The following is a 57,671-nucleotide window of genomic DNA, read 5'->3' as shown; positions in this document are numbered from 1 at the left end:
GAAGTAAGAATCCTAATGAGCGTTTTGGAGCTCTTTCCTATATTGAAACTGTAAATGGTAAACCTCTCAGTGCTTTGGGACAGAGAAAGAATTTTGATCATCTCACACCTGTATTCCCTGACCATCGAATAAAGCTTGAGGTAGAGGGAGAAAAGGCGCCTATAGCATTGAGACTTCTTGATCTTCTTGCTCCTATCGGTAAGGGACAGAGAGGTATGATAGTATCACCTCCTAAGGCTGGTAAGACTACTCTTCTTAAGCAGGTAGCCAAAGCCATAGTTAAAAATGAGCCTAATATGCATCTGCTGATCCTTCTTATTGATGAGCGTCCAGAGGAAGTTACGGACATGAAGGAAGAGGTTGAAGGCGGACTCGTAACTGTTATCTACTCTACATTTGATGAAGAACCATCCCATCATAAGCGTGTGGCAGAGATGACCATAGAGAGAGCAAAGCGTCTCGTTGAGCAGGGAGAGGATGTTACCATTCTTCTTGATTCCATGACGAGACTTGCAAGAGCATACAATCTTGTGGTACCGGCTTCGGGAAGAACTCTTTCTGGAGGTCTGGATCCGGCTGCGCTTCATATGCCTAAGAGATTTTTCGGTGCAGCAAGAAATATGCGTGAAGGAGGTTCTCTTACTATCCTTGCGACAGCGCTTGTAGATACGGGATCACGTATGGATGACGTTATCTATGAGGAGTTTAAGGGAACAGGTAACATGGAACTGGTACTTAACAGAGAACTTCAGGAACGTCGCATATTCCCGGCTATAGACATAGTTAAGTCAGGAACCAGAAGAGATGACCTGCTTCTTACAGAACTTGAGAGAAACGCTGTGGATATAATTCATAAGAGAACTTATGATGAAAAGACAGGAGCGGTTGAAGAGATCATCAATCTTTTTGATAAAACTTCAAACAACGAAGAGGTTTGTCAGTTCATAGTAAACGGAAAGCCTGTTTTGCGTCAGCAGAACCCGAATTCAAGATTGGCAATAAAGATAAACAGACCACAGTGAAATATTTGATATTTGAATAAATCACCGGCTTCATTTCGGTGATAAAAGTAAGTTTGAGACAGTTTCAAAAAGGTATTGCAAATATATTCTTTTTGTGTTAACTTGATAAAGCTTTACTTAAAATCTAAGCATAGCTTTTCATCAGGAGAGATATGCGAATTTATATGGTTGGAAACCATGTAGAAAGAGGTACAAAATGAGACAGGATATTCATCCAAAGTATTATCAGGCAACAGTTACATGTAACTGTGGTAACACATTCGTAACAGGCTCAACAAAGCCAGAGATCCACGTAGAAGTTTGCTCAGCTTGCCATTCATTCTATACAGGCAAGGAGAAGTCAGCTAACGCTGCTGGTCAGATCGATAAGTTCAACAAGAAGTTCGGTCTTAACTGATAGGTGGACAAGACCGGTATATGACCGGCGTCTGATAAAGATCAGGATTGAAAGAGTACATGCGCTGCATGTACTCTTTTTTCTTTGCTGAAATGATAAGTGAATTTCTGGTCAAAGCTTAACAAATAATTCACATTAGATTTATTGAATAAGAGAGGTATTTCGTATACACTAATTGCCATGAAAAAAACTACGATTCTGACTTCGATTTCGAAGATAGATATAGATGATGTAAAGGCAGATGATATGACAGATAGAATAAATCCAGAAAATATTTTATCCGGGACAGGATGCAGTACAGCAGACAAGTGCCGGGGGCAGGTTTACAGCGGAATAGGCGGTCAGGCGGTTCTCGAGGGAATGATGATGAGAAACGGCGCAAAGTATTCAGTAGGAGTACGAAAGTCTGACGGAAGCATTGAGGTCATGGAGGATACCTACGTTTCTATGACTGACAAGTATCCTATATGTAAGGCACCATTTATAAGAGGAATCTTTTCCTTTGTGGATTCCATGGTGCTTGGAACCAAATGTCTTAACTACAGTGCGTCTTTTATCGAGGATGATCCGGAGGATCAGGATAAAGAGCCGGGTAAGTTCGAAAAATGGCTGGAGGATACCTTTGGAGAAAAACTGGAATCTGTGATCTCAGGTATAGTGATGATTTTTTCATTTGCTCTTGCGATGGTGCTTTTTGTACTTCTTCCTGCATGGGTAGCGAGCTTTCTTAAACCGTTCCTTCCTCATGAGTCACTTCTCGGATTTATAGAGGGAATAATCAGAGTCACACTGTTTGTTATTTATATTAAGATAGTTTCCCGTACACCTGATATCGCCAGAACCTTTCAGTATCATGGTGCGGAGCATAAATGCATAAACTGTGTTGAGCACGGTCTTCCCCTTACGGTAAGGAATGTTGCGGCATCGAGCAAGGAGCATAAGCGTTGCGGAACCAGCTTTATAGTGTATGTCATGCTCATTTCCATACTGCTTTTTATGGTGATACGTTTTGATGATATCTGGCTTAAGCTTGCAAGTCGTCTGGTGCTTATACCGGTGATAGCAGGAATAAGCTATGAGGTGCTTCGTATAGTGGGAATGTATGATAATGCGCTGACCAGAATTCTCTTTATCCCGGGCATGTGGATGCAGGGACTTACCACCAAGGAGCCTGATGACAGTGAGATAGAGGTGGCTATAGCTGCAGTTGAAAAGGTTTTTGACTGGCGTAAATTTGAGAAGGATACCTTCGGAATTGATTTTCAGGATAATGATGGTGCAGGAGAGCAGTAGAGATCTGTGAGGCATAGCATAGTCTGAAGAAAATAGCAGATGTTGAAACTTCGATAATTAAGCGGGAGAAAATAATATGCAGATCACTACCTTCCGAAAGCTGCTTTTGGAAGCTTCGGAAAAATTGAAGGATGCAAATGTCCCGGACCCGCGTTTTGATGCGCGGGCTCTTCTTATGTCTGCCTTCAGTATAAATTCGGCACAATTTCTTTTGTATGAGGAAAGTGAGCCTGAAGCTCTTGTTCCAGGAGTGCTGAAGGATAAGGAGCTGCTGGAAGAGGCATACAGGACATTTTATAAAAATATAGAGAGACGTGAGAAAAGAGAGCCATTGCAGCAGATCCTGGGAACCACGGGATTCTATGGACTTGATTTCAGGGTCACAGCGGATGTTCTTTGTCCGAGAGCAGACACAGAGACTCTTATAGACGGAGTTCTCGGAAATCTCATGTATGATAATATCCCTGAAAAGTACAGGTATATGAAGGAGCGGGTTGATAAGTTGACATCCGGAAGACAGATTGTGGACAACGAAGGACCAGAGCTTCTCGATATGTGCACCGGATCGGGGTGCATAGCTATCACACTGGCCAAATTCGGTCATTTTCAGAGCGTAACAGCTGTGGATATCTCAGAAAGCGCATTAAAAATCGCAACATATAACAGAGACATTATCCTGAATGACGGAGAAAGAGAAAAAGTCAGGCTGATACACTCGGATATGTTTTCTGAGGTATCCGGCAAATTTGATGTGATAGTTTCTAATCCCCCATATATTCCCTCAAGGGTAGTGGATACCCTCGAGCCTGAGGTGAGGGATTTTGAACCGAGGATAGCTCTGGACGGAACCGGGGACGGACTTAAGTTCTATCGTATACTTGCGGCGGAGTGTCCGAAGTACCTTAAGACAGGTGGATATGTATTATTTGAGATAGGATACGATCAGGGTGAAGCCGTTTCGGAACTTTTGAAAGAAGCCGGCTTTAAGGATGTTATGGTAATTAAAGATTTTGGCGATAATGACAGAGTGGTCATGGGACAGATTCAGGTCTTCCGGTGAATACAGAGTTTATATAAGTCTGGATACTGAGGATATTGTACGATCATATATGAATAAAGGTGGACTCGATTCGTGTATGACTAATGGAGGTAAATATGGATATGTTTGACCGTCTTGAATCCATTTCGAGACATTATGAGGAAATACAGCGCTTTATGACAGAGCCTGATATAGTTAATGATACAGAGAAGTATCTCAGGATGATGCGCGAGAGCAGTGATCTTGAGCCTTTGATCAGCACCTATAAAAAGTATAAGGATGCAGTACAGTCGGAGAAGGATTCTCTTGAGATACTGGCTTCAGAAAAGGATCCGGATCTGGTGGAGATGGCAAAGGAGGAGCTTCAGCAGGCTAAGGCAGATCAGCCTGAGCTTGTTAAGGAGCTTCAGATTCTGCTTCTTCCCAAGGATGAGAATGATGATAAGAACATTATCATAGAAATAAGAGGCGGAGCCGGAGGAGACGAGGCGGCGCTTTTTGCCTATGAGCTCTATCGTATGTATATCAACTACGCGGAGCGCCGGGGATACCGCACAGAGCTTGTTTCTGCCAATGAGACCGGAATCGGCGGTATGAAGGAGGCTGTATTTATCGTAACCGGCAAGGGTGCCTATTCCAGACTTAAGTATGAGGCCGGAGTTCACAGAGTACAAAGAGTGCCGGTGACTGAGTCAGGAGGACGTATTCATACGTCTACAGCTACTGTTGCTGTCATGCCTGAAGCTGAGGATGTTGATGTGGAGATCAATCCTGCTGATGTAAGGATGGAGGTATTCAGATCATCAGGTGCCGGTGGACAGCATATCAACAAGACTTCATCTGCCGTTCGTCTCATACATGTACCTACGGGTATGGTGGCAGAATGTCAGGAGGAGCGTTCTCAGGTACAGAACAGAGAAAAGGCCATGCGTCTCCTTCGCGCCAGATTATATGAAATAGAGTATAATAAAAAGCAAAATGAGGCTGCTGAAGCCAAGCGTTCACAGGTTGGTACGGGAGATCGTTCAGAAAAGATAAGAACTTATAACTTCCCGCAGGGAAGAGTTACGGATCATCGTATCGGACTGACACTGTATTCTATCGAAAAGATATTGAATGGAGATCTCGATGAACTTCTGGATCCTATCATTTCCGCAGATCAGGCTGCAAAGCTTGAGGAATTGAACAAAGAAGTAATGTGATCTTCAAGGAGACGACATCGTGGCTAGAGAATTAAAGAGTTTGAGAAAAAGACAGAGATCCAGAAAGAAATCCTCCGGTGGCAGCGGAAAGCTGCTTCCGTTTATTGCTGTCATCATAATGTTGCTTACTGTTTCCGTGGCGGGGCTTTATTTTTATGACAAGAAGTATGCGCCATCCAGGGAACAGGCGGATAAGACCGAGTATTTTGGTGTCAGTGGTGATGATGTTGCACTTTTTCTCAATGATGCTCAGGCTCTAAAGGAAGATGGTACAGCCGTTAAGGCGAAATGCATAAACGGAGGTCTGTTCATACCATATGAATGGGTGATGTCGGAGTTGAACAGAAGATATTACTGGGCGAAGGATATTAATTCCATACTTTATACCCTTCCCGAGGAGACGGTGAAATATGGTCTCGGAGATACACTGAAGGATGGATCGACGGCATTTATATGCATGGGTGATTCTACAGAAAGTCTTTATCTCAACATCAAGCTGGTGGCAGAATATACGGATATAAGCTATAAAAGCTTTCTTGAAGATGAAACCAAGAGAGTTTTTATCTCCAATGACTGGGGTGAGTATAAGTCTGCGGATATAAAGAGGAAGGAAGCAGTGAGACTTCTCGGTGGCGTAAAATCCAAAGTTCTCACCAATCTGGAGGCCGGTGAAAAGGTAAAGGTCCTTGAGACGCTGGAAAAATGGAGCAGGGTCGTTACAGAGAATGGCTATATAGGATGGCTCAGAAATTCCCATTTAACTGAAGCTGAAAAGGTGACTCCAGAGAGCAGCTTCAAGGCTCCTGAATACAGGCATATCATCAGGAACGACGGAAGCAAGGTGGTTCTCGGATTCCATCAGATAACATTGACAGAGGCCAATGCTTATCTTGAAGATATGACAGAGGATGCTACAGGTATGAATGTTGTAGCCCCGACATGGTTCGTTCTTACGGGGGATGACGGAAGCTTCACCTGCTATTGGACCCAGGATTATGTGGATAAGGCTCATGCAAAGGGATATCAGGTATGGGCTACGGTAAACAATTTTGACGGCGGTGATATTGACGAATCGGTTTTCCTAACAAGCACAGCACTTCGAGGAAAGCTGGTGGAAAATCTCGTGGCTACGGCTGTAGCTGGAGGAATAGATGGTCTCAATATAGACTTTGAGCTTATTCCGGAGAGGCTGGGCAGAGATTATGTTCAGTTTATGAAGGAGCTGGCTGTTGCATGCCGTAAGGCAGGTATCATTTTGTCGGTAGACTGTTACGTTCCGTATTCATATAACAGTTATTATGATATAGAGCAGCTGGGAGAGAATATAGATTATGTTATCATAATGTGCTATGACGAACATTATGCCGGAAGTGAGGCAGGAAGTGTTGCGTCTATAGGATATCTCAACCATGCTATTTCAGAGACTCAGAAGATGATGGATCCGGAGAGGGTTATAATCGCAGTTCCTTTCTACACCAGAGTATGGGTGACCGATCAGGAGAACAAGACCACATCAGATGCCATGGGAATAAAGGCTGCTCTTCAATGGGTCGAGGAAAACGGAGTTCAGCTGAGCTGGAACAGCGAGGTAGGACAGAACTACGGAGAGATCCAGGATGGAGACAAGCTTAAGAGAGTATGGATGGAAGATGAAAGATCTTTGAAGCTGAAGCTGGATGTCATAAAGGAAAACGGCTGCGGAGGAGTCGCGGCATGGAAGCTTGGACAGGAGCCGGCAGGCTTATGGTCCATACTTGATCTTAACAATGTATCAGGTTCATAATTCAGATTTGAATATAGATAAAGTGAGTCATATACGAGCTCAAGTGGGCTGATCTGATGAGTGACTCATGGAGGTAATAATGGAAACAATAGTAAAAGGTATGGAGGGCGTAGAACAGGCCGCAGAGATAATAAAGAACGGCGGTCTTGTGGCCTTCCCTACAGAGACTGTATACGGTCTGGGAGGAAATGCCCTGGATCCTGAAGCCAGTCGAAAGATATATGCAGCGAAGGGGAGACCTTCGGATAATCCTTTGATAGTACATGTGTCATCTATTTCAGAGGTGCATCCACTGGTATCGGTTCTTCCTGAGGCCGCCGAGAAACTTATGGAGGCATTTTGGCCCGGACCTCTGACCATCATTCTGCCAAAGTCAGAGATAGTACCGTATGAGACAACAGGTGGACTTGAAACTGTCGCCATACGCTGTCCTGAGAACAAGGTCACACTTTCCTTTATAAAGACTTCAGGCCTTCCTATAGCAGGACCAAGTGCCAATACTTCGGGAAAGCCAAGCCCTACAGAGGCTACGCATGTTCTTCATGATCTTAACGGAAAGATAGATATGATACTTGATGACGGACCGGTAGGTATCGGTGTTGAGTCAACCATCGTAGATATGTCGGGAACGGTTCCTACATTGTTGAGACCGGGAGCTATAACGGTTGAGGATCTCAGTGAGACTCTCGGAAGAAAGGTTGAGATCGATCCTGCGATAGTTGCAGGAGGCGTAAACGAAGGTGTACGTCCAAAGGCTCCGGGAATGAAATACCGTCATTATGCACCTAATGCCAAAATGGCTCTTGTAAGCACAAAGCTTCTAAAGGCAAAAGATTATGAAGTCAGTGAAGAAGAGAGACTTCAGGCTGACAGACAGGTTTCGGATTTTATCAATGAGCTTGTTGAAAAGGATGAAGCGGCAGGCCTTAGAACAGGTATAATCTGCTGTGAAGAAACGAAGGAGCTGTACAGGAAGGTTCGGGATAATGCTTCTGATATAAAGGTAATCGGTCACCGTGACCAGCCTTTATCCATGACCCATGAGCTCTTCAGAGTGCTTCGTGAATTTGATGACGATAATGTGGACAGGATCTATGCCGAGAGCTACAGCGACAGAGGCGTAGGTTTCGCACTTATGAACCGTATGAGAAAGGCTGCGGGAATGACAGAGTTCCTTGCGGATGAGTGATAAAGTATCGAACCGGCTGTTTCTTCAGCCGTGGTGAAAAATAAAGGAGAAAAAGTATGGAAGACAGCGGTAAGAGAAAAGATTATATAACCTGGGATGAATACTTCATGGGAGTTGCAGAGATGTCGGCGCGTCGTTCAAAGGATCCTAACACACAGGTTGGAGCCTGCATCGTAAGCTCAGATAACAAGATCCTTTCCATGGGATACAATGGTTTTCCTAAGGGATGTTCTGATGATGACTTCCCGTGGACAAAGATGCATGCCAAGGATGATCCTTACAATGCCAAGTATTTTTATGCGACCCATGCGGAGCTCAATGCTATTTTGAACTACCGGGGAGGTTCCCTGGAGGGAACAAAGCTTTATGTAACACTGTTCCCGTGCAATGAATGTGCAAAGGCACTTATTCAGGCCGGTATCACTACACTTATATATTATTCAGACAAGTATGCCGATGATGCTGCGACGAAGGCCAGTAAGAGGATGCTGGATGCTGCGGGAGTCAGATATTATCAGTACAAGCCTACAGGCAGAAATATTAGCCTCGAACTTTAAACAGTAAAGCCGTTTTTTTGAGTGTTGTCTGTAAGCTTTTACTTTTCTTAAAGAGTAAAGTTTCCGGTCTTTGGTGATCTGGGAGGATCAAAACTATGTTTGTAAAGGGTGAAAGCAGGGCGGACAGAACGCTGAGAGTTGACAGGATAATGGAAAGGCTGGATTCCCGTTATGGAAGCGAGCCGCCTATTTTTTTGAAGAGCAGTAACGCATGGCAGCTTTTGTTTGCAACCATACTCAGTGCGCAGTGTACTGATGAGAGAGTCAATAAGGTGACTGAGAAGCTGTTTAAGAAATATATAAATCTGGAGGCATTTGCGGAGGCGGATATATTAGAGCTTGAAGAGGATATCAGATCAACAGGCTTTTATCACAATAAGGCAAAGAATATAAAGGCCTGTGCAGGGGCACTTTTGGAAAGATTTGCAGGAGTGGTTCCTGACACCATCGAAGAGCTCACCTCACTTCCCGGAGTAGGAAGAAAGACCGGAAACCTGATTCTGGGGCATATCTATAACAAAAATGCCATAGTTGTGGATACTCATGTAAAGAGGGTGTCCAACAGACTGGGACTTGCGGACTCGCAGGATCCCGAGGAAACCGAGTATCAGCTTAATGATACAGTTCCGGAGCAGTACTGGATCAGGTGGAACACCCATATCATTTCACTGGGAAGGAGTTACTGTAAATCTGCCCATCCTGATTGTGAGGGCTGTTTTGTCAGTGATCTTTGTCCAAGCTGCGGAAAAGAGGATATACTCCAGGCAACAAGAGCAGGAGTTACCAGCGGAAAGAGCAGAAGAGCTTCCGGAAAAAAAGCTAAGTAAGTCAGGGTTTTTGAGAAGAGCGGAGAGCATGATCAAGCATGGATTTCAGAGATAAATTGAAATGACAGTTTTTTCTGAAACGATGCAATATGTGAGAGAAAGAAGAGCGATATGTCAGAATGCGAAATGTGTTCAAATTACACATATGATGATGAATATGATGAGTGGTGCTGCGATGCTGATATCGATGAAGATGATGTGGCACGTATGTACAGCGGCAGAACCAGACACTGCCCATACTGGCACAGCAATGACGAGTACAGAACTGTAAAGCATCAGTCTATAGGTCATCTGCCGGGATACAGTGATTCCGGTCGTTTTATAGATGATCTTCATGATGAACTTTCGGATGGCGAGGTCTAAGGGACCTCGCTTTTCCCATGTATATTAATAATGATTTTTTTGAAAAGGAAAAATAGAAATGTTGAATATAGTTTTACATGAGCCTGAGATACCATTTAATACAGGAGCCATAGGCAGGACCTGTGTGGCAACAGACACAAAGCTTCATCTTATAAGACCTTATGGTTTTGAAATAAGTGACAAGTATGTTAAACGTGCCGGAATGGACTACTGGGAAAAGCTTAAGCTGTCCGAGTATATGGACTATGAGGATTTTCTGGCAAAGCATCCGGAGATACATTTTGCCGATGAGTTTTCGCAGGAGACTCCCGGAGCTGATGATTCAACTGACAATGTACAGCCGGAAGCTCCTAAGCTTTGGTTTGCCACCACAAAAGCTCAAAATGTTTACAGTGATGTTCATCTTGGACCCAATGATTTTATTATGTTTGGCAAGGAATCTGCCGGTATACCGGAAGAGATACTTGTTGAGCATCCGAAATCCTGTATCAGGATACCCATGTGGGGAGATATACGTTCTTTAAATCTCAGCAATTCTGTTGCTGTGCTTCTTTATGAGGCATACAGACAGAACGGGTTTGAAAAACTCAATAAATATGGTGAGCTTCACAGACTGCATTGGTGATTTTCAGAGTATAAACAAGTATACTTATAATAATTCCTGGTCAGTGAATCGTACATATCTGTGACTTTTCACTGGCCGATGGGTTGAAATTTGATTTACATATTTAATGACAGCTGAAGGGAGCTAGAATGCGTCGAAATCTGAAGGAGGAAAGGTCCGACAGAAATAACGGAACGGCAGGATTTCGTAATAAGCCAAAATCAAAAAGAAGAAGTTTCGGTATAGGTAATGCTTTGATGATAGCCGCGCTGATCGCGGCAGCAGGATTTTTTGTTGTCGAGAGAGGATATGCGCCTGAATGGCTTCAGAGGATCAGTACCGGTGTTATAAGCAGAAAATCTAGTCTGGATTCGGATACTTATGAAAGCTTTGATACAGATGAAACGATAAAGCCGACAGAAGTTCCGGATCCGGGAAAGGATACAGGATGGGTCTACAGAGGCAATAAGTGGTTCTATCTTGATGACGACCATGAGCCTCTTACAGAGCAGTGGATAGACGGCATATACTATGTGGATGAGAATGGTGCTCTTCTCAGGGATGCAACTGCGCCAGATGGGCGAAAGGTGGATAGAAACGGTGAAGTCGTAAGCATGACAGGCAAGGCTTACGGCGCGTATCTCGATGAGCTTAAGAGACTTGAAAAAAAGTACGGGAAAACAGGTATAGTAAGCTCTGCATGCTCCAGAGAAGATGATGTTTACAAGGATATGGTCGGTGTAGGACTGGTAAAGCTTATAGATTTCAACAGGGACGGACTGGATGAGATGCTTATGGCTTACTATGATCTCGGAGATAGGCATTATCACTTCAGAATCTACGGATACAGGGATGATGAACTGAAGATGTTCGTGGATGAGATCATGGGCGGAAACGGCCATCCGATGGTGTATTCTGTTGGGACAGAGACACTGGATGCAGGCGAGGAATATGTGGTTACCCATTACGGTGTAAGCAGGCATCGCATATTCGGCTTTGATACCGAGGGCAATTTTGTAAAGCTTAAGGACATAGGTCTCAGGAAGATAGATGGTGAAGATAAGAATGATTCGGAGGTTGCCAGAGTTACGGAATCCTGGCTTTCCGATAATGAAAAAAGCTATTCTATGACCATGCTCACCGATCATCAGGAAAGAATAAATGACATAATAGCTGTAAAGAGAACCCTCAGGACAGGTGCCAATGCTTCAGAGAAGGACAGCAGTACCATAGAAAAGGCACCGCAGGATTATCCTGATAAGGCGAAGGAATATACTACCCAGCAGCTGACAGAGGCGATTTATGCCGAGACCAGTGACAAGATAATAGATTACATATATTCCGATTTTAATGGTGACGGAGCGAGAGACATGGTTGCCATGACCATCAGATATGCTCATTTTGAGACTGAAGAAGGCTTGACCAGTGCTCCGGATGAGGATGATGTTCCGGTAGAATTTGACGGAGGCTATGACTATTATGCTACCTGGTGGTATACGGATGGAGAGGAAACGTATTCATTTTATGATTTTACCATCCCGGTCATGACAGGCTTAAGGCTCTATTCCGTTGAGACAGATGCGGGTAATCAGCTTGTTGCTACCATGTATTGGAGAGATTCTATAATGTCTCACTATACACCCGGAGAGATCATAAACAACGGCAGAACGCCATATGTTATCGATGCATACGGAACCACAGGAAGGACTACCTCTACAGAGAGTACGGGAATCATCTACAGGTTCTCCAGGGAAGAAGGCGCTGTAGAGATGTTCAATGAAGCGGGATACAATTTTTCCGTTCCTTCACGTAACTGTATCCAGTATGAGCATGCGTCCTACAGTTTCGGTCAGGACGGGACAACATATGAGGACTGTTCATATGGAAGTCTCAGGTACGATGGTGCTATGAACAGATGGGATATTTTTTAGAAAATACCGGTATTTCATAAAAAAACAAATGGTACAGCAGGGCTTTAATGTTGTAAAATATAGATATATTCAATTAGTTCGGTTATATGCTTGAAAGGAGAGGGTGACATGCAAAAAACAGAAATATTGAATATCAACAGTGATGAAGAGATGGCTGCAGAGGCATTGAAGGCGGTTGATGAATATATCAGTGGTCAGGATCTGGATAAAAAGAAGGCTTTACATCTTAGGCTGATTGCTGAAGAGACTGTCGGCATGGTTAAAGCCATGACGAGAGAATATGAAGCACGTTTTTGGATCGAAAAAGAAGGAGAAGAGTATAGATTAAAGCTTCAGATAGAGACCGTCATGGATAAAGGCAAAAAGGAATCTCTTCTGTCTGTTTCCAAGAGTAAGAAAAACGAATATGCAAAGGGCTTCATGGGAAAGATCAGTGATATAATAGAAGACGGATTGTTGAGCTTCGATGAAAGCATGAAACTGCAGCAGGAGTATGGATCACCTATGCCTTACTATGATTTCATAGGTATGGGAATCATGGGAGAGATGCCAACTGCAGGAGTACCTATGATGTGGTCTCTGAGCAATTACCGTGACTCTCTTGAGGGTGCACAGGAGTCAGATGAAGTACAGGAAGCTGCCGATGAGCTGGAAAAGTCAATAGTGGCAAGTCTTGCAAAGGATGTTATAGTCGGTATAAGAAGAGATACTGTGGATCTGACTATTGTCTTAGATAAGTGATGTTTTTTGATCGGATTATTATTTGATAAATCTTTATATAAAGGAGAGATAGAATATGCTGAACATAACAAAGAAGAAGGAAGATACCAAGCTTGATATTGCTTTAGAGGGACGTCTTGATACCACAACTGCTCCTCAGCTTGATGAGACTGTCAACGCAGAGATAGAGGGTGTGAAGGAGCTGAACTTTGATTTTTCAGCTTTAGAGTATGTTTCCAGTGCAGGACTCAGAGTACTTCTTTCAGCGCAGAAGAAGATGAATAAGCAGGGAAGTATGGTTATCAGAAATGTTTCTGAAGAGATAAATGAGATTTTTAATGTAACCGGCTTCTCAGATATTCTCACTATAGAGTGATAAAATTATTTCGTATTTTCAGGTCAGACTATGATGTCTGACCTTTTTGCATGTTATACTTCTATTTGTTGTTTTTAAAACTTCTTGGATAGGAGCAAAAGATGGAATACAGAATCGAACATGACACCATGGGGGAAGTAAAGGTTCCGGCAGATCATTTCTGGGGAGCCCAGACAGAGAGATCTTTAGAAAACTTTCGTATAGGAACAGAGACCATTCCGCGAGAAGTCATCGAAGCCTTTGCAGTTCTTAAGTCGGCGGCAGCAAGCGCAAATCAGAAGCTGGGAAAGCTTTCTCCGGACAGGGCTCAGGCTATAACAGGAGCTTGCAGAGACATACTTGACGGAAGATATCCTGATGAATTTCCGCTCAAGGTATGGCAGACCGGGTCAGGAACTCAGTCGAACATGAACCTGAATGAGGTCATAGCTCACATCGCTATGAATGATCATCCTGAGGTAAACATTCATCCAAACGATCATGTTAATATGTCCCAGTCTTCAAATGATACCTTCCCTACAGCTATGAATATGGCGGCGGTTATGGCTATACATAAGAATCTGATTCCTGCCATAGACGTGCTCATAAAGACCATGGAGCGTTTAGAAGATGAGAACAGGGATGTGATAAAGATAGGACGTACACATCTTCAGGATGCGGTTCCTCTCAGATTCAGTCAGGAGATTTCAGGCTGGAGAGGGATGCTTCAGGAGTCAAAGGCTCATATCATCGAGGCATCTGATCATCTTCGTAATCTTGCCATAGGAGGAACAGCAGTTGGAACAGGACTTAACTGTCCTGAAGGATTCGATGAAATATGTTGTTCTGAGATCTCCGATATGACATCCCAGAAATTCATCTCAAGCAGCAATAAGTTCCATGCCCTTACATCTAAGGATGGATATGTTTTTACCAGCGGTGCGCTGAAGGGACTTGCTGCAAATCTCATGAAGATAGCCAATGATATCAGATGGCTTGCCAACGGACCAAGATGCGGTCTTTCTGAGATAAGCATACCTGAGAATGAGCCCGGAAGCTCCATCATGCCCGGAAAGGTGAATCCTACACAGTGCGAGGCCATAACCATGATAGCCATACAGGTAATGGGAAATGATGGAACCATAGGTATCGGAGCGTCGCAGGGTAATTTTGAGCTCAATGTTTTCATGCCGGTGCTTGCATATAACATGATGCAGTCTATCAGATTACTTTCTGATGGAATCATTTCTTTTGAGAAGAACTGTGTATCCGGTATAAAGGCGAACCGCAGCAAGATGGAACAAAATCTTCAGAATTCTCTTATGCTGGTCACATGCCTTAGCCCATCTATCGGCTATGAGAACGCAGCAAAGTGCGCACACAAGGCTTTTGAAGAGAACACAACTCTTAAAGAAGCGGTTCTGTCTCTCGGATTTATGAGCAGCGAGGAATATGACAGCACTGTAAGACCTGAAAAGATGGTCTAATATTAAAATGTTTAAAGTGTCAGCTGTCAGACGTATATTCATATGACAGCAGTTGATCTTCTTTCAGATGATCAGTCTGACGAGAGATGCATCCTGAAATAAATGGATACATCTCTTTTTTTTGTTGACAATGTTATAACATATGATAATATATTCATATGAGCGTCGATTCATTTAACTCCCGGCATTGTAGGCTTGATCCGGTTTGTATTCATACAAAAAGAGCATTTAAGCCTGCATAACAGGATAAAATGTCAGCTTTTGACACAGATTGTGTCAGAAATGGAGTAAACAGTGGCAGAAGAATATGATGAGAAAAAGATAGATCATCTCATTCAGAACGTTTCCGAGGATGAGCTCAGCGACCTTGCAGAGCTTTTCAAGGTATTCGGAGATTCCACCAGAATAAAGATCCTGTACGATCTTTTTCAGGGAGAGAAGAACGTGACTGAGATATGTGATGATCTAGAGATGAACCAGTCGGCTATATCCCATCAGCTTAAGATACTGAAAACAAGTAAGCTGATAAAATCACGACGGGATGGAAAGGCCATGTATTACAGCCTTGCTGATGATCATGTTAAGGTTATCATCGCAATGGGCAAGGAGCATGTTGAAGAGTAAAGGAGAAAGAATATGAAAAAGAAGTTCAAATGTGAGATCGATTGTGCCAACTGTGCTGCGAAGGTTGAAGAGGCAGTGAAGAAATTAGACGGCGTTAATGATGCAAAGGTAAATTTCGTGATGCAGAAATTTACACTTGATGCGGATGAAGAGAAGTTTGATGAGATCCTTAAGCTTGCTATAGAGACAGGAAAGAAGATAGAACCTGATTTTTCTGTAGAATTATAATTCCTTCTTTTTTTGAAGGATGAGGAGGATCGGCATTATCTGAAAAGAGGAAATAATGGACAAAAAACTGAAGAAGGAATTACTTAAGATACTTGCGGGCGTAGTTATATTTTTTGTCCTGCTTGCAGCAGAAAAGACCGGCGTTTGTCCTGCATTGTTCGGTAACAGACTGCTCAGCTTTCTGGTATATCTCATACCGTATTTTATCAGCGGATATCCGGTGGTTAAGAAGGCGATACTGGGAATCAGGAACAGACAGCCTATGGACGAGTCCCTGCTTATGACCATCGCAACAGTGGGAGCGTTTGTAACAGGAGAGAGCTCCGAGGCTGTTGCTGTCATGGTATTCTATCAGGTGGGAGAGTGGTTCCAGAAGTATGCTGTGGGACAGTCCCGGAAAAACATTGCCAGCCTCATGGATATAGTGCCTGAGGAGGCAAATGTTGAAAGAGAAGACGGAACTGTGGAAACAGTGGATCCTGATGATGTGGAGATAGGAGATGTACTGGTCATAAAGGCTGGAGACAGGATACCTGTAGATGGTGAAGTTCTGTCAGGAGAATCTCTTATTAACACTGCGGCTCTTACAGGAGAATCTGTACCGCGCAGTGTCAGAACAGGGGATATGGTCATATCCGGCTGTATAAACGGTGAAGGACTACTGAGAGTGAAGGCATTAAAGGTCTTTGAGGATTCCACGGTCTCCAAGATACTTGAGCTTGTTGAAAATGCTTCTGAAAAGAAGTCAAAGACCGAGAATTTCATTACCAGATTTGCGAGAGTGTATACACCTATAGTTGTATATGCGGCTATAGCTCTTGCTGTGATTCCGTCCATCATTACCGGAGATCCTGCAACGTGGTTTTACAGGGCGTGTACATTTCTGGTTGTTTCCTGCCCTTGCGCACTGGTGATTTCCATACCACTTGCGTTTTTCGGAGGAATCGGCGCCGCAAGCGCAAACGGAGTTCTGATAAAGGGCTCAAATTATCTGGAACTTCTTTCCGGGGTGGATACGATTGTTTCGGATAAAACAGGAACTCTTACAGAGGGAAATTTCAAGGTTTCTGAGATAATATGTGAAGAAGGGATAAGCAGGACTGAGCTCCTTAGACTGGCAGCGCTTTCTGAGGGACTGAGCGGTCATCCCATAGCAAAGTCCATAAGAGAAGAGCTTGCTTCTCAGGTTCCTGATTATGAGATAAATACAAATCTTGTTACAGATACGGAGAATGTTTCCGGACAGGGCATCATATGTAAGGTTTCAGACAGAAAGGTGTTTATCGGAAATGATAAACTGATGGAGGCTAACGGAATCGGTTTTTCAGAGGTTAAGGATCCGTCTGCAACCATATCTTATGTTGCGGCAGAGGAAAACGATGGGGTTAGATATCTGGGTGCGATCCTCATCAAGGATCAGGTTAAGGAAGAGGCGGCAAACGCCATTTCCGATATGAAAAAGGCCGGTGTAAGAAAGGTAGTGATGCTTACCGGAGACAGGAAGACAGTTGGAGAAGCTGTGGGCAGAGATCTGGGAGTTGATCAAGTCTATTCGGAGCTTCTCCCGCAGGACAAGGTTTCCAAGGTGGAGGAGCTGCTGGATGATCTCGGGCAAAGGAATGTAAGGGAAGGTGAAGCGGCACTGGCTTTCATAGGTGACGGAATAAATGATGCTCCTGTGCTTGCAAGAGCAGATGTAGGTATCGCCATGGGCTCCATAGGTTCAGATGCTGCCATCGAGGCTGCTGATGTGGTCATCATGGATGATGATCTGAGAAGAATTCCTACAACCATAGGCATTGCCCGTAAGACCATGATGATAGCAAAGCAAAACATTGCCTTTGCCCTTGTTGTAAAGTCGGTGGTTCTTGTATTGGGTGCGCTTGGTATCGCCAATATGTGGGCTGCGGTTTTCGGAGACGTGGGAGTATCGGTACTCTGTATACTTAACTCCATGAGGCTTCTTGCAGAAAAGAAAACAATATAAAATAAGTTCATATCCGGTGCATGTGGATGCCGGACAGATTCATGGCATTTCGTGAATTCATTTTATGATACGTAAAATAAAAGCGTATTTGACTTCTGAACGGCAAGGACCGTTTTCGATGTCAAATACGCTTTTTTGTATACGTGATGATGTATGAAGGCATATGTTCATATAACAGGAACCTTCAGAATGATATACATTTCCGGGTAAATCAGGGCTTTCGCTGCTCGTATGCACTGATGGCATCAAGCTCGGGTGATACACCGTCATGAGATTTGAGGTAGAAATCCTTGATTCGTGCAAATGTTTCCGGACTGAGGACATGCTCTATGCGGCAGGCATCCTGGCCTGCTGTATATGCACTTACACCGAGATCGATGAGTACGTTGGTTATAACGATATGCTTCTCGTAAGTTCCCTTGGCGATTTTCATGCCGTCTTCTGTCAGAGTAATGTAGCCGTTAGAGTCAACGGTTATCATCCCCTCCTCCCTGAGACGCTTCATGGCCACGGATACGGAAGGCTTTGAAAATCCCAGCATGTTGGCTATATCAATGGAGCGGACAACCTGATGGTCCATGGAAAGCATGAGTATGCTTTCAAGATAGTTTTCGGAAGACTCATGGGTCTCATAAGCTTTCATAAAATGTCACCTTTCTTTATGTAAAGAATAAAATATTAACAAAATTTATATCATCCATAGAAATCCTAAAAAGATACTACAGATTGTTAGCAAGTATAGCATAAAACCACCATAAATAGTATGTTTTCAAAATATCGATGAAATACTGTGGAAAAGTATAAAAAATTAATAAAAATATTGTTTAGTTGTAACTAACTTTTGTTAGATCAAAGTCTTGACTTTAAAGTTAGTTGATGCTAATTTAAACGAGTATTACGAGAAGAGGGGTTTTGAAACCCCATGCTTACGTATATCCGGAGGAAAGTTATGTTACCATTATCCATGGCTGGTGCTGGTGGTAAACACATGATCAGCAGAGTTACAGGTAAAGAGGACATGAGACAGCATCTTGCGGATCTCGGATTTGTTCCGGGAGAGCAGGTTGAGATAATTTCTGATACAGGTGAAGGTAATGTCATCGTTTGCATCAAGGATACCAGACTCGGTATCACGAGCCAGATGGCATCAAAGATCATGGTCGACTGATCAGAATAAGATATATCACTGTATTGTGCCGTAAGGTTATTTGACGTTCATAGCATGACAGTAATGTGGCAGATGTCAGATAACTTTTTTTATGCCGCACAGGTTAGCTTTCACTAATTTTGGTTAGCATTAACTGACTTTTAAAATAAAAAGGGGGATGAATTTATGAAGACACTAAGAGATATTCCTGTTGGGCAGTCCTCAACTGTTCTCAAGATCCATGGAGAAGGCGCACTTAAGAGAAGGATCATGGATATGGGAATCACTAAAGGTACAGACGTTTTTGTACGTAAGGTAGCTCCTCTCGGCGATCCAATAGAGATAACCGTAAGAGGTTACGAGCTTTCTATACGTAAAGATGATGCAGACATCCTTGAGATGGCTTGATGTTACTAAAGAAGGAGAGGCAAAAGTATGGAAATTAAAGTTGCATTAGCCGGTAACCCTAACTGTGGTAAAACAACTCTGTTCAATGCCCTTACAGGCAGCAACCAGTATGTAGGTAACTGGCCCGGTGTTACTGTTGAAAAGAAGGAAGGACGTTTAAAAGGAAATCGTGAAGTTGTCATTCAGGATCTTCCCGGTATTTATTCCCTTTCTCCATATACACTTGAAGAGGTGGTGTCACGTAACTATCTTGTCAATGATAAGCCGGATGTGATCCTCAATATAGTTGACGGAACAAATATCGAGAGAAACCTTTATCTCACCACTCAGCTTGTTGAGATCGGACTTCCTATGGTCATAGCCGTAAATATGATGGATGTTGTCCGTAAGAACGGTGATAAGGTTGACATCGAGAAGCTTGGAAAAGAACTTGGATGTAAGATCGTTGAGATCTCAGCTTTAAGAGGCGAGGGTATCGACAAGATCTCAGAGCTTTGCATAGAAGTTGCAAAGGCCGGAAAAAAGAATGAGCTTCCTGCTGTGTTTGACGGTTCTGTAGAACATGCCATCGCTCATATCGAGGAGCATCTTGAGGAGAGCGTTGATAAGACAAATCTTCGCTGGTATGCGGTAAAGGTATTTGAACGTGATTCCGTAGCCCTTGAGCAGCTGAAGCTTGATAAAAATACGCTTTCTGATATCGAAGCACACATTGCTGACTGTGAGAATGAGCTTGATGATGATGCAGAGTCCATCATCACAAATCAGAGATACGACTACATCAAGAAGCTTGTGGACAAGGCTGTAGTGAAGAATAGAAAATCCGGTGAGCTTTCGGTTTCAGATAAGATCGACCAGATCGTAACCAACCGTGTCCTTGCACTTCCTATTTTTGCGATAGTTATGTTCCTTGTTTACTATGTTTCAGTAACAACGCTTGGAACTATCGTAACTGACTGGACAAATGATGTACTGGTTGGAGAATGGATACAGCCTTTCTTCGCAGATCTTCTTACAAATGCCGGCGCATCTGACTGGGTCATCTCCCTTGTTGTAGATGGTATCATCGGTGGTCTCGGCGCACCTCTCGGATTTGCGCCTCAGATGGCTATAGTATTCCTTTTCCTTACCATACTTGAGGATTGCGGATACATGGCGAGAGTTGCGTTTATCATGGACAGACTTTTCAGAAGATTCGGTCTTTCAGGCAAGTCATTTATTCCTTTCCTTATTTCTTCGGGCTGCGGTGTTCCGGGAATCATGGCTACCCGTACCATAGAGGAAGAGAAGGATCGTCGTATGACTATGATCACAACCACATCCATTCCATGTGGTGCGAAGCTTCCTGTAATCGCGGTGATCGCAGGCTACCTTATGGGTGGTGCATGGTGGTTCGCCCCGGCTATATATTTTGGTGGTATCGCCATGGTCATCATCATGTGCATCATCATGAAGAAGACACGTATGTTTGCAGGTGATCCTGCACCATTTGTAATGGAACTTCCTGCATATCATATTCCATCCGTAAAGAATGTTCTTCTCCATGTCTGGGAAAGAGTATGGGCATTCCTTAAGAAGGCCGGAACGATACTTTTCCTCTGCTGTGCAGTAATGTGGTTCCTTGGAGCATTTGGTGTTGTTGAGGGAACATTTACACTTGTAGAGAATGTTGAGGATTCTTTCCTTGCTTCAATCGGTAATGTTTTTGCATGGATGTTTGCTCCTATCGGATTCGGAAGCTGGCAGGCAGTTGCAGCATCACTTTCAGGTTTCGTTGCAAAGGAAGGACTTGTTACTACACTTTCAGTTGTGTCAAGCCTCGGCGAAGAGCTTGAAGAGTACGATGAGGCTATGAATGTTGCTTTCAGAGCGTTCTTCCCTACAAGTATGGCTGCAGTGTCATTCCTTGTGTTCAATATTTTCGATTCACCTTGCCTTGCTGCTATCTCAGCTATGGCAAAGGAGCTTAACAGCAAGAAGTGGTTCTGGTTCGCTATAGCATTCCAGAATATCAATGCTTACTGTATCAGCCTTATGATTTACCAGCTTATCGGTCTTTTGGTAGGACAGGTACAGTTCAGCATGTTTACCATCATTGCGTTTGCTGTTCTTGTCGGATATCTCTACCTTCTCTTCAGACCGGAGAGAAGTACCAAAAGAGAGGTAACACCGGTTAAGCTTGCAAATGCCTGATAAGACAGGTTGGTTTTAAAATAAAGAATTTACGGGCCGGAGAATACTCTGACCCGTTTTTCTTTATAGAAGCGTTTCAATTAAAAGCAGAATCCATCGAATGGGTTCAAGATCATAGTTATTCAGAATAGAGGAAAGGGAATATGATTCATTTTTCGGTCCCTGTTAACAGAGCGGATATTATCATACTGTCGATCCTGGGCATAATGTTTATTTTGGGCCTAAGGGTGGTACGGAGCTTTTTTAAAAAGCCTGTAGCACCGAAGATGGTTTCGGATTCGGGAGACATTACATTTCATAAAGGGGATAAACTTCATATAGTGATTGACGGAATGATGTGCGGTATGTGCGAAAGTCATATAAAGGACGCAATACGTAAGGCTGTTCCTGAGGCGAAGGATGTGACTGCATCCCACGAGTCGGGTGAGGCGGGATTTACCATGGCTGAAGAAGAGAACAGGGAGGTTCTTATAGGTAAGTTGCACGCTGCCATAGACCCTTTGGGATACAGGATAATCGGAGATATAGGGGTGAAACACTGATAAGGACATATCAGTGATATAAAGGCAGAAATATTATTTCATCAGGCAGATACAGGAAAGAATCAGAAAAAGAGCTTATACCCAAGGATTGAATCTATGGTATAGTTTAAAAAACAGGAGTCAGGAAAGAGAGGGATCTATGGCGGATTTTATAGTTATCGGTATTTTGATGTTGATCACTGCACTTATTGTGCGTAACCTTTATATAAATTATAAAAAGTACGGTTCCTGTGCGACCTGCACGGAAGCAAGACTGGGTCATTGCGACCATGTCGGACATAAAGAACTGGATGAGAGAAGAGCGGAGCTTTCGAAGCATAAGCTTAATGAAGTGCAGAAAGCCATACTTGCAAAACATGCACGAAAAAAGGCGTCTCAGGAATAAATTTCACTGTGGTTTAATTCTTAAAGTTTTTTTAAAAAATCCGTTGACGCTGATAGCATTTATTGTTAATATCGCAAAGGAAAAATGCGTGAAACAGAGATGTTTTACAAATGATTTTATTGATTGAGTAGCCGGCGGCATGCAAAGGTTCCCCGGGGGACTGGATACATGAAAAGTGGGCCCTGATAGAAAGGTCAGGAGGACTCAAATTTTATAAGTATTTAGCGGTATCTTATAAGGCTTTGCCGATAATCAGGACATGCCTTGCCTAATATGTTTAAGGGAAGGGTGTTGAGATTAACTGCTGAACGGAGCAAGAAGCTGCTCCACCTTGTGAAACGATCAATAGAGTTGCCTTTGTAAGCACTCTGGAAGAGACGAAGAAACGGAAGTTGAGAAGAGAAAAGAAGAAACATCTGTGGCGAGAGCCGGAGTGATGGATCTTATGGAAGGGTAATCTTCTCTGATATAAAGCTGTTCGTGTAGTCAGCATACTGGATAAAACAGGTCGTTATATAAGGTTGGAGCTTTTGGCTCCAGCCTTATTTTTTTCGCGATAAGGCTATCAAAAGGATATATGGACGCCGCTTAAACATATTTCAGGAGGGAAAAGCTTTGAGCAGAAATCTATTGGAGTTACAGAATATTACCAAGTCCTACGACGGTCAGCTTATTCTTGATGACCTGACACTGGACATACATGAGAACAGTTTCGTTACATTTTTAGGACCATCAGGTTGTGGAAAGACCACAACACTCCGTATCATAGGAGGCTTCGAGAAGCCTGATAAGGGAAGGGTACTGTTTGATGGGAAAGACATTACCAATCTCCCTGCAAACAAGCGTCAGCTCAATACGGTTTTTCAGAAGTACGCCCTGTTCCCCCACATGAGCATCGAGGACAACATCGCCTTCGGACTTCGTATCAAGAATAAAACAGATGCCTATATAAAAGATAAGATCAAGTATGCACTTAAGCTTGTGAACCTGGACGGTTTCGAGAAGCGTTCCATCGATTCTCTTTCAGGCGGACAGCAGCAGCGTATAGCCATCGCGAGAGCCATCGTAAATGAGCCTAGACTCCTCCTTCTCGATGAGCCACTTGGTGCGCTTGATCTTAAGCTCCGACAGGAGATGCAGTATGAGCTTATCAGACTGAAGAATGAGCTTGGAATCACATTTATATATGTAACACATGATCAGGAGGAGGCACTTACCATGTCTGATTATGTTGTGGTAATGAATCAGGGTTACATACAGCAGGCTGGAAGTCCCGAGCAGATCTACAATGAGCCCGAGAATGCCTTCGTTGCAGATTTCATCGGAGATTCCAATATAGTTCCCGGAATTATGGTGGAGGACTACCATGTAAGGATATTCGGTGCTGACTTCAAGTGCGTGGATGCAGGTTTCGGAAACAACAAGCCTGTTGACGTTGTTATACGTCCTGAGGATCTGGAGATAATCGATGATGATGACCCGAGAGCCATCCTTCACGGTGAGATGACCCATATAATCTTCAAGGGCGAGATCTACGAAATGGAATGTACTACACCTGATGGCTTTGAGTGGCTCATTCATTCAACCGAGCTGCATGAGCCGGGCAAGAAGGTAGGACTTTATGTTAAGCCTTCAAACATTCAGGTCATGAACAAGCCGGAATCTGAGGATGAGGAGGCGCTTGGAGTTGAAGAATAATACATCTAGATATCTGGCAACGCCATATATTATTTGGATAGTAGGATTTATAGTTATCCCTCTTTTGACCATCGTTTATTATGGCTTTACTGACAGGAACAATACTTTTACCCTGAACAATATCGCTCAGATCCTTGTCTGGGAGAATTACAGACCTCTGTACAGAGCCATGATTCTTTCAGCGGTGTGTACAGCCATCTGTTTTCTTCTGGCATTTCCGCTGACCATGATACTGAGAAGCCTGAAGGTTGGAAGAAGCTCACTTATCGTGTTTGTGTTTATCCTTCCCATGTGGATGAATTCACTTCTCAGAGTTCTGGCGTGGCAGACACTTCTGGAGCGAAAGGGTGTTATAAACGGTATTCTGACTGCTCTTCATCTGCCTGAGCAGCACCTCATCAATACAACAGCTGCGGTCCTCATAGGAATGGTATATGATTTCCTTCCTTTCATGATACTTCCGCTTTTCAACGCGCTGATGAAGATCGATGACAATACCATCAATGCTGCTTACGATCTGGGAGCCAGCTACTGGCAGACTCTTACAAAGATCATCCTGCCGCTGTCCGTTCCCGGAATCGTATCGGGAGTTACCATGGTATTTGTACCGGCTCTTACAACCTTCGCAATTTCAAATATGCTGGGTGGTGGAAAGATATATCTCATCGGAAATGTCATAGAGCAGGAGTTCATGCAGGATTCAGACTGGAATGAAGGCTCGGGACTCAGTCTCGTACTAATGATATTTGTTATTGTGTCAATGCTTATCGTTAATCATTTCGACGACAAGTCAGATATGAGAAAGGGAGGAGTTATCTGATGGAAAAGTTAAAGAGCGCTCTTTCAAACTGTTATCTTTCTCTGATAGTACTGTTTATGTATGCGCCTATTGCGACCCTTGTTGTTCTTTCCTTTAACAGCGGAAGATCAAGAGCACAGTGGTCAGGATTTACAACAGACTGGTATGTGGCTATGTGGGCGGATGAGACCATCATGGCAGCTCTCAGGAACACTGTGATCATAGCCTTCCTCTCAGCCTTTGTTGCAACTGTTCTCGGAACGCTTGCTGCTATCGCCATAAACAATATGAAACCTGTGTCCAAGAACATAATCATGAGCATAACCAACGTTCCTATGCTCAATGCGGACATAGTAACAGGTATCTCCCTGATGCTCTGCTTTATAGCGTTCAGAATATCACTGGGATTTCATACCATACTGATGGCTCACATCACATTTAATCTTCCTTATGTGATACTGAGCGTCATGCCTAAGGTAAGGCAGGCCAGCAAGGAGACCTATGAAGCTGCACTGGATCTTGGAGCCACACCGTTTCAGGCTTTCCTTACAGTAGTGCTTCCGGAGTTGATGCCGGGAGTGACATCAGGCTTCATGCTTGCATTTACCATGAGCCTTGATGATTTCATCATAACCCACTTCACAAGAGGTGCAGGTATAGATACCATTTCGACTCTTGTGTACAGTCAGGTACGTAAGGGAATCAGCCCAACCATGTATGCATTGTCAACGGTTATTTTCCTTACTGTATTCATCGTGCTGATGATAGGAAATTACGCGCCGGAGTGGGCTAAGAAGAGAAAGAGGACAGTATAATGAGACTTGATAAGGTGATTGGTGCTCTTGATAAAGCGCACAGAAATCGTTTTGTGATAGGGGTAGCTTCATTTGTTACTGTAGCGGGAATATCAGCAGTGGCTGTGGGCTGCGGAACTACCGAGAAAGACATTGAAGAGCTTCCCACACCGGTAGAAGATACACTTTATGTTTATAATGCAGGTGAGTATATAGATCCTGAAATCATAGATATGTTTGAGGAAGAGACCGGTATCAATGTCGTATATGACGTTTTCGAGACTCTTGAGGAAATGTATCCTGTTATAGAGGCGGGAGGCGTAATCTATGATTGCGTATGTCCGTCGGATTATATGATAGAAAAGATGATACACAACAATCTTCTTCAGGAAGTAAATTACGATAACATTCCCAATATAAAGTATATCGGAGATGATTATCTGAAAATGGCTGCCGAGTTTGACCCGGGTAATAAATATGCGGTTCCTTATACATGGGGAACTGTAGGGATTCTTTATAACACCGGAATGCTGGATAAGCTTGGAATTCCCTATCCCACAAAGTGGTCTGATCTCTGGAATCCGGCACTTAAGAATGAGATACTTATGCAGGACTCAGTCAGAGATGCGTTTATGGTAGCCCTCAAGAAGAACGGATACAGCTGCAATACAGAGAATCCGGAGGAGCTGGACGCAGCCATGAAGGATCTCATAGATCAGAAGCCTATAGTTCAGGCGTATGTTATCGATCAGGTAAGGGACAAGATGATCGGTGAGGAGGCTGCAGTTGGAATCATTTATTCCGGAGAGATCCTTTATGTTCAGGATGAGCTGGAGGGAACGGATGTAAATGTCGAGTACGCTATTCCTGAGGAGGGAACAAACCTCTGGATCGATGCATGGGTCATTCCAAAGAATGCAAGGAACAAGGAATATGCCGAGCAGTGGATCAACTTCCTGTGCAGACCTGATGTGGCTGCAAAGAATTTTGAGTACATTACTTATCCTACACCGAATACCGGGGCCCTTGAGCTTCTGGATGAGGAGTACCTCGAGAATAAGGCAGTATTTCCTGATACAAAGGAGCTTCTCAGAACCTCTGAGTTCTATCACTATCTGGGACCTGAGGGAGATGCTCTTTACAACAATCGCTGGAAGACAGTGAAGTCAAGCTAAAACTGATTTATAATCTCGCTTTTGTGCATCGCACAGGCGGGATTTTTTTATTAGAGATTCATAACGTGAGTACCACGAGTCATGTGGGGCGTGTCATTAAGTCTATCCTCCACTTTTGTGCAAGCACAAGTGGAGGATAGACTTATGACACTTATATCTTCAAATTCATACCATCTATTAAATGATAATATTGTAACAATGCATCAATATGTGATAGAATTAAGAATATTTTTATGGAGAAGTGCGCCCAAATTCAGGACGACAGGAGAGGCATAACATGAAAGATAAATACATGGCATATATTGGCTCATATAGTTACACAGGACATGCAAAGGGAATCACTGTATGTGATGTTGATGTTGAGAAGGGCGTTTTGACCAAAAGAACGGAGATAGAGGTAAACAACTCATCCTATCTTGTTGCGTCAAGAGATCAGAAGACCTTATATTCCATCGCTGATGAAGGTATAGTTTCTTTCCGTATCCTTGAGAACGGAGCGCTCAGCAAGCTCAACACAAGAAATATCCGAGGCATGAGAGGCTGTCATCTTGCCATCGATCAGAATGATGAGTACATCATGGTATCAGGCTATCATGATGGAAAGGCAACTCTTCTTAAGCTTGAAAAGGACGGTTCGGTGGGACCTATCATCGATGGAGTATATGACAAGGGTATCGGTTCAGTAGCAGAGAGAACCTTCCGTCCTCATGTTTCATGTGCGAGAATGACTGATGACCAGAAGTATATACTTGTTGCGGATCTCGGTATCGATCAGGTTCGTGTATTCAGATTTGATAAGGCAGATGGTAAGATGCGCCAGATCGATACCATACGCTGTCAGCTTAAGTCAGGTCCCAGACATTTCCGCTTTTCACCGGATCGAAAGTATCTCTATCTCATGTATGAGGTTAAAAATGTCATCGACGTATACCGTTTCGCCGAGGGCAAGGGACCTAATGAGATAAAGATCGAAAAGATACAGGAAATATCCACACACAATGATGATTCGGACAATCCGCTTATCGCAGCTGTACAGATGCGCTTTTCTCCTGATAAGGATGCAAAGCATCTCTTCTGCTCAAATGCAGGAAACGATACAGTAACTATTTTTGATCGTGATGTGGAAACAGGCCTTCTTACCATGAAGGGAAGCCTTCCTATCGCAGGAATATATCCTAAGGATTTCTGCATCTTCCCTGATGAGAAGCATATAGCAGTAGCGAACCATGAGTCAGGTTCCATTACATTTTTCAGTGTTGACTATGACAACGGACTTCTCGTTATGAGTGCAAGAGACGTAGCTATAGATGAGCCTAACTGCATATGCATGGTAAAGCTTCCTCAGGGACGTTGAGAAGAGATATAAAACAGAAGATTTATGTAGATAACGTAAGCTGGTGAGGGGTAATGTTTTTACCCCTCATTCTATGATTAAGATATGAGAGGTGCAGATGGCTGGCAATACATTTGGAAAACTGTTTAGGATAACAACTTTTGGAGAATCCCATGGACCTGCTCTTGGGGTGGTGATAGACGGATGTCCTGCGGGACTTAAGCTTTCGGAGGCCGACATTCAGCCCTATATGGACAGAAGAAAGCCGGGACAGAATCAGAAGACCACAGCGAGAAAGGAAGATGACAAGATAGAGATCCTTTCGGGAGTTTTCGATGGAGTCACAACAGGAACTCCTATCGCCATGATAGTAAGGAACAGCGATCAGCACAGCAAGGATTATTCCGATATAGCCCATGTTTTCCGTCCCGGACATGCGGATTACGGATTTTTTCAGAAATACGGTCTGAGGGATTACCGCGGGGGTGGACGTTCAAGCGGAAGAGAGACATTGGCGCGAGTTGCGGGAGGAGCTGTAGCCGCCAAGATACTTTCCGAGATAGGCATCACGGTGGATGCTGAAGTTACAGAGCTTGCAGGAATAGATGTAACAACTGAGGCAGGACGTGAAGCTGCAGATGCGAAGATACTGGAGCTTAAGAGCGAACAGGACAGTGCCGGAGGAGTGGTCACATGTTTCGTCAACAATATGCCTACAGGTATAGGAGAGCCGGTCTTTGATAAGCTGGATGCCAATCTTGCAAAGGCAGTTATGTCCATAGGAGCTGTAAAGGCAGTTGAGATAGGAGACGGAGCAAAGGTTTCGAAGATGCGCGGTTCAGAGAACAACGACGGCTTTGAGGCAGTTGCCATACAGGTCGCACCGGAAGAGGACGATCAGGAGAATGAGGATATCGAGCATGAGCCTACTCTTCAGGAGATAAACAAATTCAGAACCATGAACGGACTGGATGCTCTGGATGAAGAGGAATATGAAGAGATGCTTGCGAACGGCGAGTTCGACGGTACAGAGGAAGTGTTTCAGGTGACCAGTAATCATGCCGGAGGAATCCTCGGCGGAATGTCAGACGGAGCAGAGATCGTTTTGAGAGCTTACTTTAAGCCGACACCTTCCATAGCTCGTCCTCAAAAGACCGCCAATGAAGAAGGTGACAATGTCACCATTTCCATCAAGGGAAGACATGATCCTACAGTTGTTGAGCGTGCCAATGTCGTAGTTGAGTGTATGGTGGCTATAACCATACTTGATGCTCTTCTTGAGAACATGGGATGCAGGATGGATAACCTGAGGGAAATCTATCCGGAAGACTGAGCTTTTTTTTTAAAAGTCTTGTAAAAGCATATAGCCGTTGTTACAATGAACGGGCAAAATAAACCCGCTTAGGCAAGGCACAAAGGAAGTGCGCTGATGCCGAAGCAAATATATGATAAGAAAGGCTATTGATATGGCAGACAAGAAACTTGTGGAGCAGATTACTCCTATGGAGGAGGACTTTGCTCAGTGGTACACAGATGTTGTTAAAAAAGCAGAGCTTTGTGATTACAGTTCAGTAAAGGGATTCATGGTTATCCGCCCTGCTGGATATGCTCTTTGGGAGAACTACATGAATGTTCTCGACAAGATGTTCAAGGAGACAGGTGTTCAGAATGTAGCTATGCCTATGCTCATTCCTGAGTCACTTCTTCAGAAGGAGAAGGATCACGTTGAAGGTTTTGCACCTGAGGTTGCATGGGTAACCGAAGGCGGTCAGAAGAAGCTTGAGGAGAGAATGTGTGTTCGTCCTACTTCTGAGACTCTTTTCTGTGATTATTTTGCAAAGGTGGTTAAGTCTTACAGAGATCTTCCACAGGTTCTCAATCAGTGGGTATCTGTAGTGCGTTGGGAGAAAACAACCAGACCATTCCTCAGAACCAGAGAGTTCTTATGGCAGGAGGGTCATACTGTTCATGCAACTGCTGAAGAGGCAGAGGAGAGAACAGTACAGATGCTTAACATCTATGCAGACTTCACTGAGCAGTATCTTGCTATTCCTGTTGTTAGAGGTCAGAAGACCGAGAAGGAAAAGTTTGCAGGTGCAGTAGCTACATATACAATCGAGGCCCTCATGCATGACGGTCAGGCGCTTCAGTGCGGTACATCCCACAACTTCGGCTCTGATTTCGCCAAGGCATTTGATGTTCAGTTCCTTGATAAGGACAATCAGCTTAAGCCTGTACATGAGACTTCATGGGGCTATACAACACGTATGATCGGTGCTCTCATCATGGTACACGGAGATGATTCGGGTCTTAAGATCCCTCCTCGTATCGCTCCTGTTCAGATCTGTGTTCTTCCTATTCAGCAGAAGAAGGAGGGCGTTCTTGATAAGGCTTATGCATTGAAGGACCAGCTTATCAAGGCAGGCTTCAGAGTAAAGGTGGATGACAGTGACAAGTCACCTGGATTCAAGTTCGCTGATTGCGAGGTAAGAGGTATTCCACTCCGTATCGAGATCGGACCTAAGGACATCGAGGCAGGTCATGCTGTTCTCGTACGCCGCGATACACGTGAGAAGATTCAGGTTCCTTTCGAGAATCTTAACGAAGAGGTTGCAAGAGTTCTTGATCAGATTCAGAATGATATGTTCGAGAAGGCTAAGCAGTTCCTTGAGGAGCATACTTCATCAGCAACCAACATGGATGAGCTGGTAGAGATAGTTAATACAAAGAAGGGCTTTGTAAAGGCTATGTGGTGCGGATGTCGTGAGTGCGAGGATAAACTTAAGGACATGTCCGGTATCACATCAAGATGTATCCCATTTGAGCAGGAGCAGGTAAGCGACAAGTGCGTTGTCTGCGGAAAGCCTGCAACAAAGATGGTTTACTGGGGAAGAGCATATTGATTTATATAAAAACGGGTTCTCGATTAGAGAACTCGTTTTTTTCGCCATAAGATACTGCAGGGTGAAAGTCATGTCAGATTGGACGGATGTCGAGGATCATATCCTTCGGGCAGGCAGAGAATCTGCCCGATCAGTTTTTTTCTGCTATAATCGATGTGATTCAATTCAGTGGAATCAGAGCAACAGATATGAAAGGTTTGGATTATGAGTTTTGATGAAGGAAGAATTTTACTTTTCCAGAGGGATAAGGTGGAGTTCGATGCCTTGATGAACGAGGAAAAAAGTCTAAAGGAGGCAGGCATCCGTCTTTTGGAAAGCTTACATCAGGAGAAGCTTGCAGAACTTAGACAAAGACTTGAAGAAGAATCGGCAGGTATATACAGCAAGGCTCTGCACAATGCTTTTAATGTTTATATCGCTACCAGATATGCGGATACCGGGGAAGTCTATGGAGATATACTTTTCAGAAAAGAAGTCAGGATACCGGATGTAGAGCTTCGTTCATATACATTGGATAGGAATATGAAGGAAATGCACCTTCTGATAGGTTGTGGAAGTGAAGGTGGATATCCAGGGTTTTCTGTGGATAAGGATATAAGCATTGATCTAAGCAAGAGAGCTTTTCAGGCAGGTGAAGTGAAAATTTACTTTCACTACATAGATGAACGGAGAATGATAGTTGAAGTTTTCGGTGGAGAAGAGTACCTTTTTTCGGAGGAAGTAAGGCTTTGTGCAGGAACATCAGATGAAAGATCCGATGAGAATGAAGCTGTGTACAATGATATAGAAGATGTGGATATCAGTGCTTCAGGAGTTTCCGGCATGACAAGTAGAAACGAGTACTTACCTGTTGCAGCCCTTAAAAAGGATGGAACACTGGATATATCCAGACTTGTGGATCAGAAGCTGTATCTTCTTGCTGTAAATTTCATCAAGAAAAGAAAATACAAAAGTGCCGAGGACTGCCTCAGGGATCTGTCTGAGAAGGGGGATCAAAAGGCAAAGGAGCTTCTTCAGTATCTATATGACGAGGTCTTCACTGATGACCTTCAGGCTTTGATCGAGCTTGCAGACAGCTGTATCGAGAAAAACGATCCTGAATCTATCGCTCAGGCGCAGGAGATCGCCGGTACACTTGGTGAAAAGGGTCATCCGATATCGGATTTCATCCTTGGAGAGTGTCATATAAGTAAGAATAGTGATATATATGATACTAAGCAAGCTCTCAGCTGTTTCAGAAGGTTCATCTCCGATCCTGCTGTCGAAGAGACAGATGAAAGATATATAATTGCCGCACATTACAGTGCACTTATCATTTTTAATGATAAGGATGCGGACTTACCGATGCTGGAGGAGGCACTTCATTATGCGGCTATAGTAAGTGAAAAAAATCCGGCTGACGCAAATATCTCAGGACTTATTGATAAAATAAGTGAACGTATCGATCTCCTTAAGGGCAAGAAGAAAAGGAAAAAGGTAAAAATTCTGGCTGCAGCTGCCGCGGTTATAGCGGCAGTAATATTTCTTTTGATACGTATAGGCGGCTCCGGAAGCGGTATTTCATGTATCCTTCCGATAAAGGGTATAACTTCGGAGAGCGGTAAGCAGGGAAAAAGCTATATAGTAACTGTTGATGCAGCCAACATCCGATCAGGTCCGGGAAAGGATCATGAGGTTGTATCGAGCAGAGAGAACGGGGAGACATTGGCAGGAACCGGCAAGGAAGAAAACACTTCGGATGGAACATGGTATGAGGTCTATATAAATGATGACAGATCTAAAACCGGATGGGTCAGCAGTCAGGTGGTTTCAGAGGGATGAATGAGCGAGAAAGAAGTTGTGCTGCAGCTTTTATGTAAAAAAGGATGGAATTTAATTCCGAGATTAGAGGATTTTGAATGAATAAAATATCATTACCGGAAAATGTGAGATATATAATCGGGCATCTTGAAGAGGCGGGCTATGAGGCATATGCTGTCGGCGGATGCGTGAGAGACAGCCTTCTCGGGAGACTGCCGGAGGACTGGGATATCACCACAAGTGCGAAGCCTGATGAAGTGAAGAAGGTTTTCAGAAGGACCATAGATACCGGAATACAGCATGGAACAGTGACTGTACTTATGCCTGCCCACAGGCTTACTGACGATGATGAGTCTGATTCAGGAGAAAACGCTTCCTCAGGAGTTGGCGATAATCAGAGTACCAATAAGACCGGAGGCGGGTTTGTGGGGTATGAGGTCACCACTTATCGTATCGATGGAGAATATCTGGACGGAAGACATCCGAGTGAAGTCATTTTCACACCTTCTCTTCATGAGGATCTGGCCCGCAGAGACTTCACCATAAACGCTATGGCAGTCAATGACAAGACCGGAGTTGTGGATGATTTTGATGGGCTTACTGATATGGAGGCAAGAATCATAAGAGCTGTGGGTGATCCTATACAGAGATTTACGGAGGATGCCCTCAGAATGCTGAGAGCCCTCAGATTTTCGGCACAGCTTGATTTTGAGATAGATCCTCATACCTATGATGCCATAAAGGAGCTGGCTCCGAATCTCATGCATGTTTCCAAGGAGAGGATCAATGTGGAGCTTACGAAGCTCCTGATGTCAGATCATCCTGAGTATATAGCGCTGGTGTCTGACAGCGGACTTTCATCATATATTTCAGAGCATTTTGATGATGCCTTCGATGTTTCCAATGAACAGGGGGCGCCTTACCCGGACATCAGACAGTGGATACCTTCGGACATTCCAAAGGAAAGATATATAAGATGGGGGACATTTTTGAGAGCTGTTCCCGAAGAGGCCAAGCTCATATTGAAAGAGCTCAAGATGGATAACGATACTATAAACAAGGCACGTATCATAGCAGGACTTTTCAATGAAGAGCTGCCGGAAAGTATATATGAGGTAAGAAAAACTCTTTCTGTAATAGGTTATGATACATATTATGCCTTTCTGGCAGCAGATGAATGTCTTTCCCTCCAGTATAGCGGTGAAGAGTCTGCGAGACGTCTCGAAAGGATAAGGGCAACAAGAAGGCATGTGGATGCCATCCGTGATGCGGGAGACTGCATTAGCCTCAGCGAGCTTCAGGTCACCGGAAAGGATCTGATGGATATAGGTATACCGAAGGGACCGGAGATAGGCATGGTACTTCACAGGCTGCTGGATGAGGTGCTTAAGGTGCCGTCCAGAAATAAAAAGGAGGTACTTCTTTCTCTGGCAAAGTCTTGAAGGCATAACTTAAAATTGATATATTTATAGTTAGTTTTATTGGTTCAAATAAAAATGAGAGGGGTACTATAAATGTATAAAGAAGATTACGAGCGTTGGCTGGCAGCTGACCTTCAGGATGTTGATCTGAAAACCGAGCTTCAGGGCATAAAGGGAGATGAAGAGGCTATTAAGGACCGTTTTGCAGTGGCTCTTAAATTCGGAACCGCCGGTCTTCGCGGAACACTTGGAGCAGGAACAAACCGTATGAATATCTGGGTAGTTCGTCAGGCCACACAGGGAGTTGCAGACTGGGTAAAGACACAGGGTGGCACACAGACTGTAGCCATCAGCTATGATTCCCGTCTTAAGGGATGGAATTTTGCACGTGAGGCAGCAGGTGTTCTTGCTGCCAACGGCATCAATGTACGCATCTATGATGAGCTCATGCCGGTTCCTGCACTTTCTTTTGCAACACGCTACTATAACTGCAACGCAGGTATCATGGTAACAGCTTCTCACAATCCTGCAAAGTACAACGGTTACAAGGCTTACGGTCCGGACGGATGTCAGATGACCGATGACGCAGCGGCTGTTGTTTACAACCAGATCCAGAAGACGGATGTTCTTACAGGTGCAAAGTACATTAGCTTTGCCGAGGGTGTTGAGAGAGGACTTATCAAGTTCGTAGGAGAGGACTGTAAGCAGGGACTTTATGATGCTATCGAGTCACGTCAGGTTCGTCCCGGTGCAGCAAAGGGTTCTGGACTCAAGCTTGTTTATACACCTCTCAATGGTACAGGACTTGTTCCTGTTACAAAGGTCCTCAACGATATCGGAATAGATGATATCACCATCGTGCCAGAGCAGGAGTATCCGAACGGGTACTTCACAACCTGTTCTTATCCTAATCCTGAGATCTTCGCAGCTATGGAAAAGGGACTTGAGCTTGCCAAGAAGACAGACGCGGATCTTCTTCTTGCTACAGATCCTGATGCCGATCGTGTAGGCATCGCTATGAAGTGTCCTGACGGAACATATGAGCTTGTTACAGGTAACGAGATGGGAGTTCTCCTTCTTGATTATATCTGTGCGGGACGCAAGGAAAAGGGAACTATGCCTGAGAAGCCGGTAGCTGTAAAGTCTATCGTTTCCACACCTCTTGCCAATGCTGTTGCTGAGCACTATGGAGTAGAGCTCAGAGAAGTTCTCACCGGCTTTAAGTGGATCGGTGATCAGATCGCACAGCTTGAGGCAGCAGGCGAAGTCGAGCGTTTTATTTTCGGATTCGAGGAGTCTTACGGATATCTTTCAGGTTCATATGTAAGAGATAAGGATGCAGTCGTAGGTTCCATGCTTATCTGCGAGATGGCAGCATACTATCGCTCCATCGGTTCATCCATCAAGCAGAGACTTGAGGAGATCTATAAGGAGTATGGACGTTACCTTAACAAGGTTGATTCTTTCGAGTTCCCGGGTCTCAGCGGTATGGATAAGATGGCTTCCATCATGGAAGGTCTTCGTAAGGAAGCGCCTTCAGAGTTCGCAGGCAAGAAAGTAGTCAAGGTGTCAGATTATGAGAAGCCTGAAGAGACAGGTCTTCCAAAGGCCAATGTTCTCATTTATACACTTGATGATGGTTCATCTGTGGTTGTAAGACCTTCAGGTACAGAGCCTAAGATCAAAACTTATTTCACAACTCTCGGCAAGGATCTTTCTGAGGCTGAGGCAGAGAAGGAGAAGCTCGCAGCAGCCATCGCTCCTATTCTTGAGTGATGAAAACGGCTTCAAAGCTTAAATTACTTTGATTGAAGCATAAAACAAATGATGATAGAATTAGGCTGTCGCTTTGGCGACGGCCTTTTTTATATTCCTGATAGATAAGCTTGTCCGGAGATACGCAGGGAGAATATGATGAGGCAGGATAAATCGGGGTAGTAGGGGTAGTTACATGTCTGTGAAAAGAAATCTCAGGATGGATAATGCAAAGGGCGTTTTGATAATGCTGGTGGTCATAGGGCATTTTCTTCTTCCCTTACAGGGAAGGACGAGAGTATGTACAAATCTGTTCTATGAGATCTATGTTTTTCATATGGCGGCTTTTACCTTTGTTTCAGGTCTTTTTTCTCAGAATATCTATATAGGAAAAGAGAAAAGGACATTTAATGTTAGACAGCTTTTCAAAACACTATGGCTGTATGCTATATTTGAGATCATAGTGTTTTTTTCAGAGATACCTGCTTATGGCAGAGAGGCTTCATGGAGGGAGTTCTTCTACGAAGAAGGAGCTCCGTGGTATATGTTGGCCCTTTTTACATGGTATCTCTTTATCCCTTTTTTTACGCTTTTAAAGGAGCGGGTATTCAAGAGCAGTATCATACTGATTCTTCTTCTGACTGCAGCATCCCTTGCAGGCGGATATATAGAGGGACTGGGTGAATTGTTGTCTTTTGAAAGGATCCTGGCATTTGCCCCTTTCTTTTATGCAGGTCACTTTATGGGAACTGAAAGGCTGGAGGCATTTCTTCGAGCTGAAGGTAAGACTGATATAAAAGCATTATGGTGTGTGATAGAGGCTTCGGCGGCTTTTTTTGTGCTTGGTATAGCATTCTTTATGTATGATTACCTGCTTCCGTATCATGATGCTGTATTTGGCGTATGGTATGAAAGATTCAGAATATGTGAGCGTCCGGAATACTTTACAGGTATACTCGGACAGGTTTGGATACTGAGACTTATCTGGTATGTTGCCGCAAGTGTTATTTCATTGACCTTCTTTAGGATAGTACCTGCTTGCTATGTGCCGGTGCTTAGCGTCATGGGGCAAAGAACATTGCAGATCTATATACTGCACAGACCTGTAAGGGATCTGCTCTTTGCAGCAGGACTTATAACATGCTTTGATCCCGGAAATCCGCTTGATCTCATAATTGTCTTACTATTCTGCATTGTGTTATCTATGCTGCTTTCGGCGAGCGTTTTCACTAAGTTTTTTGAATTGCTACTGTTCCCCTTCAGGAAAAACATAAATAGGATTTAGCTTACATGTAATCTATATGAACTTTAGGCATGTATAGGATGTAAGCTAATAAGGCTCTCAGCGCTTATTAAGGTAGTACTAGGAGTTATTTATTAAAAGGACTTATCATGGTTGATTTTCTGGAAAACTTTTCGATATTTTCTCAATATACCCTTCTTCAGTGGGCACTGCTCTTTATGCTTTACTGCATATTCGGGTGGATATTTGAATCTGTATACTGTTCACTTAAGGAGCTGAGGCCCCTGAACAGAGGTTTCTGTCATGGTCCGTGGCTGCCCATCTATGGTGTTGGAGCCATCATGATGCTGCTGTTCGCCTGGCCCTACAGGGAAAAGCTTTACATGGTGTATATCATGGGGGTTCTGGTGGGAACTGCACTTGAGCTTGTTACAGGCGTGAGCATGTACCATATTTTCCACATGAAGTGGTGGGACTACAGTCACAATCCATTCAATTTCCATGGGTATATCTGCCTGTATGCCTCACTTGCATGGGGGCTTCTCGCGCTTGTTTTTACGAAATTCATACATCCCCATGTAGCCGCCATATCGGAGAACTGGACATATACCGGATTCGTTGTAGCTGTTACCATGCTGTATACGCTTTTCATTGAAGATCTGATATTCTCCATCATCGGAGCTCTGGATCTTAAACGCCGTATCGAGAAGCTTGCTGAGAACAGTGAGGAGATACAGGCTCTTAAGCTTAATATCTCAGAGGCCCGGACGCGACTTCTCGAGATGCAGGAGCAGGCTCGTGCCAATGTCTCCGAAGTGAAGTCTATCGCTGAAACCGAAGGAAATCTGGCTGCCGCAAAGGTGGTCACAGAGGAAACAAAACGTGTCATCGCTACAGGAAGTACACTTGTGGCAAAGACCATAGCAAATGGAAGTGTCACAGCGGCAAAGGCAGCAGTAAAGACTGTGGCTGAGGCAGGCACAACAGCCGGGAAAACAGTGCTTGAGGCGGGATCCAGTGCAGGAAAGACAGTACTGGAAGCCGGTAATACAGTGCTGGAGGCCGGAACTACAGCAGGAAAAACCATGGTGGATGCCGGAAAATCAGCTGCGAGAAAGGTTGCCAATGTGGTACCCGGAACCAGAGCTTATGAAGAGAGACACAGTGATAACCGTGAAGGCCTGGAGCTTCACCGAAGGCGTATGGAAGAGAGACTTCGTATACTTGAGGATGGAGGAGATGAGCGTTCAGGTCGTATGAACTGGTGGGTAGGAAGTATGCTAAGGAACAACCCTACATTAAAGGGCGGATCCGAGTACTTTGATAAACTGAGAGAAGCCTCCAGAAAATACTCTGAAAGTCTTCATAAACTGGAATCCGGTATAGTAGAGGGAAGTGAGAGAATCAGGGAAATGTCCTCAGATGAAGAATGAGATTTCATTGTTTAAGAAGAGAAAAATGACTTACAGCCGTTCTGATGACGGATTACGTGAGAGCAGGGAAGGATAAAACTTCCCTGCTGAATAAACAGGGTAAACGAATGACCCCACCGAAGCTGTTTCGCTCCGGTGGGGTCTTCCTGTCTCTGCTTTAAGTCTATATATGTCAAGAGTTCACGTAAGGGGAGAAAAGAACTCTTACTAAGTATATTTTAAACGGTCATGCTTGATAGGGATGGTCTCGAAAGATCATAGATATCATACACATAAGCGACCGTTGTTTATGAAGGGGGGCTCCGGAGTGTATTACAACTCCGGAGTATGAGTATGAAAAGCTTTTTTTGTGTTACATTTCTGTAACTGTTTTATATGATACAGAAGCTTTGTGACTTAAGTATGTCTCACGACTTAAAGAAGTCTAAAATTTATAAACAAAATCTAAAGTGCATGAACGCAATTATGAAGAACAGACTACATAAAATCTTAAGATGTAAAATAACAGCGAAATCTTAAGGCACTGAGGCATCACGAGAAACAGCAAAGCTTCATAAGAAGCGCTTTATACTTTATTTTGCAATTATGTAAAGCTTTGATGAACAGGAGCCATAAATATTGACAGTTCCTTTAAGCTCATAAATGTCAACTTCAAAGAAAGCATTTAAGGAATCACTGTTGGCGGAAACCTCAACTATTCCTCTGTCGATGATGATACGGATATCCTTCGGCGCTTCCGGGAAAATGATATCAGTGCATGGTTCAGGATCAGGAACAGTGATATCTTTATGATCTTCATGGAAGTCGGCATTTCCCTTTTCCACACGGAGGAGATGTGAGCCGGAGCAGTAATCAATGTTGAGACCGAAGACATTGACACTTATAGCATCTTCGATTTCAGTTATATCGAGTTCCAAAGGAGCCTCATGAGAAATGGACCATGAGCTCTTTTTTTCTTTTGATGAAGATTTGATTCCGGCATCAGAGGATTCCGAAAAGGTTTCTGCATCGGGAGATACCAGGCGAAGAGCATCGGTCCATTCCTTTACAGGAGACATGTGAAGAGTATCATCACTGTCGAGATAAAGCTCTCTGGGTATGCCCATGATCCCGGTGAAGCTGTGCTCTCTGTTAGAGGTTCTCAGCCAATGTATAAATACCACACGATCATAAAAGCTATCGTCCTTGTCGACAGAGCTTTCTTCAGGTCTAATGCCGGGGCTGTATATCTGGAAGCTCTGTCCGGCGTATGCAAGGGAATTAAGGTATGCACGTTTGGGTGTCTCAGAATACTTCCTGAAGCAGTGTCCGTCGAAACTTCCGGTGTGATAGAAACCATCAGATGTCCAGAAGAACCATTTTTTTCCTTTTGGAGAGGGCAGCTGTCTTAGGTCGGGACATTCCCAGCCGGGAGCCATGGACAGGCGCTGTGTGAGCTTCCATCCGGTGATATCATTTCCTTCCGAGTGAAGCACGGCATAGTCGTTTTTCTCCAGAAAAAGGACCATATAGAATCCTCCGTTTATGTCGTCTCTGTAGACCTTGGGATCCCGGTTTCCCGGAGCTATCTCTGACAGGATGAGGTTATGGGGATTATCGGAATCGATTTCGTCTATAAGCTCTATAGCGGATGTTTTTACCAGAGTCTCTCCGCTGTCAGTGCTGAGGGCGACTCTTTGGGTGAAAGTTGAGTGAGATTCTTTACCCCAGTCTGTGGCGTCTCCCGCGGAAGTGTAGAAGAAGGACAGAAGCTCATCACTCAAAGGAAGGCAGCTTCCGGAAAACATGCTTCCGGTTCCGTCGGGAAATAGAACCGAAGGATGTTGTGTCCAATGTAGTAGATCATGGCTCACAGCATGTCCCCATGACATATTCTGCCATCTGGTATCGAAGGGGTTATACTGGAAATAAAGGTGCCATAGACCGTCCTTATAGAAGAGGCCGTTTGGGTCGTTTATCCAGCCCGGAGCTGCAAAATGAACGAGAGGAAAGACTTCCGGGGAAGCATCAGATTGAGATTTACCTGTTGGAGCTACGGATAATACTTCTGTCGGAAGATCATCACTCTGCTTTACGGCCTTAATAAATGCCTCTGAAAAAGAGCCGGTTATGGTCAGCTCGCGGTTTTTCCATGCTTTAACCGGTAATGGACAGTAGAAGGCGGCAGGATAGACATGATCAGAATTTTCGATTTTCGAAACAGGAATCATAAATTCGTAGATGCGTTTATCTCCTGCCAAGAAGGAGATCTTTTCCTGATTCTGTTCAGGTGATACAGGGATCCAGAGATAGTCTGAAGTAATAAGAAGGGTATGAATCATAGTATTTCCTCCGCGAAAAAGATTAGGTGTTTCGTGAGTCTGCCGGCAGTATGAACTTATGCCTGCAACTTGTAATTACGCACAAATTTCAGCTTTATTAATCTGACATAAATTTATCAAGATGCTCTTTACAGATGTTTTTAAATCTGTTAACGTAGCATATGTCAACCGCTTAACATATTTTGGCATATGTTAGGAGAGAAAAAATAAAATGAGTAACAATATGAGTAAAAGTATGAATACAAATTATCAGAAAATCAATAAGTCATCAAAAAATTATGCTGAGGATATCCTCAAGGTACTTCCGTGGGAGACAAAGGAAGTTCCTGTAGAGATTCCTCATGGAGATATGCCGGGAGATAAAATCGAGATCGGAGAGTCTCATATCGCAAAGGCAAACAAAATCTTCCCTGTACTTGTAAAGGAAATAGCAGAGAAGATGAAAGAAAATGAAAACCAGCGTGTTGTAGTCAGCGTTTGCGGAGGATCAGGAGTAGGAAAGTCTGAGATCGCCTCTGTTCTTGCGTGGTTCCTTAACCAGTCAGGTGTAGGAGCATATATTCTTTCAGGTGATAACTACCCTCACCGTATTCCTATGTACAACGATGCAGAGAGACTTCATGTATTCCGTGAGAGTGCTGTAAGAAACATGGTGGAAGCCGGAGATTACACAAACGAGAGATTTGCCGAGATCAGAAGCTGGCAGCAGGAGGATACTGATGCGGATAAGAAGCATGCGGAGGGAAATGCATGGTTCGAGTCATATCTCGCAGGTGGACGCAAGGGACTTTCAGAGTATCTCGGAACATCTGACGAGACAGATTTTGATGAAGTAAGCAATATCATCAGCGCATTCAAGGATGGCGCAGCTGATCTCTGGTTAAGACGTATGGGAAGAGATGCGGCCAGTCTCTGGTATGAAGATATTGATTTCTCTGATAAGCAGGTACTTATCATTGAGTGGACACACGGAAACAGTGATTTCCTTAAGGGAGTTGATATACCTGTTCTTCTCAACAGTACACCTGCAGAGACTTTGGCACACAGAAGGGCAAGAAACAGAGACGGAAAGACAGACAGTGCATTTACAACTATGGTTCTTGAGATCGAGCAGGGTAAGCTCCACTCTCAGGCACACAAGGCAAAGATCATTTGCTCAAAGAACGGTGAGCTTATAAGTTTTGATGAATATACAGAACTCATGAAGGATCAGTTTTGATTTAAGGATATAGTGCAGGAGTTTGAGATGGATAAACATTATACAGATAACGGACCTATGCTGAATGCCTACCCTGACAGTATGGGCGGACGCCTCAGCGATGTTGTTGGATTTCTTGAGAAAAGGGAGATGGAGGATTCTTTCCAGTCTTTCTATATTCTTCCAAGCATTTTCAATACAGATCTCGACCGTGGATTTTCAGTTATCGATTACAATATAAACAACGAGATGGGAAGTGAGGAGGATCTGGAGAGGCTCCGTAAGCTGGGAGTTAACCTTAAGCTTGATTTTATTCTGAATCATGCATCTGTCCTTTCACCACAGTTCCAGGATCTCATAAAGAACGGAGAAAACTCAAAGTACAGTGATTTCTTTATCAACTGGAACAGGTTCTGGGAAGGCAAGGGAGAGATGACTGCAGAAGGATATATCCAGCCGGAAGACAGGTATATAAAGGATATGTTCTTCCGTAAGCCGGGTCTTCCTATCCTCATGGTGCGTATGCCTGACGGAAAGGATGTACCTTACTGGAATACATTTTATCAGGAGGTTATCTACAAGCGCCCTGATGCCATGGATCTCATGGGTGCCATGGACATCCAGTACCTCACAGCAGAGCATATCTGTGAGAGGGTCAATGCTTCTCTTGACGCCGGAAAGAAGCCGTCAGAGATAGATTTCAATGGGTATGAGGCATATCGTGATAAGGTGATCGATTACCTTGAGTCAAACCGTAAGTACCTCGGTCAGATGGATCTCAATGTAAAGTCACCACTCGTATGGGAGCATTATGAGAACACTCTCAAGGCTCTTTCAAACTACGGAGCTTCCATCGTTCGTCTCGACGCCTTTGCTTATGCACCTAAGGAGCCGGGCAAGAAGAACTTTATGAACGAGCCTGATACATGGGACCTTCTTGCGAAGGTTCGCGAGCTTGCGGATAAGTATCGTGTGACACTTCTTCCGGAGATTCATGCAAGCTACGGAGAGAAGGTATACAAGAAGGTGGCGGATATGGGTTACATGACCTATGATTTCTTCCTTCCGGGACTTCTCATCGACGCGATCGAAAAGAAGAACGGTAAGGATCTTGCAAGATGGGCTCAGGAGCTCGTTCAAGATAAGATCCGCACAGTAAATATGCTGGGCTGTCATGACGGTATACCTCTTCTTGACCTTAAGGGAATACTTCCTGAGGAGGAGATCCAGAACCTCATCGATACCATCGTTTCAAGAGGTGGTCTCGTAAAGGATCTTCACGGAAAGAAGAACATGTACTATCAGGTCAATGCTACATACTACAGTGCTCTCGGTGAGGATGACAGAAAGATGCTTCTTGCACGTGCGATCCAGATGTTCATGCCGGGTAAGCCACAGGTATGGTATCTCGACCTTTTTGCGGGAAAGAATGACCATGAGGCTGTAAAGCATGCGGGTCCTGCAGGACATAAGGAGATCAACCGTACAAACCTTTCCATCGAGGAGATGGAGAAGAGGCTTTCTTCTGATGTTGTAGCAAAGCAGGTTGAGATGCTTAAGTTCCGTAACACCTGTCCGGCTTTCTCCTTTGATGCCGATTTCTCAGTCGAGACAGAGGGCACAAAGATGACCATGACATGGAGGCATAAGGGAAATACCGCATCACTTAAGGTTGATTTTGAAGATTATTCTTATGAGATCTCATCAGAGCTTGCATAATCTGTAAAAGCTGCAAAAGCCATGTATAAAGTGTTTGGTTCAGTTGTCTGAGCTTTGCTCATCAGAGGATGAATTGTACAAAATCATATAAATTTCATCTACCGCCGTAAGGAGAAATCCTTGTGGCGGTATTTTTGTACAAAATAACGCACAAAATAAGCTGTTAATTATTGCACAATATACACAAAAATATGTTAGGCGATTGACAGAAATTGTGTAAAGCGTTATATTCGCAATAAGTTAAATGTCAAGCGGTTGACATAGCTGGCATTATTAATTTTATTTAAGACTAAAGAGGAGATAATCATGAAGAAGAACCTGAACAGAATGGCTGCGTTACTTATGACAGTAGCATGTGTAAGCTCACTTGCAGCATGCGGAAGCAGTACAACTACAGAGACAACCAAGGCGGCAGATACAACAGCTGCAGCGGATACAACAGCAGCAGGAACAGAGGCGGCTGCAGCACCTGCTGAAAAGTCAGAGCTTGCAGGACAGTCCATAACACTTCTCAATTCAAAGGGTGAGATTCAGACAGCTCTTGAAGAGCTTGCTGCTACATTCACCGATGAGACAGGAATCAATCTTGAAGTCCTTGCCTGTGGTACCGGTGAAGTTCCTTATACAAAGGTAACTTCCATGTACAGCTCAGGAACAGCTCCTACCATGTCTATCCTTGATACAACAGACGTTATCGCTCTTGCAGGAGAGTACGGACTTGATCTCAGCTCACAGGACTGGATCAAGTACTGTGACAACATGACAACAAAGATCGACGGAAAGGTATACAGTTTCCCGTTCTGTGTTGAGGGCAGAGGCATTATCTACTCAAAGAAGTCTATCGAAGACGCTCTCGGAAAGACTTTCGATCCTGCATCTATCAACTCACTTGATTCCTTCAAGGCTGTATGTGAAGAGCTCAGAGCAGCGGGCATGGAGAATCCTGTAGTTCTTTCAAAGGAAGACTGGTCACTTGGTGCGCATCAGCTTGGATATATATATGACACATATGATGGAACAACAGCCGGTGCTGACAAGATCATGGCAGCTCTTAAGGATGGTTCTCAGAAGGTTGAGGATTATGATCGTTTTAACCAGTTCATGGATACTATGGATGTGATCCTTGATTACAACTACAACAAGGAGGATCCGCTGGGAGCTATCTATGATGAAGATCCTATGCATCTTGTAGAGGGTGAAGCAGCTTTCTGGCCAAACGGAAACTGGGCATGGCCAAACCTTGAGACAGCAGGTGCCGAGACTTCGGATGACTATGGATTTATCCCGTTTGTTCTCGGTAATGATTCATCTGATCTTGCAAACACATCAATGCAGGCTTCACCTACCAAGCAGCTTATGGTAGACGCAAAGCAGTCAACAGAGGAGCAGCAGAAGGCAGCTCTTGAGTTCATCAACTGGCTTGTAAATTCTGAGTCAGGTCAGAAGGGACTTGTTGAGAAGCTCGCACTCATTCCTGCATGTTCAAACAACACTGTAGCTCCTAAGGATCCTCTTAGCCGTGATATCGTGGCAAAGATGACTTCCGGAAATACTTATTCTTCAAGCTTTGTAGCTCCTTCAGACCACTGGTCAGTAGTTGGTGCTGTTATGCAGAAGTATGTTGCAGGTCAGACAGACCGCGCAGGTGCTGCTTCAGAGATCGATGCTTACTGGCAGGCACAGAAATAAGCAGTTGGAACATTTATAAGAAAGGCAGATCAATATGAATTCTCTCGGCCGTACCACCGGTGATAAAATAAAAAGTTTTCTAATGTTTGCACTTCCGGGAACCTTCGTTTTTGTATGTGTGGTCATCATACCTTTCCTGTATGGTTTTTATCTCACATTTACAGACTGGAACGGTGTTGCGGCAGTGAAGAATCTTGTGGGCTTTGACAATTACAAAGCTCTCGCCCAGGATAAGGATTTCTGGAATTCCATGGGACTCACACTTAAGTATGTGGTGCTTTCGGTTATTCTGGTAAATGCATTCGGTTTTCTTTTCGCATATTTCCTTTCAGGAAGGATCAAGAAGGGGCAGAATGTCTTCCGTGCGGGATTTTTCACACCGAACCTTATCGGCGGTGTAGTTTTGGGATTCATATGGCAGTTCGTTTTTTCACAGCTTCTTGTAAAGTTCGGAAAGAGTCTGGGAATCGCCATTTTTTCAAAGTCATGGCTGTCGGATCCGACCAAGGCGTTCTGGGCACTTGTAATCGTAACGGTATGGCAGCTGAGCGGATATATGATGCTCATATACATCGCAGGTTTTACAGGACTTTCAGAGGATGTTCTGGAGGCGGCATCAATAGACGGAGCCTACGGTTGGTCAAAGATGCGTCATATCGTTCTTCCTCTCATGGTGCCGTCCTTCGTAATATGTATATTCCTGACTCTTTCCAGAGCCTTCATGGTTTACGATATCAACCTTACATTGACAGGCGGTGAGCCATACGGCAGTACCAGACTTGTAGCCATGCACGTATACGAAAAGGCATTTACGGCCAGACAATACGGTATAGGACAGGCTGAAGCTGTTTTCCTGTTCTTCGTAGTAGCTATAATTTCCGGACTTCAGGTTTATATAGGTAAGAAGCAGGAGGTAGAAGCGTGATGAGTGCACAGGCTAATACTTCCGCCAGAGATCTTTCACCAAAGGCTGCAGATCGTGTAGGCGGAACAAAAAAACTTGTTAAGGATATCTGTATATATATCCTTCTGGTCATAGGCGCGTTGTTTTACCTGGTGCCTTTCTTTATGGTCATAGTCAATTCCTTCAAGCAGAAGAAGGATATCATCAAAGCTCCAATGGACATCATAGGTGCCCATGGAATGAGCCTTGATAACTACTTTAAGGCTTTTAAACAGATGGAATTTGTGAAAGCCTTCGGAAACTCGATTTTCATAACAGGTCTTTCCACACTGGCGGTTATCGTACTTTCTTCCATGGTGGCATACTATATCGTTCGTGCGAACACTAAGATAGCAAAGCTGATATTTGCACTTATGATCTCATCCATGATCATACCTTTCCAGTCCATAATGATTCCGCTGGTATCGATCTATGGCGCACAGATGAGTTTGCTTAATCATCGACTTTCACTTGTATTCATGCATACCGGCTTTGCCATGAGTATGTCAGTGTTCATGTATGCGGGCTTCCTTCGAAGCGGTGTACCAAAGTCTCTTGAGGAGGCTGCTTATATCGACGGATGTACAAAGATGGAGACCTTCAGGCTTATAGTCTTTCCTTTGCTAAAGCCTACAACGGCAACACTTGTTATACTGAACGCCATGCAGTTCTGGAATGACTATCTGCTTCCTAGCCTTGTTCTCGGAAAGAAGCCGCTTTATACACTGCCTCTTTCCACATACAGCTTCTATGGAACATACAGCTCGGATTATGGTCTCATCATGGCAGCACTGGTACTTACACTTCTTCCTATTCTCATTCTGTATTTCTTCTTACAGAAGCAGATCATCGCGGGAATGGTAGCAGGTGCGGTTAAGTAAATGTCGGGTTAAATAGAGTATAGAAATTAGAATAATATGTTATAAAACTGTATCTGTTGGTATTTTTAAGAATAAGATTAATACATTGGTATAGTATAATGAAGCCGGACATGAAAGTGTCCGGCTTTTTAGTTACATTACCATGACAGGATGTATATGATAAAAAACATTTATGGAATCGGGGATACAGGCTATTATGTAGTTTGTGCTTTGAATACGGATCGTTTTATTTCCGGTCATGGTGATATTTAAAAACAGTAAAGGTAATAGGGTAGTATGGCAACAACATTAAAGGATGTGGCTAAAGAAGCCGGACTGGCAGTGGAAACTGTATCCAGAGTGCTTAATAACAGAGGGTATATCAGTGAAAAGACCAAGAAAAAGGTCTATGATGCGATGCAGAAGATAGGGTACAGACCGAATATAGTGGCCCGTACACTTTCCAAGGGAAGGTCAGACGCAATTGCGGTGATCATGCCGCATATGGTGCATCCGTATTTTTCACAGATGCTCAGTGAGATAGAGCATTATGCTGCGGAAAAGCAGTATCAGGTATTTATCAACAATTCGACAGGCGATCCTCAGAAAGAGACCAGTGTGCTGGAGCTTTGCGAAAACAGTCTCGTAGCAGGTGTTCTGATATTTAGCCAGCAGGTTAAACCGGAGACATTGAAAAAATTCAATCTTCCGATCATCACCATTGAGCGTTTTATAGAAGGCGGAACGGGATGTGTGCTTTGCGATAACTATAAGGGCGGACAGCTTGCCGCGGAGGAGCTCGTCAGAAAGGGTTGTAAAAATCTTCTGATGCTCGGAAGCGTGTGGCAGAGCAAGATGCCTGCGGATGTTCGTGAAGACGGTTTTATGGATGTCTGCCGTAAGAGCGGTGTAAGCGCAAGGGTACTTACCAGTAATTCTCAGGAATATAAGGAGATGGAATATCATGAGAGCATAATTAAGGCTCTCAAGGAATATCCGGAAACTGACGGAGTGTTCTGCAGCTCGGATCTCATCGCGGCACAGGTCATACAGGTTGCTGCCATGTTGGGCAAAAGAGTTCCTGAGGATATAAAGATAATCGGCTTTGATGACACGGAGCTTGCTCTTCTTACAACACCGAAGCTCACGACCATCCATCAGCCTATAAGAGAGATGGCAAGGAAGGCTGTGGATATGATACTGGATACTCTGGAGCACAGAGAGTTCAACGAAAGAAATGTGCTTGATGTGAGTCTGGTGACAAGAGGAACCACATAAATTAAAAAGTTAATATTCATTTTAGTTTTTACTACAGAATTTGACTTTAAAAATCTACTTCTTTCTATTATACTATACGAGATTATGGGGCATGTTGCCTATAGAGCAGTATAGATGCTGAATCTGGCATTTTATGGGAGAGTTTAATGTTTTCATTGATTTCAAATGATATAGGAATAGATCTTGGTACATCAAGCGTTCTTGTTTATATAAAGGGCAGAGGTGTTGTTCTTAAGGAGCCTTCAGTCGTAGCTGTAAACAAAGACACCAACAGTGTTCTTGCTTATGGTGAAGATGCTCGTCTTATGCTCGGAAGGACACCTGAGAATATAGTTGCGGTTCGTCCTCTCAGGCAGGGAGTTATATCTGATTATACTTTGACAGAGCAGATGCTTAAGCATTTTATAAATAAAGCCGTAGGAAAACGTACCCTGAGAAAGCCGAGGATCTGTGTGTGTATCCCGTCGGGAGCTACAGAGGTTGAAAAGAAGGCTGTAGAAGATGCGACATATCATGCGGGTGCGAGAGAGGTCACTATCGTTGAAGAGCCTGTTGCGGCAGCCATCGGAGCCGGTATAGATATCAGCAAGCCGCAGGGAAATATGATCATCGATATCGGAGGAGGAACTTCAGATATCGCAGTTATCGCTCTGGACGGTCCTGTAGTTTCCGAGTCGATAAAGGTGGCAGGAGATGATTTTGATGAAGCCATTCTCCGATATATGAGGAAGAAGCATAATCTTCTCATCGGCGAAAGGACTGCCGAGGATATCAAGATAAACATAGGCTGTGCCAGCAAGAGACCGGAGAATATCACTATGGAAGTCAGGGGACGTAACCTGGTTACGGCACTTCCGAAGACAGTGGTAGTAAGTGCGGATGAAATCATGGATGCACTTCTCGAGCCGGCAACTATGATAGTAAATGCAGTACATAATGTTCTGGAACGTACTCCACCTGAGCTTGCAGCGGATATTTACGAGAGAGGCATCGTAATGACAGGCGGAGGAGCTCATCTTTACGGTCTGGACAAGCTGATGCATGAAAAGACAGGTATAAACTGTATGCTGGCGGAGGATCCTCTTACAGCTGTTGCTATAGGAACAGGTAAGTTCATCGATTTGGCAAATGATGATGACGATCTGTAATATCGAATTTAAAATGGGGGTGGCCTATAGGGCTGCCCCTTTGCTGTATCAAAGAGTTACATTGCTTGAATTTTGAAGCTGACATGATCTTAAGAAGTAAAGTGCTTCTCAGAAATCGGCTTTTTAGAAGGAAACGAAGAATTGGATTTTTTTGAAGGTTATATAGACCATATTATATTTAGAAGTGATTCCACCGGATATACCGTCATGGTCGGTGTGATGAAGGGTAAGAATTATACTCTGGTGGGTACTGTTCCCGGGCTGGAACCGGGAGAGAACATAAAGGCTGACGGTCATGAGACCACACATCAGATATACGGTACTCAGTTTGTTATAGATAAATATCAGGTGGTGCCTCCGGAATCCAGTGAAGCTGTTGAAAGATATCTGGGCTCCGGTGCCATAAAGGGTATAGGTGCCGCTATGGCTTCCAGGATCGTAAAAAAATTCGGCGATGATACCATGAGGATCATTGAAGAGGAGCCGGAGAGGCTTGCTGAGATAAAAGGTATTTCCTCCAGAAAGGCCATAGATATCGCTGCATCCGTGAACTCAAAAAAAGAGATGCAGTACGCTGTCATGTTCCTGCAGCAGTATGGTATCTCCATAAATATGGCGGGAAAGATATACGCTCAGTATGGTAATGAGATGTACGATATCGTCAGGGATAATCCTTATAAGCTTGCGGAAGATATCGATGGAATGGGCTTCAGGACCTGCGATGAGATAGCCAGAAATGCAGGTATCAAGGAAGATTCTGATTTTCGCATAGAGTCAGGCATCCAGTATGCTCTCTCCATGTCGGAGAGTAACGGCCACTGTTATCTTCCGCTACCGGAGCTTTTGCAGGCGACAGAGGCTCTTCTCAATATTACGATCCATGATATAAACCGCTATCTTCTTGATCTTCAGATGCAGGGAAAGGTGATAGTCAAAACCTCAGGGAAAAAGAAAAGTATAGATGAGTACCTGAAGGAAGTGGAGAATGATGGGGACAGGTTCAGTGGTGAAGAGGGAGACATTGGCAGAGGACTCGTATATGATGCCGACAACAGAAATGTTGATCCCGGAACAAGGGTCTACAGATCTCTTTTGTACTACACTGAGCTTCAGGTGGCAACAAAGCTTCAGGAACTCAATATAGAAAAGGAAGCTGATAAGGACGGAAGACTTGAGAGAGTCATAGATGAAATAACCGAAAAGGAAGGTATAGAGCTTGACGGGCTTCAGCGTCAGGCTGTTTCTATTGCGGCAAATTCTGGCCTTCTTGTTATCACCGGTGGTCCGGGTACCGGAAAGACCACGACTATTAACACCATCATCAGAGTTTTTGCCAATGAAGGAAAGACCATACTTCTTGCAGCGCCTACGGGAAGAGCAGCGAAGAGGATGTCTGAGTCCACGGGATGGGCGGCATCCACCATACATCGACTTTTGGAATATCAGGGTCGACCTGAGGATGAGGGAGATGAAGGCGGTGAGCAGATCAGAGGACACTTCGAGAGGGATGACAGCAATCCTCTTGAATGTGACGTGGTCATCATCGATGAGATGTCCATGGTGGATATATTCTTGATGAATTCACTGCTGAAAGCCATTCACAAGGGAACGAGACTGATCATGGTGGGTGATGCGAATCAGCTGCCTTCCGTCGGAGCCGGTAATGTCCTAAGGGATATCATTGAATCCGGTGTCATCAGAACAGTTAAACTGAATCATATCTTCAGGCAGGCGGCAGAGTCTGACATAGTTGTGAATGCCCACAGGATAAACGAAGGACAAAGTGTTGACCTGAGTAAAAAATCAAGGGACTTCCTGTTTATCAGGAACCAGAACCCTGAACAGATCTTTAACTCTATTACGGCACTGATACTGGATAAGCTTCCCGGGTATCTCGGGGTGGATCCCTTTGATATGCAGATCATGACACCTCAGAGAAAGGGGGCCCTGGGAGTTGAGAGACTGAATCAGCTCCTTCAGGAACGAATCAACCCAAAGGACAGCAAGAAGCCGGAGAAGGAAATAAACGGTACATTGTTCCGGCTCGGTGATAAGGTCATGCAGGTGAAGAATGACTATAATCTCATATGGGAGATCAAAGGAAGGTACGGCATACCCATAGAAAAGGGTGAGGGTGTGTTCAACGGAGACATTGGCATCATCACAGAGATAAACAATTTTGCACAGACTCTGACGGTAAAGTTCGATGACAGATTCGTGGAGTATGAGTTCAAACAGTGTGACAGCCTGGATCTGGCATATGCCATCACCATACACAAGTCTCAGGGCTCGGAGTATCCTGCAGTCATCATCCCTATGTATCAGGGACCGCAAATGCTCATGAACCGTAATCTTTTGTATACAGCGGTTACCAGAGCGAAGCGCTGCGTTTGTCTCGTGGGTAACCCACAGATTTTTGAACAGATGATAGGTAATGAATCAGAGGCTAAAAGGTACTCGTCTTTGTCTGAGCGCTTAAGGGAGATTTCAGATGCTGGTTAAGATGATTTATAATGGAGTGACGGACCTGCTTTTTCCGAGGCGATGCCCCATATGTGAAGAACCGGTGATGCCGAAGGGAAAGCTTATATGTCCCGAATGCATTCGTGCCATACATTTCATCAGGGAACCTGCGTGCAAGATCTGCGGCAGGGAGATCGGAGATGCGGAGGAGGAGCTCTGTTCAAACTGTAAACGACACAGATTCAGCTTCGAGTACGGTTATTCACTTATGAGCTACAGCGATGTGGTGTCCCGTTCCATTACGAGAATAAAATATACTGGAGCAAAGGAATATCTTGATTTTTACGGACATATGGCGATCAGGCTATACGGCGACAGAATAAAAGCCATGGGAGTGGACGCCATAGTTCCCGTTCCGGTCCATAAGAGCAGACTGAAAAAAAGAGGTTATAATCAGGCGGCTGTTCTTGCGGAAATAATGGGAAGAGAACTTCATATACCGGTATATGAAGATGCTTTATACAGAAATAAAAAGACCGCAGCATTAAAGGAGCTTAATGCTGCGGAAAGACTTAAAAATTTATCAAGTGCATTTTTTGCGGGTGAGATCCCAAAGGACATGCGATCTGTACTGTTGGTAGATGATATCTTCACCACAGGGGCTACTCTGGAGGCTACCAGCAGGTGCCTGAAAAGAGCCGGAGTGGAGAGGATATACTGCTTTACCCTGGCCAGTAAAACGGATATATAGACGATTTCAGCCCATATCCTCTGTCCAGTAGTCTCTTGCGAGATCTATGAGGTCTCGCATGGGTTCGGACAGATACTTATCCTTTCTGTAAACGGCATAGGCATTCATGACAGGATGGGTCTTCAGTTTTATGAGCTGAACATCATCCGGGATATCTACGTGGTGTGAAGCTCCGATAAGTGCTGCACATTCATCGGCAGCCACAAGGGCAAGCTCATAGTTGATGCCTTCTGCATCCATATATACATCGGGTTCAAAACCGGCCTGTTCAAATACCTGTTCGGAAACGAAGCGTTCGGTAGAGTCCTTCGGACCAAGGAAGAAAGGTACATCCTTGAATTTTCGGATGTCCATGACTCTGGTTCCGTCTTCTTCGTATTCCACTTCATTAACAAGCGGGTTTGAGGAGGCTACAGCAAGAACCATCTCTACGTGGCTAAGGAGTTCGTACTGCAGACGGTAGTTCTGCTTGTCGCCCATAAGTATGATGCCGAGATCTATGGTTCCGTTCTTTACAAGCTCCTGGGCTTTGAGACCCTTCATGATGTTGAGCTGTAATTTAACGGTTGGATTCAGCCTGTGGAACTGGCGATAGATAGAGGTCATCATGTAATCAGCTTCTATGCCGGCAGCACCTACCGCGATCTCCTCGTTGTGAAGCTTTGCTATGTCTGATATCCGGGAATAACAATCCTTCTTCATGGCGATCATTTTTCTCGCGGTATCTACATAGATTCTTCCTGCTTCTGTGATGGACCATTCATTTCCTCTTCTGTAGAAAAGCTTGGTTCCAAGTTCTTTTTCCAGATTGAGGAGCTGTAGATTCAGAGCGGGCTGCGAAATAAAGAGTTTGTCAGCGGCTCTGGTGATGTTCTTTTCCTCTGCGATACGAATTATATTTTCGATACGACGTAGATCCATAAAAGTGCCTTCTTCCTATATTAATACATAATAATATCTCTGGCGAATCGTCTGATCTTACACAATGCTGACGCATGATGCAAAATACTTAAAATCTCAATATATTCAATAGTATATAAGGGATTATAACTTATTACAATAGAATGCATGAATAGTAATAAAAAATTTAAATAACAAAGCATTTGACTGATTAGCTTGACGGCTACATGCGGACATGTTATAGTTTGCAGGTAAACAAGGGGCTAAGCCCTATTTTTTATGCACTAATTTCGTAGTCATGCGGAGTTAAGAATCATTGGAGGTGAACAGCCGTGCGCACAAAGATTATTTTAGCATGTACAGAATGTAAGCAGAGAAATTATTTCACGACTAAGGAAAAGAAAAATCATCCTGAGAGAATGGAAATTCGTAAGTATTGCAGATTCTGTAAACAGCACACGCTTCATAAGGAGACAAAGTAATGGACGAGAAGAAGAGTTCTAGATTTCAGGGCTTCTTCAAGGGTCTAAAGACGGAATATAACAAGATTATTTTCCCGAATAGACAGGACGTTATTAAGGAAACAACAGCTACAATTGTTGTAAGTTTACTTATCGGAGTTGTTATCGCAGTTCTTGATCTCATCATGAAGACGGGACTTGGCTTTATACTTAAGTAAAGGGGATATCGATGTCAGAAACAAATTCTGCAGCTCGTTGGTATGTAGCACATACCTATTCAGGCTACGAGAACAAGGTTAAGATGGATCTTGAAAAGACAATCGAAAACCGTGGTCTTCAGGATCTTATTCTTGAAGTCAGCGTTCCAATGCAGCCGGTCATCGAAATGAAGAACGGCGTTGAGAAGAAGACTGACAAGAAAATGTTCCCGGGCTATGTTCTTGTAAACATGGTTATGAATCAGGAAACCTGGTACGTTGTGAGAAATACACGTGGCGTCACCGGTTTTGTTGGCCCAGGATCAGAGCCGACACCTCTTTCAGAAGAGGAGATCAAGGCCCTCGGCTATAGAAAGTCAGAGGTTCTTGTAGACTTCGCTATCGGCGATACAGTATCGGTTAATTCCGGATCATGGAAGGGTACTGTGGGCGTTATAAGCGAGATCAATGATCAGAAGAAGACCGTAACTATCTTGGTTGAGATGTTCGGCAGAGAAACTCCGGTAGAGTTATCATACGGAGAAGTAGAAAAGCTTAGATAACAAAGTTTGGGAGGGTTAGCGCTATAGGCGTCTACCCCGCAATTACCACAAGGAGGTGCCTCAATGGCAAAGAAGGTAGAAGGTTACATCAAGTTACAGATTCCAGCTGGTAAAGCAACACCAGCTCCACCAGTAGGTCCTGCTCTTGGACAGCATGGTGTAAATATCGTTGCATTCACAAAGGAATTTAACGCAAGAACAGCTAACGAGGGAGACGTTATCATCCCTGTAGTTATCACTGTTTATGCTGATAGAAGTTTTAGCTTCATCACAAAGACTCCTCCAGCTGCAGTCCTTATCAAGAAGGCTTGTAAGCTTCAGAAGGCTTCTGGTGAGCCAAACAAGAACAAGGTTGCTACAATCAGTAAGGCTGATCTTCAGAAGATCGCAGAGACAAAGATGAAGGATCTTAACGCTGCATCACTTGAAGCTGCTATGTCTATGATCGCTGGAACATGCAGATCTATGGGCGTTGAAGTAGAGAAGTAATAGGGAGGTCAACTGATTATGAAAACAGGTAAGAGATATAATGCAGCTGCTCAGGGCGTAGACAGAGCTGTAAAGTACAGTGCAGTAGACGCTATTGAGCTTGTAAAGAAGAATGCAACAGCAAAATTCGACGAGACTGTAGAACTTCACATCAGAACAGGTTGTGACTCACGTCACGCTGATCAGCAGGTTCGTGGTTCCGTTGTACTTCCTGCCGGCACAGGTAAGAAGGTTAGAATCCTCGTATTTGCAAAGGGCGCTAAGGCTGATGAAGCTCAGGCAGCTGGTGCAGATTTCGTAGGAGCTGAGGAGCTTGTTCCTAAGATTCAGGGCGGTTGGTTCGATTACGATGTAGTAATCGCTACTCCTGATATGATGGGTGTTGTAGGACGTATCGGACGTCTTCTCGGACCTAAGGGTCTCATGCCAAACCCTAAGACAGGTACTGTTACTATGGACGTTGCCAAGGCTATCGCTGATACTAAGGCAGGTAAGGTAGAGTATCGTCTTGATAAGGCTAACATCATCCACGTTCCAGTAGGAAAGGCTTCATTCGAGACAGAGAAGCTTCAGGAGAACCTTAACACACTCATGGCAGCTATCGTTAAGGCTAGACCTGCTACACTTAAGGGCCAGTACATGAAGTCAGCTACTCTGACATCTACAATGGGTCCTGGAGTTAAGCTTGATACTGTTCAGTTCGGTGCTTAATTTATTTTTAAATTAGTTATTGACAATCCATTTGATGGATGTTAATATACGCAACGTATTAACCCGAAGACAGCAGGTGGTGCCGTAAGGTACCGTAAGACAGAACGCCTGCCGAGGAAAGATACAAACTATTTTGTTTGTTCAACCCCGTGTCTTTTGGCATGGGGTTTTCCTTTTAGAAAGGTTTATACGAAAATCTTATAAGGAGGAAAAACCGTAAATGGCAAAGGTTGAAATTAAACAGCCAATCGTTGACGAGATCAAGGCGCTTTTTGATGGTGCTGTAGCTGTTACTGCCGTTGATTACCTCGGACTTACTGTTGAGCAGGATACAAATCTTCGTAAGCAGTTAAGAGAGGCTGGTGTTCAGTACAAGGTTTACAAGAACACTCTTATCAAGAGAGCAGCAGAGGGTACAGATTTCGCACAGCTTGATTCTGTACTTGAGGGACCTACAGCTATTGCAGTGTCTAAGGATGATCCTGCAGCAGCAGCTAGAATCATTGCAAAGTTTGCTAAGGATGCTCCTAAGCTTGAGCTTAAGGCAGCAGTTGCTGAGGGCAAGCTTTATGATCAGAAAGAGGTTCAGGTTCTTGCAGCTATCCCTTCAAGAGAAGAGCTTCTCGGAAGACTTTGTGGTTCTCTTCAGAGCCCAATCGCAAACTTCGCACGTGTTATCAATCAGGTTGCAGAGAAGAGCGAGCCAGCAGCTTAATTATAGGCGAAAGGCATCATGAAGCGGCATAAGCTTCATTCGTGGTCGAGAGATCACAAAGCAATGAAAATTGCGATTTAAGATTATAAATTTTGATAAGTGCTATAGGCACGATATTTCTAAATGGAGGAAATTAAAATGGCTAAGTTAACTACAGAAGAGTTTATCGCAGCTATCAAGGAGCTTTCTGTTGTAGAGCTTAATGACCTTGTAAAGGCTGTTGAGGAAGAGTTTGGCGTTTCTGCTGCTGCAGGCGTTGTTGTTGCAGGTGCAGCTGCTGGTGCAGCTCCAGCTGAGGAGAAGACTGAGTTCGACGTTGAGCTTACAGAGGTAGGCGCAGAGAAGATCAAGGTTATCAAGGTTGTTCGTGAGGCTACTGGTCTTGGTCTTAAGGAAGCTAAGGAAGCTGTTGAGTCTGCTCCTAAGGTACTTAAGGAGGCTGCTCCTAAGGCTGAGGCTGAGGAACTCAAGAAGAAGCTTGAGGAAGTTGGCGCTAAGGTTACTCTTAAGTAATTCAGACTTTATTAAAAGCTTAAATATAAAAGGTGTATGGGATTTCCCATACACCTTTTTTGTTGTATGGCGGGCATGCCGCCAGTCTGTGGTGAAAGTCCACGTGGGGCGTAGT

At 44.0% G+C, this 57,671-nt stretch carries 54 protein-coding genes and 1 other annotated feature (1 of these 55 running past the window's edge); of the genes, 51 read left to right on the top strand and 3 right to left on the bottom strand.

Translation table 11 applies throughout. The features are described 5' to 3' along the window. From rho to BXO88_RS07680, 18 genes are all read left to right on the top strand, one after another. Positions 1–1,022: the 3' portion of a transcription termination factor Rho gene (rho, locus tag BXO88_RS07765; protein ID WP_330395107.1), read on the top strand. It extends 1,150 nt beyond the left edge of the window; only the last 1,022 of its 2,172 coding nucleotides appear in the window; its start codon lies off the left edge, out of view; its stop codon occupies positions 1,020–1,022. A 196-nt stretch (positions 1,023–1,218) separates the two neighbouring features. Next, complete coding sequence (gene rpmE, locus BXO88_RS07760; protein WP_036612136.1) at positions 1,219–1,419, top strand: 50S ribosomal protein L31; 201 nt, start codon at positions 1,219–1,221, stop codon at positions 1,417–1,419. Positions 1,420–1,665: 246 nt separating this feature from the next. Beyond that, positions 1,666–2,712 (top strand): DUF1385 domain-containing protein, encoded by a 1,047-nt coding sequence (locus BXO88_RS07755; protein WP_078037236.1) that lies wholly within the window; start codon positions 1,666–1,668, stop codon positions 2,710–2,712. 76 nt (positions 2,713–2,788) lie between these two features. Next, positions 2,789–3,772 (top strand): peptide chain release factor N(5)-glutamine methyltransferase, encoded by a 984-nt coding sequence (prmC, locus tag BXO88_RS07750; protein WP_078037171.1) that lies wholly within the window; start codon positions 2,789–2,791, stop codon positions 3,770–3,772. Positions 3,773–3,873: 101 nt separating this feature from the next. After that, a complete protein-coding gene (gene prfA / locus BXO88_RS07745) occupies positions 3,874–4,953 on the top strand; it encodes a peptide chain release factor 1 (protein ID WP_078037235.1) in 1,080 nt (359 codons plus the stop codon). Between the two features lie 19 nt (positions 4,954–4,972). Beyond that, positions 4,973–6,736 (top strand): glycosyl hydrolase family 18 protein, encoded by a 1,764-nt coding sequence (locus BXO88_RS07740; protein WP_139355546.1) that lies wholly within the window; start codon positions 4,973–4,975, stop codon positions 6,734–6,736. Positions 6,737–6,815: 79 nt separating this feature from the next. Then, positions 6,816–7,925, top strand: coding sequence for an L-threonylcarbamoyladenylate synthase (locus tag BXO88_RS07735; protein WP_078037170.1), 1,110 nt, complete (start codon positions 6,816–6,818; stop codon positions 7,923–7,925). 56 nt (positions 7,926–7,981) lie between these two features. Next, positions 7,982–8,482 carry a deoxycytidylate deaminase gene (locus BXO88_RS07730; protein WP_078037169.1) on the top strand — a complete coding sequence of 167 codons (501 nt, stop codon included), beginning with the start codon at positions 7,982–7,984 and terminating at the stop codon, positions 8,480–8,482. Positions 8,483–8,577: 95 nt separating this feature from the next. Further along, on the top strand, positions 8,578–9,309 hold the full coding sequence (gene nth / locus BXO88_RS07725) for an endonuclease III (RefSeq protein WP_078037168.1): 732 nt from the start codon (positions 8,578–8,580) through the stop codon (positions 9,307–9,309). Positions 9,310–9,420: 111 nt separating this feature from the next. Beyond that, positions 9,421–9,672 (top strand): DUF6472 family protein, encoded by a 252-nt coding sequence (locus tag BXO88_RS07720; RefSeq protein WP_078037167.1) that lies wholly within the window; start codon positions 9,421–9,423, stop codon positions 9,670–9,672. Positions 9,673–9,730: 58 nt separating this feature from the next. Continuing rightward, positions 9,731–10,297, top strand: coding sequence for a tRNA (cytidine(34)-2'-O)-methyltransferase (locus BXO88_RS07715; RefSeq protein WP_206099974.1), 567 nt, complete (start codon positions 9,731–9,733; stop codon positions 10,295–10,297). Between the two features lie 128 nt (positions 10,298–10,425). Next, positions 10,426–12,207: a hypothetical protein gene (locus BXO88_RS07710; RefSeq protein ID WP_078037166.1), complete on the top strand. Its 1,782-nt coding sequence runs from the start codon at positions 10,426–10,428 to the stop codon at positions 12,205–12,207. A gap of 108 nt (positions 12,208–12,315) precedes the next feature. Then, complete coding sequence (locus BXO88_RS07705; RefSeq protein ID WP_078037165.1) at positions 12,316–12,948, top strand: hypothetical protein; 633 nt, start codon at positions 12,316–12,318, stop codon at positions 12,946–12,948. Between the two features lie 58 nt (positions 12,949–13,006). Next, complete coding sequence (locus BXO88_RS07700) at positions 13,007–13,303, top strand: STAS domain-containing protein (protein WP_442944916.1); 297 nt, start codon at positions 13,007–13,009, stop codon at positions 13,301–13,303. Between the two features lie 101 nt (positions 13,304–13,404). After that, entirely contained in the window at positions 13,405–14,769 is a 1,365-nt protein-coding gene (gene fumC / locus BXO88_RS07695) for a class II fumarate hydratase (RefSeq protein WP_078037163.1), read from the top strand. A gap of 294 nt (positions 14,770–15,063) precedes the next feature. Continuing rightward, positions 15,064–15,393 carry an ArsR/SmtB family transcription factor gene (locus BXO88_RS07690; protein ID WP_242839384.1) on the top strand — a complete coding sequence of 110 codons (330 nt, stop codon included), beginning with the start codon at positions 15,064–15,066 and terminating at the stop codon, positions 15,391–15,393. A gap of 12 nt (positions 15,394–15,405) precedes the next feature. Further along, entirely contained in the window at positions 15,406–15,621 is a 216-nt protein-coding gene (locus BXO88_RS07685) for a cation transporter (RefSeq protein ID WP_078037162.1), read from the top strand. A 55-nt stretch (positions 15,622–15,676) separates the two neighbouring features. Further along, a complete protein-coding gene (locus BXO88_RS07680; protein ID WP_078037161.1) occupies positions 15,677–17,608 on the top strand; it encodes a heavy metal translocating P-type ATPase in 1,932 nt (643 codons plus the stop codon). A gap of 211 nt (positions 17,609–17,819) precedes the next feature. Here the strand turns inward: BXO88_RS07680 and BXO88_RS07675 are convergent, their stop codons facing one another. Then, the gene (locus tag BXO88_RS07675) at positions 17,820–18,251 is read right to left on the bottom strand and encodes a metal-dependent transcriptional regulator (protein ID WP_078037160.1); all 432 of its coding nucleotides are present in this window, start codon (positions 18,249–18,251) and stop codon (positions 17,820–17,822) included. 306 nt (positions 18,252–18,557) lie between these two features. Here BXO88_RS07675 and BXO88_RS07670 point away from each other — a divergent pair, with 306 nt between their 5' ends. The 17 genes from BXO88_RS07670 (at position 18,558) to BXO88_RS07590 (ending at position 38,637) form a co-directional block, all read left to right on the top strand. Next, positions 18,558–18,776, top strand: coding sequence for a FeoA family protein (locus BXO88_RS07670; protein ID WP_078037159.1), 219 nt, complete (start codon positions 18,558–18,560; stop codon positions 18,774–18,776). A gap of 165 nt (positions 18,777–18,941) precedes the next feature. Next, positions 18,942–19,163, top strand: coding sequence for a FeoA family protein (locus BXO88_RS07665; protein ID WP_078037158.1), 222 nt, complete (start codon positions 18,942–18,944; stop codon positions 19,161–19,163). Positions 19,164–19,190: 27 nt separating this feature from the next. After that, a complete protein-coding gene (gene feoB, locus BXO88_RS07660) occupies positions 19,191–21,356 on the top strand; it encodes a ferrous iron transport protein B (RefSeq protein WP_078037157.1) in 2,166 nt (721 codons plus the stop codon). A gap of 143 nt (positions 21,357–21,499) precedes the next feature. Next, positions 21,500–21,898, top strand: coding sequence for a heavy-metal-associated domain-containing protein (locus BXO88_RS07655; protein ID WP_330395105.1), 399 nt, complete (start codon positions 21,500–21,502; stop codon positions 21,896–21,898). Between the two features lie 139 nt (positions 21,899–22,037). Beyond that, on the top strand, positions 22,038–22,283 hold the full coding sequence (locus BXO88_RS07650) for a FeoB-associated Cys-rich membrane protein (RefSeq protein WP_078037156.1): 246 nt from the start codon (positions 22,038–22,040) through the stop codon (positions 22,281–22,283). 615 nt (positions 22,284–22,898) lie between these two features. Then, positions 22,899–23,981, top strand: coding sequence for an ABC transporter ATP-binding protein (locus BXO88_RS07645; RefSeq protein ID WP_078037155.1), 1,083 nt, complete (start codon positions 22,899–22,901; stop codon positions 23,979–23,981). Further along, complete coding sequence (locus BXO88_RS07640) at positions 23,971–24,801, top strand: ABC transporter permease (RefSeq protein ID WP_242945178.1); 831 nt, start codon at positions 23,971–23,973, stop codon at positions 24,799–24,801. Before BXO88_RS07645 ends, BXO88_RS07640 begins: the two co-directional genes overlap by 11 nt. Beyond that, positions 24,801–25,595 carry an ABC transporter permease gene (locus tag BXO88_RS07635; protein ID WP_078037153.1) on the top strand — a complete coding sequence of 265 codons (795 nt, stop codon included), beginning with the start codon at positions 24,801–24,803 and terminating at the stop codon, positions 25,593–25,595. The genes BXO88_RS07640 and BXO88_RS07635 overlap by 1 nt, the downstream gene beginning before the upstream one ends. Next, positions 25,595–26,749, top strand: coding sequence for an ABC transporter substrate-binding protein (locus BXO88_RS07630; RefSeq protein WP_078037152.1), 1,155 nt, complete (start codon positions 25,595–25,597; stop codon positions 26,747–26,749). Before BXO88_RS07635 ends, BXO88_RS07630 begins: the two co-directional genes overlap by 1 nt. Positions 26,750–27,026: 277 nt before the next feature. After that, entirely contained in the window at positions 27,027–28,103 is a 1,077-nt protein-coding gene (locus BXO88_RS07625; protein WP_078037151.1) for a lactonase family protein, read from the top strand. Between the two features lie 97 nt (positions 28,104–28,200). Then, entirely contained in the window at positions 28,201–29,415 is a 1,215-nt protein-coding gene (gene aroC, locus BXO88_RS07620) for a chorismate synthase (RefSeq protein ID WP_078037150.1), read from the top strand. Between the two features lie 133 nt (positions 29,416–29,548). Next, the gene (proS, locus tag BXO88_RS07615; protein WP_044993845.1) at positions 29,549–30,985 is read left to right on the top strand and encodes a proline--tRNA ligase; all 1,437 of its coding nucleotides are present in this window, start codon (positions 29,549–29,551) and stop codon (positions 30,983–30,985) included. A gap of 204 nt (positions 30,986–31,189) precedes the next feature. After that, on the top strand, positions 31,190–32,806 hold the full coding sequence (locus BXO88_RS07610) for an SH3 domain-containing protein (RefSeq protein ID WP_078037149.1): 1,617 nt from the start codon (positions 31,190–31,192) through the stop codon (positions 32,804–32,806). A gap of 77 nt (positions 32,807–32,883) precedes the next feature. After that, positions 32,884–34,227, top strand: a complete 1,344-nt coding sequence (locus BXO88_RS07605) for a CCA tRNA nucleotidyltransferase (protein WP_078037148.1) — start codon at positions 32,884–32,886, stop codon at positions 34,225–34,227. A gap of 72 nt (positions 34,228–34,299) precedes the next feature. Beyond that, positions 34,300–35,982 carry a phospho-sugar mutase gene (locus tag BXO88_RS07600; RefSeq protein ID WP_078037147.1) on the top strand — a complete coding sequence of 561 codons (1,683 nt, stop codon included), beginning with the start codon at positions 34,300–34,302 and terminating at the stop codon, positions 35,980–35,982. Positions 35,983–36,157: 175 nt separating this feature from the next. After that, a complete protein-coding gene (locus tag BXO88_RS07595) occupies positions 36,158–37,246 on the top strand; it encodes an acyltransferase family protein (protein WP_078037146.1) in 1,089 nt (362 codons plus the stop codon). A 107-nt stretch (positions 37,247–37,353) separates the two neighbouring features. After that, positions 37,354–38,637, top strand: a complete 1,284-nt coding sequence (locus tag BXO88_RS07590; RefSeq protein ID WP_078037145.1) for a putative ABC transporter permease — start codon at positions 37,354–37,356, stop codon at positions 38,635–38,637. Positions 38,638–39,209: 572 nt separating this feature from the next. Here the strand turns inward: BXO88_RS07590 and BXO88_RS07585 are convergent. Beyond that, positions 39,210–40,958: a glycoside hydrolase family 32 protein gene (locus tag BXO88_RS07585; RefSeq protein ID WP_078037144.1), complete on the bottom strand. Its 1,749-nt coding sequence runs from the start codon at positions 40,956–40,958 to the stop codon at positions 39,210–39,212. Between the two features lie 211 nt (positions 40,959–41,169). Here BXO88_RS07585 and BXO88_RS07580 point away from each other — a divergent pair, with 211 nt between their 5' ends. The 9 genes from BXO88_RS07580 to BXO88_RS07540 all read left to right on the top strand — a co-directional run bounded on the left by BXO88_RS07580 (position 41,170) and on the right by BXO88_RS07540 (position 53,007). Further along, complete coding sequence (locus tag BXO88_RS07580) at positions 41,170–42,177, top strand: adenylylsulfate kinase (protein ID WP_242945177.1); 1,008 nt, start codon at positions 41,170–41,172, stop codon at positions 42,175–42,177. A 27-nt stretch (positions 42,178–42,204) separates the two neighbouring features. Then, on the top strand, positions 42,205–43,875 hold the full coding sequence (locus tag BXO88_RS07575; protein WP_078037143.1) for an alpha-amylase family glycosyl hydrolase: 1,671 nt from the start codon (positions 42,205–42,207) through the stop codon (positions 43,873–43,875). Between the two features lie 306 nt (positions 43,876–44,181). Beyond that, a complete protein-coding gene (locus BXO88_RS07570) occupies positions 44,182–45,564 on the top strand; it encodes an ABC transporter substrate-binding protein (RefSeq protein ID WP_078037142.1) in 1,383 nt (460 codons plus the stop codon). 34 nt (positions 45,565–45,598) lie between these two features. Beyond that, on the top strand, positions 45,599–46,489 hold the full coding sequence (locus BXO88_RS07565; RefSeq protein ID WP_044993787.1) for a carbohydrate ABC transporter permease: 891 nt from the start codon (positions 45,599–45,601) through the stop codon (positions 46,487–46,489). Continuing rightward, on the top strand, positions 46,489–47,388 hold the full coding sequence (locus tag BXO88_RS07560) for a carbohydrate ABC transporter permease (RefSeq protein WP_044993786.1): 900 nt from the start codon (positions 46,489–46,491) through the stop codon (positions 47,386–47,388). The genes BXO88_RS07565 and BXO88_RS07560 overlap by 1 nt, the downstream gene beginning before the upstream one ends. 276 nt (positions 47,389–47,664) lie before the next feature. Then, positions 47,665–48,645: a LacI family DNA-binding transcriptional regulator gene (locus BXO88_RS07555; protein ID WP_078037141.1), complete on the top strand. Its 981-nt coding sequence runs from the start codon at positions 47,665–47,667 to the stop codon at positions 48,643–48,645. Positions 48,646–48,791: 146 nt separating this feature from the next. Beyond that, a complete protein-coding gene (locus BXO88_RS07550; protein ID WP_078037140.1) occupies positions 48,792–49,793 on the top strand; it encodes a rod shape-determining protein in 1,002 nt (333 codons plus the stop codon). A gap of 141 nt (positions 49,794–49,934) precedes the next feature. Then, entirely contained in the window at positions 49,935–52,295 is a 2,361-nt protein-coding gene (gene recD2 / locus BXO88_RS07545; protein ID WP_078037139.1) for an SF1B family DNA helicase RecD2, read from the top strand. After that, a complete protein-coding gene (locus tag BXO88_RS07540; protein WP_242945176.1) occupies positions 52,285–53,007 on the top strand; it encodes a ComF family protein in 723 nt (240 codons plus the stop codon). Before recD2 ends, BXO88_RS07540 begins: the two co-directional genes overlap by 11 nt. Before the next feature lie 6 nt (positions 53,008–53,013). On the opposite strand, the gene BXO88_RS07535 is transcribed toward BXO88_RS07540, so the two are convergent. Beyond that, positions 53,014–53,928: a LysR family transcriptional regulator gene (locus BXO88_RS07535; protein ID WP_078037138.1), complete on the bottom strand. Its 915-nt coding sequence runs from the start codon at positions 53,926–53,928 to the stop codon at positions 53,014–53,016. A 311-nt stretch (positions 53,929–54,239) separates the two neighbouring features. Here BXO88_RS07535 and rpmG point away from each other — a divergent pair, with 311 nt between their 5' ends. The 7 genes from rpmG (at position 54,240) to rplL (ending at position 57,556) form a co-directional block, all read left to right on the top strand. Further along, positions 54,240–54,389: a 50S ribosomal protein L33 gene (gene rpmG / locus BXO88_RS07530; RefSeq protein WP_029201705.1), complete on the top strand. Its 150-nt coding sequence runs from the start codon at positions 54,240–54,242 to the stop codon at positions 54,387–54,389. Next, on the top strand, positions 54,389–54,586 hold the full coding sequence (secE, locus tag BXO88_RS07525) for a preprotein translocase subunit SecE (RefSeq protein ID WP_078037137.1): 198 nt from the start codon (positions 54,389–54,391) through the stop codon (positions 54,584–54,586). Before rpmG ends, secE begins: the two co-directional genes overlap by 1 nt. Before the next feature lie 11 nt (positions 54,587–54,597). Further along, on the top strand, positions 54,598–55,128 hold the full coding sequence (nusG, locus tag BXO88_RS07520; RefSeq protein ID WP_078037136.1) for a transcription termination/antitermination protein NusG: 531 nt from the start codon (positions 54,598–54,600) through the stop codon (positions 55,126–55,128). Between the two features lie 63 nt (positions 55,129–55,191). Beyond that, the gene (gene rplK, locus BXO88_RS07515) at positions 55,192–55,617 is read left to right on the top strand and encodes a 50S ribosomal protein L11 (protein WP_036606756.1); all 426 of its coding nucleotides are present in this window, start codon (positions 55,192–55,194) and stop codon (positions 55,615–55,617) included. Positions 55,618–55,635: 18 nt separating this feature from the next. Continuing rightward, positions 55,636–56,328, top strand: a complete 693-nt coding sequence (gene rplA, locus BXO88_RS07510; RefSeq protein ID WP_044993778.1) for a 50S ribosomal protein L1 — start codon at positions 55,636–55,638, stop codon at positions 56,326–56,328. A gap of 45 nt (positions 56,329–56,373) precedes the next feature. Then, positions 56,374–56,511: a sequence feature (ribosomal protein L10 leader region), on the top strand. A 37-nt stretch (positions 56,512–56,548) separates the two neighbouring features. Continuing rightward, on the top strand, positions 56,549–57,043 hold the full coding sequence (gene rplJ, locus BXO88_RS07505) for a 50S ribosomal protein L10 (RefSeq protein ID WP_078037135.1): 495 nt from the start codon (positions 56,549–56,551) through the stop codon (positions 57,041–57,043). Positions 57,044–57,181: 138 nt separating this feature from the next. After that, complete coding sequence (gene rplL, locus BXO88_RS07500; RefSeq protein WP_044993776.1) at positions 57,182–57,556, top strand: 50S ribosomal protein L7/L12; 375 nt, start codon at positions 57,182–57,184, stop codon at positions 57,554–57,556. Positions 57,557–57,671 lie beyond the last annotated feature (115 nt).

Source organism: Oribacterium sp. C9 (assembly GCF_002007235.1).
Taxonomy (GTDB): domain Bacteria; phylum Bacillota; class Clostridia; order Lachnospirales; family Lachnospiraceae; genus Oribacterium.
The sequence above is the reverse complement of the archived record's forward strand: the minus strand, read 5'-3'. Positions and strand labels throughout refer to the sequence as shown.

Coding starts and splice junctions, on each gene's coding strand:
- rpmE (WP_036612136.1), top strand. CDS start 1,219: ATGAGACAGGATATTCATCCAAAGTATTATCAGGCAACAGTTACATGT.
- BXO88_RS07755 (WP_078037236.1), top strand. CDS start 1,666: ATGACAGATAGAATAAATCCAGAAAATATTTTATCCGGGACAGGATGC.
- prmC (WP_078037171.1), top strand. CDS start 2,789: ATGCAGATCACTACCTTCCGAAAGCTGCTTTTGGAAGCTTCGGAAAAA.
- prfA (WP_078037235.1), top strand. CDS start 3,874: ATGTTTGACCGTCTTGAATCCATTTCGAGACATTATGAGGAAATACAG.
- BXO88_RS07735 (WP_078037170.1), top strand. CDS start 6,816: ATGGAAACAATAGTAAAAGGTATGGAGGGCGTAGAACAGGCCGCAGAG.
- BXO88_RS07730 (WP_078037169.1), top strand. CDS start 7,982: ATGGAAGACAGCGGTAAGAGAAAAGATTATATAACCTGGGATGAATAC.
- nth (WP_078037168.1), top strand. CDS start 8,578: ATGTTTGTAAAGGGTGAAAGCAGGGCGGACAGAACGCTGAGAGTTGAC.
- BXO88_RS07720 (WP_078037167.1), top strand. CDS start 9,421: ATGTCAGAATGCGAAATGTGTTCAAATTACACATATGATGATGAATAT.
- BXO88_RS07715 (WP_206099974.1), top strand. CDS start 9,731: ATGTTGAATATAGTTTTACATGAGCCTGAGATACCATTTAATACAGGA.
- BXO88_RS07710 (WP_078037166.1), top strand. CDS start 10,426: ATGCGTCGAAATCTGAAGGAGGAAAGGTCCGACAGAAATAACGGAACG.
- BXO88_RS07705 (WP_078037165.1), top strand. CDS start 12,316: ATGCAAAAAACAGAAATATTGAATATCAACAGTGATGAAGAGATGGCT.
- fumC (WP_078037163.1), top strand. CDS start 13,405: ATGGAATACAGAATCGAACATGACACCATGGGGGAAGTAAAGGTTCCG.
- BXO88_RS07685 (WP_078037162.1), top strand. CDS start 15,406: ATGAAAAAGAAGTTCAAATGTGAGATCGATTGTGCCAACTGTGCTGCG.
- BXO88_RS07680 (WP_078037161.1), top strand. CDS start 15,677: ATGGACAAAAAACTGAAGAAGGAATTACTTAAGATACTTGCGGGCGTA.
- BXO88_RS07675 (WP_078037160.1), bottom strand. CDS start 18,251: ATGAAAGCTTATGAGACCCATGAGTCTTCCGAAAACTATCTTGAAAGC.
- BXO88_RS07670 (WP_078037159.1), top strand. CDS start 18,558: ATGTTACCATTATCCATGGCTGGTGCTGGTGGTAAACACATGATCAGC.
- BXO88_RS07665 (WP_078037158.1), top strand. CDS start 18,942: ATGAAGACACTAAGAGATATTCCTGTTGGGCAGTCCTCAACTGTTCTC.
- feoB (WP_078037157.1), top strand. CDS start 19,191: ATGGAAATTAAAGTTGCATTAGCCGGTAACCCTAACTGTGGTAAAACA.
- BXO88_RS07655 (WP_330395105.1), top strand. CDS start 21,500: ATGATTCATTTTTCGGTCCCTGTTAACAGAGCGGATATTATCATACTG.
- BXO88_RS07650 (WP_078037156.1), top strand. CDS start 22,038: ATGGCGGATTTTATAGTTATCGGTATTTTGATGTTGATCACTGCACTT.
- BXO88_RS07635 (WP_078037153.1), top strand. CDS start 24,801: ATGGAAAAGTTAAAGAGCGCTCTTTCAAACTGTTATCTTTCTCTGATA.
- BXO88_RS07630 (WP_078037152.1), top strand. CDS start 25,595: ATGAGACTTGATAAGGTGATTGGTGCTCTTGATAAAGCGCACAGAAAT.
- BXO88_RS07625 (WP_078037151.1), top strand. CDS start 27,027: ATGAAAGATAAATACATGGCATATATTGGCTCATATAGTTACACAGGA.
- aroC (WP_078037150.1), top strand. CDS start 28,201: ATGGCTGGCAATACATTTGGAAAACTGTTTAGGATAACAACTTTTGGA.
- proS (WP_044993845.1), top strand. CDS start 29,549: ATGGCAGACAAGAAACTTGTGGAGCAGATTACTCCTATGGAGGAGGAC.
- BXO88_RS07610 (WP_078037149.1), top strand. CDS start 31,190: ATGAGTTTTGATGAAGGAAGAATTTTACTTTTCCAGAGGGATAAGGTG.
- BXO88_RS07605 (WP_078037148.1), top strand. CDS start 32,884: ATGAATAAAATATCATTACCGGAAAATGTGAGATATATAATCGGGCAT.
- BXO88_RS07600 (WP_078037147.1), top strand. CDS start 34,300: ATGTATAAAGAAGATTACGAGCGTTGGCTGGCAGCTGACCTTCAGGAT.
- BXO88_RS07595 (WP_078037146.1), top strand. CDS start 36,158: ATGTCTGTGAAAAGAAATCTCAGGATGGATAATGCAAAGGGCGTTTTG.
- BXO88_RS07590 (WP_078037145.1), top strand. CDS start 37,354: ATGGTTGATTTTCTGGAAAACTTTTCGATATTTTCTCAATATACCCTT.
- BXO88_RS07585 (WP_078037144.1), bottom strand. CDS start 40,958: ATGATTCATACCCTTCTTATTACTTCAGACTATCTCTGGATCCCTGTA.
- BXO88_RS07580 (WP_242945177.1), top strand. CDS start 41,170: ATGAGTAACAATATGAGTAAAAGTATGAATACAAATTATCAGAAAATC.
- BXO88_RS07575 (WP_078037143.1), top strand. CDS start 42,205: ATGGATAAACATTATACAGATAACGGACCTATGCTGAATGCCTACCCT.
- BXO88_RS07570 (WP_078037142.1), top strand. CDS start 44,182: ATGAAGAAGAACCTGAACAGAATGGCTGCGTTACTTATGACAGTAGCA.
- BXO88_RS07565 (WP_044993787.1), top strand. CDS start 45,599: ATGAATTCTCTCGGCCGTACCACCGGTGATAAAATAAAAAGTTTTCTA.
- BXO88_RS07560 (WP_044993786.1), top strand. CDS start 46,489: ATGAGTGCACAGGCTAATACTTCCGCCAGAGATCTTTCACCAAAGGCT.
- BXO88_RS07555 (WP_078037141.1), top strand. CDS start 47,665: ATGGCAACAACATTAAAGGATGTGGCTAAAGAAGCCGGACTGGCAGTG.
- BXO88_RS07550 (WP_078037140.1), top strand. CDS start 48,792: ATGTTTTCATTGATTTCAAATGATATAGGAATAGATCTTGGTACATCA.
- BXO88_RS07540 (WP_242945176.1), top strand. CDS start 52,285: ATGCTGGTTAAGATGATTTATAATGGAGTGACGGACCTGCTTTTTCCG.
- BXO88_RS07535 (WP_078037138.1), bottom strand. CDS start 53,928: ATGGATCTACGTCGTATCGAAAATATAATTCGTATCGCAGAGGAAAAG.
- secE (WP_078037137.1), top strand. CDS start 54,389: ATGGACGAGAAGAAGAGTTCTAGATTTCAGGGCTTCTTCAAGGGTCTA.
- nusG (WP_078037136.1), top strand. CDS start 54,598: ATGTCAGAAACAAATTCTGCAGCTCGTTGGTATGTAGCACATACCTAT.
- rplK (WP_036606756.1), top strand. CDS start 55,192: ATGGCAAAGAAGGTAGAAGGTTACATCAAGTTACAGATTCCAGCTGGT.
- rplA (WP_044993778.1), top strand. CDS start 55,636: ATGAAAACAGGTAAGAGATATAATGCAGCTGCTCAGGGCGTAGACAGA.
- rplJ (WP_078037135.1), top strand. CDS start 56,549: ATGGCAAAGGTTGAAATTAAACAGCCAATCGTTGACGAGATCAAGGCG.
- rplL (WP_044993776.1), top strand. CDS start 57,182: ATGGCTAAGTTAACTACAGAAGAGTTTATCGCAGCTATCAAGGAGCTT.